General features: G+C 56.6%; 57 protein-coding genes and 3 tRNA genes (1 of these 60 only partly in view). 25 read left to right on the plus strand and 35 right to left on the minus strand.

Annotated elements, in window-relative coordinates; translation table 11 throughout:
• Positions 1 to 136: 136 nt before the first annotated feature.
• The 5 genes from M6G53_RS14270 to uvrY all read right to left on the minus strand — a co-directional run bounded on the left by M6G53_RS14270 (position 137) and on the right by uvrY (position 5514).
• Positions 137 to 1972 (minus strand): tyrosine-type recombinase/integrase, encoded by a 1836-nt coding sequence (locus M6G53_RS14270; protein WP_253332360.1) that lies wholly within the window; start codon positions 1970 to 1972, stop codon positions 137 to 139.
• A gap of 233 nt (positions 1973 to 2205) precedes the next feature.
• Positions 2206 to 2281: transfer RNA gene (locus tag M6G53_RS14275), tRNA-Gly, on the minus strand.
• Positions 2282 to 2425: 144 nt separating this feature from the next.
• Positions 2426 to 2974 (minus strand): CDP-diacylglycerol--glycerol-3-phosphate 3-phosphatidyltransferase, encoded by a 549-nt coding sequence (pgsA, locus tag M6G53_RS14280; RefSeq protein ID WP_073528632.1) that lies wholly within the window; start codon positions 2972 to 2974, stop codon positions 2426 to 2428.
• Positions 2975 to 3032: 58 nt separating this feature from the next.
• Positions 3033 to 4865 carry an excinuclease ABC subunit UvrC gene (gene uvrC / locus M6G53_RS14285; protein ID WP_253332363.1) on the minus strand — a complete coding sequence of 611 codons (1833 nt, stop codon included), beginning with the start codon at positions 4863 to 4865 and terminating at the stop codon, positions 3033 to 3035.
• Positions 4858 to 5514, minus strand: coding sequence for a UvrY/SirA/GacA family response regulator transcription factor (uvrY, locus tag M6G53_RS14290; RefSeq protein WP_004927947.1), 657 nt, complete (start codon positions 5512 to 5514; stop codon positions 4858 to 4860). Before uvrY ends, uvrC begins: the two co-directional genes overlap by 8 nt.
• Positions 5515 to 6212: 698 nt before the next feature.
• On the opposite strand from uvrY, the gene M6G53_RS14295 reads away from it, so the two are divergent.
• Together M6G53_RS14295 and M6G53_RS14300 are read left to right on the plus strand one after the other, a co-directional pair.
• A complete protein-coding gene (locus M6G53_RS14295; RefSeq protein WP_004927950.1) occupies positions 6213 to 6437 on the plus strand; it encodes a DUF2594 family protein in 225 nt (74 codons plus the stop codon).
• A 116-nt stretch (positions 6438 to 6553) separates the two neighbouring features.
• Positions 6554 to 6895 (plus strand): GlpM family protein, encoded by a 342-nt coding sequence (locus M6G53_RS14300; protein WP_004927953.1) that lies wholly within the window; start codon positions 6554 to 6556, stop codon positions 6893 to 6895.
• Between the two features lie 17 nt (positions 6896 to 6912).
• Here the strand turns inward: M6G53_RS14300 and M6G53_RS14305 are convergent, their stop codons facing one another.
• Entirely contained in the window at positions 6913 to 7344 is a 432-nt protein-coding gene (locus tag M6G53_RS14305; RefSeq protein WP_253332365.1) for a hypothetical protein, read from the minus strand.
• Between the two features lie 160 nt (positions 7345 to 7504).
• On the minus strand, positions 7505 to 7849 hold the full coding sequence (locus M6G53_RS14310; protein WP_253332367.1) for a hypothetical protein: 345 nt from the start codon (positions 7847 to 7849) through the stop codon (positions 7505 to 7507).
• A gap of 522 nt (positions 7850 to 8371) precedes the next feature.
• Here M6G53_RS14310 and M6G53_RS14315 point away from each other — a divergent pair.
• Entirely contained in the window at positions 8372 to 8731 is a 360-nt protein-coding gene (locus M6G53_RS14315) for a hypothetical protein (RefSeq protein ID WP_253332369.1), read from the plus strand.
• A gap of 40 nt (positions 8732 to 8771) precedes the next feature.
• On the opposite strand, the gene M6G53_RS14320 is transcribed toward M6G53_RS14315, so the two are convergent.
• From M6G53_RS14320 to M6G53_RS14335, 4 genes are read right to left on the minus strand one after another with little or no spacing between them, the layout of a single operon-like run.
• On the minus strand, positions 8772 to 10040 hold the full coding sequence (locus M6G53_RS14320; RefSeq protein WP_253332371.1) for an NAD(P)/FAD-dependent oxidoreductase: 1269 nt from the start codon (positions 10038 to 10040) through the stop codon (positions 8772 to 8774).
• A complete protein-coding gene (locus tag M6G53_RS14325; protein WP_253332372.1) occupies positions 10033 to 10293 on the minus strand; it encodes a (2Fe-2S)-binding protein in 261 nt (86 codons plus the stop codon). Before M6G53_RS14325 ends, M6G53_RS14320 begins: the two co-directional genes overlap by 8 nt.
• On the minus strand, positions 10290 to 11414 hold the full coding sequence (locus tag M6G53_RS14330) for an NAD(P)/FAD-dependent oxidoreductase (RefSeq protein ID WP_253332374.1): 1125 nt from the start codon (positions 11412 to 11414) through the stop codon (positions 10290 to 10292). Before M6G53_RS14330 ends, M6G53_RS14325 begins: the two co-directional genes overlap by 4 nt.
• Positions 11414 to 12361, minus strand: coding sequence for a 4-hydroxyproline epimerase (locus M6G53_RS14335; protein WP_253332376.1), 948 nt, complete (start codon positions 12359 to 12361; stop codon positions 11414 to 11416). Before M6G53_RS14335 ends, M6G53_RS14330 begins: the two co-directional genes overlap by 1 nt.
• Positions 12362 to 12751: 390 nt before the next feature.
• Between M6G53_RS14335 and M6G53_RS14340 the strand changes: the two genes are divergently transcribed.
• Complete coding sequence (locus M6G53_RS14340) at positions 12752 to 13606, plus strand: AraC family transcriptional regulator (protein WP_253332378.1); 855 nt, start codon at positions 12752 to 12754, stop codon at positions 13604 to 13606.
• 17 nt (positions 13607 to 13623) lie between these two features.
• On the opposite strand, the gene M6G53_RS14345 is transcribed toward M6G53_RS14340, so the two are convergent.
• Positions 13624 to 13785, minus strand: coding sequence for a hypothetical protein (locus tag M6G53_RS14345; protein WP_253332380.1), 162 nt, complete (start codon positions 13783 to 13785; stop codon positions 13624 to 13626).
• Positions 13786 to 13814: 29 nt separating this feature from the next.
• On the opposite strand from M6G53_RS14345, the gene M6G53_RS14350 reads away from it, so the two are divergent.
• From M6G53_RS14350 to M6G53_RS14365, 4 genes are read left to right on the plus strand one after another with little or no spacing between them, the layout of a single operon-like run.
• A complete protein-coding gene (locus tag M6G53_RS14350; RefSeq protein ID WP_253332382.1) occupies positions 13815 to 14735 on the plus strand; it encodes a dihydrodipicolinate synthase family protein in 921 nt (306 codons plus the stop codon).
• A gap of 54 nt (positions 14736 to 14789) precedes the next feature.
• Positions 14790 to 16406: an aldehyde dehydrogenase (NADP(+)) gene (locus M6G53_RS14355; protein WP_253332384.1), complete on the plus strand. Its 1617-nt coding sequence runs from the start codon at positions 14790 to 14792 to the stop codon at positions 16404 to 16406.
• Between the two features lie 44 nt (positions 16407 to 16450).
• Positions 16451 to 18016 carry an APC family permease gene (locus M6G53_RS14360; protein ID WP_253332386.1) on the plus strand — a complete coding sequence of 522 codons (1566 nt, stop codon included), beginning with the start codon at positions 16451 to 16453 and terminating at the stop codon, positions 18014 to 18016.
• 19 nt (positions 18017 to 18035) lie between these two features.
• Positions 18036 to 19049 (plus strand): Ldh family oxidoreductase, encoded by a 1014-nt coding sequence (locus tag M6G53_RS14365; protein WP_253332388.1) that lies wholly within the window; start codon positions 18036 to 18038, stop codon positions 19047 to 19049.
• A 297-nt stretch (positions 19050 to 19346) separates the two neighbouring features.
• Here the strand turns inward: M6G53_RS14365 and M6G53_RS14370 are convergent, their stop codons facing one another.
• The 3 genes from M6G53_RS14370 to M6G53_RS14380 all read right to left on the minus strand — a co-directional run bounded on the left by M6G53_RS14370 (position 19347) and on the right by M6G53_RS14380 (position 21095).
• The gene (locus M6G53_RS14370; protein ID WP_253332390.1) at positions 19347 to 19592 is read right to left on the minus strand and encodes a hypothetical protein; all 246 of its coding nucleotides are present in this window, start codon (positions 19590 to 19592) and stop codon (positions 19347 to 19349) included.
• A 178-nt stretch (positions 19593 to 19770) separates the two neighbouring features.
• Positions 19771 to 20199: a universal stress protein gene (locus M6G53_RS14375; RefSeq protein WP_033642623.1), complete on the minus strand. Its 429-nt coding sequence runs from the start codon at positions 20197 to 20199 to the stop codon at positions 19771 to 19773.
• Positions 20200 to 20378: 179 nt separating this feature from the next.
• Positions 20379 to 21095, minus strand: a complete 717-nt coding sequence (locus M6G53_RS14380) for a LuxR family transcriptional regulator (protein ID WP_253332392.1) — start codon at positions 21093 to 21095, stop codon at positions 20379 to 20381.
• Positions 21096 to 21431: 336 nt separating this feature from the next.
• On the opposite strand from M6G53_RS14380, the gene M6G53_RS14385 reads away from it, so the two are divergent.
• The 7 genes from M6G53_RS14385 (at position 21432) to M6G53_RS14415 (ending at position 28517) form a co-directional block, all read left to right on the plus strand.
• Positions 21432 to 22961, plus strand: a complete 1530-nt coding sequence (locus tag M6G53_RS14385) for a 3-hydroxyacyl-CoA dehydrogenase NAD-binding domain-containing protein (RefSeq protein ID WP_253332394.1) — start codon at positions 21432 to 21434, stop codon at positions 22959 to 22961.
• A gap of 9 nt (positions 22962 to 22970) precedes the next feature.
• Positions 22971 to 24182, plus strand: coding sequence for an acetyl-CoA C-acyltransferase (locus tag M6G53_RS14390; protein WP_253332396.1), 1212 nt, complete (start codon positions 22971 to 22973; stop codon positions 24180 to 24182).
• 15 nt (positions 24183 to 24197) lie between these two features.
• Entirely contained in the window at positions 24198 to 25409 is a 1212-nt protein-coding gene (gene hemA, locus M6G53_RS14395) for a 5-aminolevulinate synthase (RefSeq protein WP_253332398.1), read from the plus strand.
• Positions 25406 to 26578, plus strand: a complete 1173-nt coding sequence (locus M6G53_RS14400; RefSeq protein WP_253332401.1) for an MFS transporter — start codon at positions 25406 to 25408, stop codon at positions 26576 to 26578. Before hemA ends, M6G53_RS14400 begins: the two co-directional genes overlap by 4 nt.
• Positions 26571 to 27290 (plus strand): enoyl-CoA hydratase-related protein, encoded by a 720-nt coding sequence (locus M6G53_RS14405; RefSeq protein WP_253332403.1) that lies wholly within the window; start codon positions 26571 to 26573, stop codon positions 27288 to 27290. The genes M6G53_RS14400 and M6G53_RS14405 overlap by 8 nt, the downstream gene beginning before the upstream one ends.
• A gap of 122 nt (positions 27291 to 27412) precedes the next feature.
• Positions 27413 to 27979: a GNAT family N-acetyltransferase gene (locus M6G53_RS14410; protein ID WP_253332405.1), complete on the plus strand. Its 567-nt coding sequence runs from the start codon at positions 27413 to 27415 to the stop codon at positions 27977 to 27979.
• Entirely contained in the window at positions 27963 to 28517 is a 555-nt protein-coding gene (locus M6G53_RS14415) for a hypothetical protein (RefSeq protein WP_253332407.1), read from the plus strand. Before M6G53_RS14410 ends, M6G53_RS14415 begins: the two co-directional genes overlap by 17 nt.
• Positions 28518 to 28634: 117 nt before the next feature.
• Here the strand turns inward: M6G53_RS14415 and M6G53_RS14420 are convergent, their stop codons facing one another.
• Positions 28635 to 28937 carry a putative quinol monooxygenase gene (locus tag M6G53_RS14420; protein ID WP_253332409.1) on the minus strand — a complete coding sequence of 101 codons (303 nt, stop codon included), beginning with the start codon at positions 28935 to 28937 and terminating at the stop codon, positions 28635 to 28637.
• 307 nt (positions 28938 to 29244) lie between these two features.
• On the opposite strand from M6G53_RS14420, the gene M6G53_RS14425 reads away from it, so the two are divergent.
• Entirely contained in the window at positions 29245 to 29754 is a 510-nt protein-coding gene (locus M6G53_RS14425) for a DedA family protein (RefSeq protein ID WP_253332411.1), read from the plus strand.
• Positions 29755 to 29969: 215 nt separating this feature from the next.
• Here M6G53_RS14425 and M6G53_RS14430 read toward each other — a convergent pair.
• Positions 29970 to 30045: transfer RNA gene (locus M6G53_RS14430), tRNA-Lys, on the minus strand.
• Positions 30046 to 30393: 348 nt separating this feature from the next.
• Between M6G53_RS14430 and cycA the strand changes: the two genes are divergently transcribed.
• The gene (cycA, locus tag M6G53_RS14435; protein WP_253332413.1) at positions 30394 to 31794 is read left to right on the plus strand and encodes a D-serine/D-alanine/glycine transporter; all 1401 of its coding nucleotides are present in this window, start codon (positions 30394 to 30396) and stop codon (positions 31792 to 31794) included.
• A 51-nt stretch (positions 31795 to 31845) separates the two neighbouring features.
• Here cycA and M6G53_RS14440 read toward each other — a convergent pair whose 3' ends face one another.
• Positions 31846 to 32769 carry a DMT family transporter gene (locus M6G53_RS14440; RefSeq protein ID WP_253332527.1) on the minus strand — a complete coding sequence of 308 codons (924 nt, stop codon included), beginning with the start codon at positions 32767 to 32769 and terminating at the stop codon, positions 31846 to 31848.
• Positions 32770 to 32836: 67 nt separating this feature from the next.
• Between M6G53_RS14440 and M6G53_RS14445 the strand changes: the two genes are divergently transcribed.
• The 6 genes from M6G53_RS14445 (at position 32837) to M6G53_RS14470 (ending at position 37771) form a co-directional block, all read left to right on the plus strand.
• Positions 32837 to 33412 carry a helix-turn-helix domain-containing protein gene (locus M6G53_RS14445; protein WP_253332415.1) on the plus strand — a complete coding sequence of 192 codons (576 nt, stop codon included), beginning with the start codon at positions 32837 to 32839 and terminating at the stop codon, positions 33410 to 33412.
• 117 nt (positions 33413 to 33529) lie between these two features.
• On the plus strand, positions 33530 to 34000 hold the full coding sequence (locus tag M6G53_RS14450) for a helix-turn-helix domain-containing protein (RefSeq protein WP_253332417.1): 471 nt from the start codon (positions 33530 to 33532) through the stop codon (positions 33998 to 34000).
• Positions 34001 to 34085: 85 nt separating this feature from the next.
• Positions 34086 to 34685: an NAD(P)H:quinone oxidoreductase gene (gene wrbA, locus M6G53_RS14455; RefSeq protein ID WP_253332419.1), complete on the plus strand. Its 600-nt coding sequence runs from the start codon at positions 34086 to 34088 to the stop codon at positions 34683 to 34685.
• A 237-nt stretch (positions 34686 to 34922) separates the two neighbouring features.
• Positions 34923 to 35237, plus strand: a complete 315-nt coding sequence (locus M6G53_RS14460; RefSeq protein ID WP_016928271.1) for a hypothetical protein — start codon at positions 34923 to 34925, stop codon at positions 35235 to 35237.
• A 120-nt stretch (positions 35238 to 35357) separates the two neighbouring features.
• The gene (locus M6G53_RS14465; protein ID WP_253332421.1) at positions 35358 to 36818 is read left to right on the plus strand and encodes a TrkH family potassium uptake protein; all 1461 of its coding nucleotides are present in this window, start codon (positions 35358 to 35360) and stop codon (positions 36816 to 36818) included.
• A 152-nt stretch (positions 36819 to 36970) separates the two neighbouring features.
• Positions 36971 to 37771, plus strand: coding sequence for a DNA/RNA non-specific endonuclease (locus tag M6G53_RS14470; protein ID WP_015377376.1), 801 nt, complete (start codon positions 36971 to 36973; stop codon positions 37769 to 37771).
• A gap of 121 nt (positions 37772 to 37892) precedes the next feature.
• Here the strand turns inward: M6G53_RS14470 and M6G53_RS14475 are convergent, their stop codons facing one another.
• From M6G53_RS14475 to M6G53_RS14545, 15 genes are all read right to left on the minus strand, one after another.
• Positions 37893 to 38444 (minus strand): response regulator transcription factor, encoded by a 552-nt coding sequence (locus M6G53_RS14475; protein WP_253332423.1) that lies wholly within the window; start codon positions 38442 to 38444, stop codon positions 37893 to 37895.
• Between the two features lie 76 nt (positions 38445 to 38520).
• Complete coding sequence (locus M6G53_RS14480) at positions 38521 to 39045, minus strand: hypothetical protein (protein ID WP_253332425.1); 525 nt, start codon at positions 39043 to 39045, stop codon at positions 38521 to 38523.
• Between the two features lie 136 nt (positions 39046 to 39181).
• The gene (locus tag M6G53_RS14485; protein WP_253332427.1) at positions 39182 to 40246 is read right to left on the minus strand and encodes a fimbrial protein; all 1065 of its coding nucleotides are present in this window, start codon (positions 40244 to 40246) and stop codon (positions 39182 to 39184) included.
• Between the two features lie 16 nt (positions 40247 to 40262).
• Positions 40263 to 42758, minus strand: a complete 2496-nt coding sequence (locus tag M6G53_RS14490) for a fimbria/pilus outer membrane usher protein (protein ID WP_253332429.1) — start codon at positions 42756 to 42758, stop codon at positions 40263 to 40265.
• A 23-nt stretch (positions 42759 to 42781) separates the two neighbouring features.
• The gene (locus M6G53_RS14495; protein WP_253332431.1) at positions 42782 to 43477 is read right to left on the minus strand and encodes a fimbrial biogenesis chaperone; all 696 of its coding nucleotides are present in this window, start codon (positions 43475 to 43477) and stop codon (positions 42782 to 42784) included.
• Between the two features lie 48 nt (positions 43478 to 43525).
• Positions 43526 to 44110: a fimbrial protein gene (locus M6G53_RS14500; RefSeq protein WP_253332433.1), complete on the minus strand. Its 585-nt coding sequence runs from the start codon at positions 44108 to 44110 to the stop codon at positions 43526 to 43528.
• 850 nt (positions 44111 to 44960) lie between these two features.
• The gene (locus tag M6G53_RS14505; RefSeq protein ID WP_253332435.1) at positions 44961 to 45173 is read right to left on the minus strand and encodes a hypothetical protein; all 213 of its coding nucleotides are present in this window, start codon (positions 45171 to 45173) and stop codon (positions 44961 to 44963) included.
• 274 nt (positions 45174 to 45447) lie between these two features.
• Positions 45448 to 46311, minus strand: coding sequence for an alpha/beta hydrolase (locus M6G53_RS14510; RefSeq protein WP_253332437.1), 864 nt, complete (start codon positions 46309 to 46311; stop codon positions 45448 to 45450).
• A 51-nt stretch (positions 46312 to 46362) separates the two neighbouring features.
• The gene (locus M6G53_RS14515) at positions 46363 to 47691 is read right to left on the minus strand and encodes an MFS transporter (RefSeq protein WP_253332439.1); all 1329 of its coding nucleotides are present in this window, start codon (positions 47689 to 47691) and stop codon (positions 46363 to 46365) included.
• 48 nt (positions 47692 to 47739) lie between these two features.
• Positions 47740 to 48756 (minus strand): anthranilate 1,2-dioxygenase electron transfer component AntC, encoded by a 1017-nt coding sequence (gene antC / locus M6G53_RS14520; RefSeq protein ID WP_253332441.1) that lies wholly within the window; start codon positions 48754 to 48756, stop codon positions 47740 to 47742.
• A 62-nt stretch (positions 48757 to 48818) separates the two neighbouring features.
• A complete protein-coding gene (antB, locus tag M6G53_RS14525) occupies positions 48819 to 49322 on the minus strand; it encodes an anthranilate 1,2-dioxygenase small subunit (protein ID WP_253332444.1) in 504 nt (167 codons plus the stop codon).
• Positions 49323 to 49356: 34 nt separating this feature from the next.
• Positions 49357 to 50748, minus strand: a complete 1392-nt coding sequence (antA, locus tag M6G53_RS14530) for an anthranilate 1,2-dioxygenase large subunit (protein ID WP_253332446.1) — start codon at positions 50746 to 50748, stop codon at positions 49357 to 49359.
• Positions 50749 to 50910: 162 nt separating this feature from the next.
• Positions 50911 to 51831: a catechol 1,2-dioxygenase gene (catA, locus tag M6G53_RS14535; RefSeq protein WP_253332448.1), complete on the minus strand. Its 921-nt coding sequence runs from the start codon at positions 51829 to 51831 to the stop codon at positions 50911 to 50913.
• Positions 51832 to 51981: 150 nt separating this feature from the next.
• Positions 51982 to 52272 carry a muconolactone Delta-isomerase gene (catC, locus tag M6G53_RS14540; protein WP_253332450.1) on the minus strand — a complete coding sequence of 97 codons (291 nt, stop codon included), beginning with the start codon at positions 52270 to 52272 and terminating at the stop codon, positions 51982 to 51984.
• A 29-nt stretch (positions 52273 to 52301) separates the two neighbouring features.
• Positions 52302 to 53411 carry a muconate/chloromuconate family cycloisomerase gene (locus tag M6G53_RS14545; protein WP_253332452.1) on the minus strand — a complete coding sequence of 370 codons (1110 nt, stop codon included), beginning with the start codon at positions 53409 to 53411 and terminating at the stop codon, positions 52302 to 52304.
• A gap of 113 nt (positions 53412 to 53524) precedes the next feature.
• Between M6G53_RS14545 and M6G53_RS14550 the strand changes: the two genes are divergently transcribed.
• Complete coding sequence (locus M6G53_RS14550; RefSeq protein WP_253332454.1) at positions 53525 to 54442, plus strand: LysR family transcriptional regulator; 918 nt, start codon at positions 53525 to 53527, stop codon at positions 54440 to 54442.
• 92 nt (positions 54443 to 54534) lie between these two features.
• Here the strand turns inward: M6G53_RS14550 and M6G53_RS25670 are convergent, their stop codons facing one another.
• Together M6G53_RS25670 and M6G53_RS14560 are read right to left on the minus strand one after the other, a co-directional pair.
• Positions 54535 to 54657, minus strand: coding sequence for a hypothetical protein (locus M6G53_RS25670; protein ID WP_436286523.1), 123 nt, complete (start codon positions 54655 to 54657; stop codon positions 54535 to 54537).
• Between the two features lie 227 nt (positions 54658 to 54884).
• Positions 54885 to 54972: transfer RNA gene (locus tag M6G53_RS14560), tRNA-Ser, on the minus strand.
• 228 nt (positions 54973 to 55200) lie between these two features.
• Here M6G53_RS14560 and yccA point away from each other — a divergent pair.
• Positions 55201 to 55344 carry the beginning of an FtsH protease modulator YccA gene (yccA, locus tag M6G53_RS14565; protein WP_004928091.1) on the plus strand. Its footprint extends 516 nt past the window's final position, so the window shows 144 of its 660 coding nt (coding positions 1–144); the start codon lies at positions 55201 to 55203; its stop codon lies off the right edge, out of view.

The following is a 55344-nucleotide window of genomic DNA, read 5'->3' on the forward strand; positions in this document are numbered from 1 at the left end:
TGAAGGACAAATTAAAAAGTGGCCAACTTAAGAAACAGGCGCAAGCCGAAGTTTCTGAGTAACCACGATCAGGGGTGGGTCCGTTTTACTTTGGCAGGGTGGGTCACAATTCGATCGGTATTGACACATAAGGCGCTTACGCCGTCAGCACTTCCAACATTTTCCCGGCTTCGCTGGCCAATTTCTCGACCCCATACGCACGAACAGCTTCGATAGGACGCATCCCACCCAGTTCATCCACGGGCGTGTTCAATGCATGATAAACACGCCATGGGTCGGCGCTACGAGCATTCGAAAGCACCAAAGAGGTCAGTTCCCTACACAATGGGTCCAACTGCCAGTCGGGGATCCGTTGCCCACGATTGCCCATCGCCAGGGTCAGCAGTCGCCCGGCCTTGATGTCACGATTGACCTGGTCTCGAGACTTGCCCGCAAGCTTGGCAAACGCAACGACTGGCAGGTTGTGCGATGCCTCATACAGCTCGAGCTTCTCGGCGTGCTCCCTCTGAAATTGGGAAGGCGCAGGCTCTACTGGCACCGGAGGCTGTTCCTGTACAGGCACAGCCGGCAGTCGGAGAGATGCAGTAGCCGGGACAGAACTGATTGTTGCCCCCAGTTCACCAGGAGCCACTGGTTGCCGGTCTGGCGATGGCACGTCAGCCATTGCGTTTGGCACCAGCGGCATCGAGTCAAACTGGACGGTATGGCTCAGGTGCATGCTGGCTGCCTCAGAAAGTCCCTGCTCCCACATGTCGAGGCGATCTGCCCAGTCTTGCATCATGCGCCGCCTCTGCTCCACATATTCCGCATGGTTGTACGACGCGCTGACCTTGTCGGGATCGGTGTGCGAGAGCTGGGCATCTACCCAGACCTTGGGATATCCGATTTCATTCAAGGCCGTCGAAATAGTTGCACGAATGCCGTGGCCGGTGAGCAGCCTGACATACCCCATCCGCCGCAGCGCGGTGTTAAGCGTGTTTTCGCTGATGCGTTCCGCCAGTTCACTCCGATGAGACAGCAGGTGCTTCTGCGCCGGCTTACGCTGTTCCAGCAGGTAACGCACGATTTCTTGAGCCTGCGCGGAGAGCGGAACGATGTATGGGGGAATACTCGTTGGCTCTATGCGCTCCTTACGCATCTCGAGTTGAAGCTGCTTGACGACTTCCGGCGGGATGATCCATAGCCCCTGATCCAAATGGAACTGGTCAGGGGTTGCAAGTCGAAGCTCACCTGTCCGTACCCCCGTCAGCAACAGCAAACGAAGCCCAAGCTGGGTCTGCAGCATTCCGCGGTACTGGCGGAGCTTCTGCAAGAGTTCCGGCAGTTCCCCCATCCGCAGGAAGGGGTTGTGCTTGACCGGGGGTTTCGGTGCCGCCACGACATCCAGGTCCGAGGCGGGACTCTGTTCAAGGTCGGGGACTTTGATCAACACATAGCGGAACATCTGGTGCAGCCAGGTGCGACATTTCTCAGCGGTTGTAAATGCTCCGCGGCGCTCAATTACTTCGATTACCTCCAGCAGGTCGGGGCGCTTGATGTCGTAGACGGACTGAAGCCCGAGCTTTGGCAGGAGATCCTTCCGGAAGATGCGTTGAATCTGTGCCTGCGTGCTCTGACGGCCCTCCTTCAAACTCAGCTTACGGAACTCGAACCAATGCTCGAACAACTTTTGGAAGGTGTGCTCCTCCGCCAGAAGGGCCAGTCGACGCTCTTGGTTTCGATGCTTCTTGGGATTGATGCCACGCGCGACCAACTCGCGAGCGTCGTCGCGCCGGGTGCGTGCATCTTTGAGGGAGATTTCTGGGTAAGTACCCAGCGACAATCGCTTCTGGACACCATTCCAGACGTAGCGGAAGTGCCAGCTTTTGTTGCCGATGGGGGATACGGCCAAGGACAGGCCGTCGGTATCACCGATGGTGTACGCTTTGCCCGTTGTCTTGGCTTGGCGCACTGTAGTGTCGGAGAGTGCCATGTTTAACTCCTCTGTACCTGGATTGAAATTCAGGAACAGATGGTGGACATGTCACCCGCTGCCAACCAGCAACAATGCGCTGCAGTCCTCGCCCGTATTGATGGACTAAAAAATGGACTAAAAAGCGCTGGCTGCTGCTGGATTCCGGTGGACGTCACCGGAATGAAAAAAGGGGCTTTCGCCCCTTCTTTCAACGACTTACAGAATTCTATGGAACTCCGTAGATCAAAATTTGGAGCGGGAAACGAGGCTCGAACTCGCGACCTCAACCTTGGCAAGGTTGCGCTCTACCAACTGAGCTATTCCCGCATTACCAGAACTGACTGATTTCTTTGCTATCTTTCGGCAATTCATCGCTGTCGTCTGATGCGATGCATTCTACTTACCTGACGTGATGAGTCAATAAAATTGTTGGCTCATCACGATCGTTTGCCGATTTTTGCAGCGCATCGATCAGGGTTCCAGCAGATCGTTGCGCGCCGCGTTCAAATATTGGAACATAGACCAGAAAGTCAACACCGCCGCGATGTACAGCAAACCGAACGCGACATACTCCACAGAACGATCCGGGCGCCACAGCAAGCCTACCAGCGACATCATCTGCGCCATGGTTTTCACTTTGCCGATCCAGGACACCGCCACGCTGCTGCGCTTGCCGATCTCCGCCATCCACTCGCGCAGCGACGAAATGATGATTTCACGGGCGATCATGGTGGCCGCCGGCAGCGTGATCCACCAGCTGTGGTAGTGCTCTGCCACCAGCACCAGCGCCACCGCCACCATCACTTTGTCTGCAACCGGATCGAGAAACGCCCCGAAGCGCGTCGTTTGTTTCCAGCGGCGTGCCAGGAAGCCGTCAAACCAGTCGGTGACGGCGGCAAACACGAAGATAACGGCGCAAACCATCGGAGCCCAGTTGAACGGCAGATAAAACGCCAGCACAAAGAATGGGATCAGAACTACGCGAAACAGGGTAAGCCAAGTCGGTATATTCAATTGCATAATGCTACGGTAACTATCTGGCTAGAGTGGAAATTAAGAGTATGTTGCTACATTGCCCTCAGTGTTTCAATGCATTGTAGATCTTTTCTGCCAATGCTTGTGAAATACCCGGCACTTTTGCAATTTCCTCCACGCTGGCGTTCAACAAAGGTTGCAGTCCGCCCATATACTTCAACAACACCTGACGCCGTTTCGGCCCCACGCCCTCAATCAGCTCCAGCGCGCTGGTATTTCTGACTTTCGCCCTTCTCTGGCGGTGACCGGTAATCGCGTGGTTGTGCGAGTCATCGCGAATATGCTGGATCACATGCAGCGCCGGCGAATCCGGCGACAGCGCAATCCCCTCACCTTCCGGCACGAAGAACAGCGTTTCTAACCCGGCCTTGCGATCGGCGCCTTTGGCGATGCCGATCAGCAGCGGTTTGTTCTTATCCCAGCTGACGTTCAGCGATTTGAACACCTCGATCGCCATGCCGAGCTGCCCTTTGCCGCCGTCGATAAAGATAACGTCCGGGATTTTCTTATCTTCCAGCGCCTTGCCGTAACGGCGCTTCAGCACCTGCGTCATCGCCGCGTAATCATCGCCGGGGGTGATACCGCTAATATTGTAGCGCCGATACTCCGAACGCACCGGCCCGTTACCGTCAAACACCACGCAGGAAGCCACGGTTTGCTCGCCCATGGTGTGGCTGATATCGAAGCACTCCATGCGGTTGATTTCCGTCAGGTTCAGCACTTTGGCCAATTCCGTCAACCGCTGGTGGATCGTGGACTGTTGCGAAAGCTTGGTGGTCAATGCCGTTGCCGCGTTGGTGCGCGCCAGCTTCAGATAACGAGCGCGATCGCCGCGCGGTTTGCTTTGGATCTGGATCCTGCGCCCCGCCAGCTCGGAGAGCGATTCAGCAAGCAGTTCTTTTTCCGGCAGGCTGAAATCCAGCAGGATCTCGCCGGGCAACGTGCGTGCCTGGCTGCCCTGCAGATAAAACTGGCCGACGAAGGTCTGCACCACTTCGCCCATCTCCGTACCGCCCGGCACTTTCGGGAAATAGCTGCGGCTGCCCAGCACCTTGCCCTGGCGGATGAACAGCACGTGCAGACACGCCATACCGGCGTCGAACGCCACGCCAATCACGTCCAGATCGTCGCTGTCGCCGGAGACGAACTGGCGTTCGGTGACGCGGCGCACGGCCTGAATTTGATCGCGAATGCGCGCCGCCTCCTCGAAATTCAGCAGTTTGCTGGCTTCTTCCATGCGCGCAATCAGCTGATGCAACACCTGCTGATCTTTGCCCGAAAGGAACAGCCGCACGTAGTCCACCTGCTGGCGGTACTCTTCTTCGCTCACCAGGCCGGCGACGCAAGGGCCCAGACAGCGCCCGATCTGATACTGCAGGCACGGACGCGAGCGGTTGCGGTACACGCTGTTTTCGCACTGGCGAATCGGGAACAGCTTTTGCAGCAGCGCCAACGTTTCACGCACGGCGTAAGAGTTGGGAAAAGGGCCAAAGTATTCACCCTTGGCATGTTTGGCGCCGCGATGCACCGCCAAACGAGGGTGAGTATCCGCGCTGAGAAAAATCAACGGATAAGATTTATCGTCTCGCAAAAGAACATTATATCGCGGCTGGTACAATTTAATGTAGTTATGTTCTAACAAAAGCGCTTCTGTTTCGGTATGAGTAACAGTTACGTCTATTTGTGCGATATTTTTAACCAGCGTCTCGGTTTTACGGCTGCTGACCTGCTGCCGAAAATAGCTGGCGAGACGCTTTTTCAGGTCTTTGGCTTTACCGACGTAGATCACCGTACCCGTGGCGTCGTACATACGATAGACGCCGGGCTGGCTGGTGACGGTACTCAGGAAGGCTTTGGCATCAAAACGGTCATTCACTGCTTAACAACGTCTCCGCATTGAACAATCCATGTCGGATGGCCAGATGAGTCAGTTCGACATCACCGCTGATATTCAGTTTGCTGAACATGCGGTAACGGTAGCTGTTCACCGTTTTCGGGCTAAGACTCAGTTGCTCCGAGATCTCATTCACTTTTTTACCTTTGGTGATCATCAGCATGATCTGCAACTCGCGCTCCGACAGGCAACTGAACGGCGTCTCGGCCTGCGGTTCCAGCTGGCTAAGCGCCATTTGCTGGGCGATATCAGACGCGATATAGCGCTGCCCCGCATGCACGGAACGCAAGGCGTTAATCACTTCCTGCGGCGCGGCGCCCTTGCTCAGGTAGCCGGCAGCGCCCGCCTGCATCACCTTGGCCGGTAAAGGATTTTCAGTATGGATAGTCAACATGATGACTTTGACGTCGGGTGCATAACGCACAATCTTGCGCGTGGCTTCCAGCCCGCCAATGCCCGGCATATTCATGTCCATCAGCACGATATCGACAGCGTTGCCACGGCACCATTTTACGGCGTCTTCACCGCACTGGGCCTCACCGACAACTTTTATACCTTTGATATCTTCAAGAATGCGTCGTATCCCTGCGCGCACCAGTTCGTGGTCATCAACAAGAAGAACGCTAATCAAGGAAAAATCTCCAAAAAAAGGGAGTAACGCAATCAGCCTCTGTTTTCGCCAGAGATATTACTTGTTTTTCAGACAAGAATGAACACAGATTAATACATACTTCCGAATAACTTTGCGGGGCAGAGCTGATTTTTCAATTTTAGCCGTCTATGCCGCCGATAAATCGTCACGTCGGAAAAGCTCGGGCGGCGAAAATAATTTCACGGCACCGGCTACAGGATAGCGTGACAATCATGCCGCAGGGGAAAATCTGTGTAAGCAATCACGACGTGAATAATATTAACACGGCCACGGGCTGTTTGTAATCAATTGATATTTAAAGACGCGACGAAAGCCACTGCCAACCTGAGCCGGAGGCCGGAGGACAAAACTATTATTTCCGCCAAGCGCCGGCAAAATCGGTGCCACCCGTCCCGAATAATTATAATAACCTCAAGGGTTCAACAATAACGTACCGGACAAATACTTGTTAACCGTCTCGAAATAACTTGCCGATAATTGGTGATTCGGCACGCAGTGAACGCGCGTTGCCCACCGGCGGGGCCTGAGGAAGCCCGTTGCAGATGACGAACGCATGCTATGCTATACTCCGCGCCCAGTTAAATTCGCCGCCGCGCGTGGAGCAGCTTTTCAGCCCGCGAGCGGTGCGACAAAGCAGTTTGTATCAGGCTAAGGCCTCAAAAAAATCAGGAGAGAAAATGAGCAACGTTGACTTCACTACGTCTGCAAACCCGGAAATTTTGGCGACCGAGGTTGCCTGCCTCAAAGCCACGCTGACGCTGATCCTGAAGTCGATCGGCCAGGCCGACGCCGGGAAAGTCATCATCAACATGGAACGTTTCATTGCCCAAATCGAAGATCCGACCCAGGCGGAAATCTTCAAGAACAGCATTCAGCAAATCAAGCACGCTTACCGTCAGTAAGCGCAGCGCCGCAGGCCCACTATTCATGCGGGCCTGCTTTTCCCCATGCTATACCCCGTTGATCTTGCACAGGCTTTCGGGCAGTGTGTTGATTTCCCCTGTCCCCCGAGACCGTTATGGGCATCCTTGTCAAAGCGCTGATCGGCGCGCTGGTTGTGGTTCTGATCGGCCTGCTGGCTAAAACGCGCAACTATTATATCGCCGGTTTGGTGCCGCTTTTTCCCACTTTCGCTCTGATAGCGCATTACATTGTCGGCAGCGAACGGTCGATCGCAGCGCTGAAAACTACGCTGATTTTCGGCATGTGGGCGGTCCTGCCCTACCTGGTGTATTTGATTTCGCTGTATTTCCTGATTAACAGCCTGCGGCTGTCGTTGGCTCTGGGAGCGGCGGTGCTTTGCTGGATCGCGGCGGCATGGCTGTTAATTACGCTGTGGGGATGGTGGCAAGGGCGTTAACGCCCTTGCCTGAACGGTTACGGCCGCCCTGCCTGCAAAATGAAGCCGCGCTGCCGGTCACCGGCGATACGCAGATAGCGGCTTTCACCGGCGCGCAACGTCATGGGCACGCTGCCGCCGGTATCACGCCAAATGCACAGATGATTCTCAATCATATCTTGCCCGATGCTGACCGTAGCATTGCCAGGCGGCATGCGAAACTCCGCTTTCTCTTTCGCGCCCAGCGAAGCGGCGAACTCCCCATTCACATAGACGCCGGTGCGGCAACTGCCCGCCAACATTCCGCTGTCGCGCACCACCACCACCGTGGCATAGGGCGTATCCGGGATATTCTGATAGAGCATCAGACGGCTTGGGGGCGGGAACTCAGCCTGCTGCGGCGGTACGGCTTGGGTCGCACATCCCGTCAACAATGCAGAGGCAAAAAACAATGCGGCGTAATGCTTCATCCTTGGCTCCTGAAAAATAACGATTATCGTAACAAGAGAATAGCTGCCCCAGTAACGTACACGCCGCAGAGACGAAAAATCGGATAACTTCCTACTCATGCCCATTGAGATAAGAAGATTCTGCATTAAAGCTCTTGAAATAAAGACTATTTTTACAAATTTAAAACTTGACCATGCCTCGTTGAATATCTGCCGCAAACGCACCGCTGACATAACTGAGACCATCTGGCGTAACGTAAACCCGGGTATGGCCGCTCTCTGATAATACCGCCACCATATACCCCAGGCGGATCATTTCATGTGACGGCACATTCATTGGCGTAAGAAATCCGCGCCCGCGGCACCACTGATAAAAGCGAGTCCGCCCGTATCCCAACACGGCCCCCACATCGGCGAGGTGCTTAAATCTATCATAATCCTCTGATGGTGAAGGCAAACCGTCACGACTCTCAGGTGTTTTCTTTATCCCAGACAAAATAAACTCCTTTTTTGTATTGGTCGCCAACGGTTACCCTTCATCTGAAGCTGAATTTAAAAAATTCAATTTTAAAATGCAAATAAATTCCCTATAACTAAAAATCACTTTATGAAGGAATTCTTAAAATAAAACCACAATAACAAAACAGAAATAAAAAAATTGGGTATTAATACCGAGTATTAAAAACTCGGCATAGGTAAATATCCTAAATAAAAATAATATTTAAATCGGATAAGAAAATACTTAGCTTGCATACAATCCCGCATTCATGACAATCAAACGATCGTCGGATCGCTGCGGTGACAAGATGACAAGATGACAAGATAATGAACAAAACAAACGCTACGCTGCCCTTCCCACCTCGTAAGCCCCCCCGTAGGCCGCTTTCATTTAGCCAACATCGTCGCACAAGGCAGTGCTTTCTCAATCCCACCTAAACAATAACCATTATCATTTCCAATTGTATCGCCAGTTTATTACACTTTTTCGCGCCGCTTCTTGGGAATATTCCTAAGAAGCGCCCCAGGATGAGGAAGAGTTAGGGACACCATGAAGAATTGCCGTTGTTTGATCGTTTTACCGCTATTGATGATGACCGCCTGCACCCAATGGGAAAGGCCCGGCGCGGTTGAGAGTACCCGGGATGCCGAATTTGCCGAATGCCGCAGCCGCGGCTACGACCGTTTTCCGCCGGATGTGGTGAGAGACGTAGAGTTCAGCTACGAAAACAAATACGTTCCCTGCGAGAAAAATAAGAAAGATTGCCCGTTGGGATACCGCTATGACAAGGAGCCGTCGATTAAAACGGTGCAGACCGATCGCAATCAGTCCGCCAGAAACGCCACCATCGAGGCCTGCATGTACGGCAAAGGCTGGCGAGAGAAAACCTACTATTGGCCGCAATGGTAATGTAGCGGCGTTTGCCCAGGGTGAAACGCCGCCAACCCGCTCAGCTGCCGTCATCATCACGGTTCAGCCCCAACGCAGCCAACGTTTCCACTCTGGCCGGCGATAAAGGCACACGCGGCGGCGGCAAAGACCAGCCCAGCAATTGCCTCGCCGCCGTCGCGCAGACTCTGCCCTGGCATGCCCCCATGCCACAGCGGCTGCTCAGCTTGGCCGTGTTCCAATCCGGCTGGTGGCGCACCTGTTCCAGCGTGACGTCTTCGCAGCGGCACAGCAGCGTCTGCGGCTTGGCCAGCGAATTCAAACTTTTATCGAGCGCAAAGGATGTTGCCGCTGCCGCGGCGAAACGCCGCCACACTCGCCGCTGCGCCGCCAAGGCGTCGGCTTTTGCCCTCTGCCCGGTGGCGGCATAACCGGCAATGGCGCCTTCGGTGAGTGCCAATTCACTGCCGCCGATGCCGGTGCACTCCCCGGCGGCATAAATTTGCGCCTGGTTGGTTTGCTGCCAATGATCCACCGCCACGGCGTCATGTTCGATCCGACACCCCAGCAGCATCGCCAGCTCGATGTTCGCCACCAGACCGAAACCGCAGGCCAGCCTGTCGCAGGCCAGCGTACTTTCCCGCCCGCCGCTGTCGACACGCACCGACGTTAAGCGCTCTTGCCCCAATGCCGCCAGTACCCGGCTACCGGCACGGTAACGCCCCGGCACCAGAGAAAGCGCCTGACGCAGCTTGGCCGGCCAGCGCCACAGGCCACCGGCGAATGCCGCCAAGCGCCACAGCGGCGCCTGCTCCGCCACCAGTATCACCTTGCCGCCGGCCTGTTTCACGCTGTTCGCCACCGCCAGCAGCAGTGGGCCGCTGCCGGCTATCACCACCCGCTCACCGCGGATCGCCAGCCCCTGCTTGATTTGCGCCTGTAGACCACCGGCACCGCTCACCCCCGGCAGTGTCCAACCGGGAAACGGCAGCAGCAGTTCACGCGCGCCATTGCATAAAATCAGCTTTTGATAGCGAATCACGCCACAGCCTGCGGCATCTTCATACGCCAATCGATCCGCACCGCACAGCGCCACCAGCTTGCAGCCGGACTGCAGCGCAATATTTTGCCGCACCGCCAGCGCCTGCCGATAGCGGTTCGCCGCTTCAGGCAAAACCACCTGCGGCCCATCGCGCCAGATTTGCCCCCCGGGATACGGATTATCATCGATCATTCGCACCTGACCACCGCTTTCCGCCGCCGCCAGCGCCGCCGCCATGCCGGCCGGCCCGGCGCCGACGATCAATACTTCGCAATCGAAGTCACTCATCATCGCTCCTCTCAATGCGCATGCCGGCTTGGCATAACGTCTGGCACGCCAGGCGACGCAAGCCGTTAATGGTCACCCGGCACTCCTGACAAATCCCCATACCGCAAAATGGCGCGCGCGGCTGGTGTGAAACCGACAACCGACAACGATCCGCTCCGTACAGGCTGAGCGCCGCTGCAACGCTGATACCAACCGGCACCCGGTAGAGTTCGCCGTCGATGCTCAACGCGAGCGTATTTTGCCTTTCATTCATACCGCCCGCTCCTCGGCGACAAACGCCCGCGCCGCCAAATACGGGGAATCGTTAATCTCCGGCGTTTGCCGACCGATCTGCGCGGCGATCAGCGCGGCGCTGCCGAGGGCGGTCGTAACGCCCAATCCCTCGTGCCCCAACGCCAGCCACAGCCAGGGATGTTGCGGGTGCGCGCCCAACAGCGGCAAGCCGTCGGCAGAGGCGGCGCGCTGCCCGGTCCAGCAACGAATGATGTTCATCTGCGCCAGTGCGGGCAAGAAATGCTGCGCACGCGTGAGCATCGCCGCCAGCAACGACATGTCCAACGCCGAATCGACGGCGTCGAACTGGCGCGAAGAACCGATCAACAGTTGCCCGGTGGGCCGTGCCTGCACATTGAACGCCACCGACGTGCCGTTGCTGGCATGCGCGCTGGCGCCGTACCCCAGTTCCACCAGTTGGTGCCGCACCCGTGCAGGATAACGATCGGTGATCGCCAGATGGCCCTTCTTGGCGCGCAGCAACGGCTGCGGTAACAGGCCGTTGGCACGCAAGCCACAGGCCAAGACCACCACCGGCGCCACCAGGCGCCGGCCGTTCGCCAGCCGCACCGTCCCTGCTTCCAGCGCTGCCGCTTCGCCATGCACCACCTCGATCGCCGCCCCCCCTTCGGCCAACAGCCAACGCGCCACAAGCGGCGCATAAAGAATGCCGTCACCCGGCACTCGCAGCCCGCCTGCCAGGCCGCGCCGCAACATCGGTTCCGTGGCGGCGACCTGGCTCGCCGTCAGCAGGTCTGCGGCCACGCCCTGTTCCGCCAGCCGCGCCTGTTTTTGCTCGGCGATGGCCATTTCATCCGCGTTATCCGCCAGCCACAGCGTACCGCAACCGCACCAGGCACACGCTTGCGGCATCCGCCCCGTCACTTCGCGCCATAAGCGCAGCGAATAGGCGCTCAACGCCAGCTCGGCCGGATTCTCGTCCATGCACACCAGATGCCCCATGCCGGCAGCGGTGGCGCCGGCGCGGCGATCGTCCACGACCGAGACCCGATACCCTTCCCGCGCCAACCGCCAGGCGCAGGCGGCACCGATAATGCCGGCGCCCACCACGATGACATCGGCTCCCCGTCCGGCCCACATCAACGTATTCCCCAGACAAAGGGATCGCGCGCGTCGAGCAGCAGTTGGCTATCGGCGCACACATAGGCTTGCCCACGAATAAAGGGAGTAACGCGCTCGCCGCTCCAGCGATAATAGGCCTGGAATTCGCTGCCGATCACGCTGGCCTGCCGCCACTGCGTATCCGGCGGCAGTTTGCCGTCCGCCGCCAGGCACGCCAGTTTGGCACTGGTGCCGGTGCCGCACGGCGAGCGATCGTAGGCTTTGCCGGGGCACAATACGAAACTGCGGCTGTCGGCCTGCGGATCGTCGCCGAACAGTTCGATATGGTCTATCACCCCGTCGTCTTCACCGCGAATACCCGCCTGTTCCAACGCCTGCCGCACCGCCCAGGCGAGCGCGGTCAGCGCCTCCAGATTCTGCTTATCGATAGCTAACGGCGACTCGCCGATCAGGAAGAACCAGTTGCCGCCCCAGGCGATATCGCCCGTCACCGCCCCGTAACCCGCTACCTCGAGCCGCACCTGGCGGCGGTAGCGATAGGCCGCCACGTTTTCCACCGTAACGCTGCCGTCGTCATGCAGCGTGGCGTTCACCGGGCCGACCGGCGTCTCGATCAGATGGCGCCCGGCGTGGATACGCCCCAGGTGCGCCAACGAAGCGATCAGCCCGATAGTGCCGTGGCCGCACATGCCCAGATAGCCGCTGTTGTTGAAGAAGATCACACCGGCGGAGGCCTGCGGCGAACAAGGGCGGCACAGCAGCGCCCCCACCAGCACATCGTTGCCGCGCGGTTCGAGCATCACCGCGCAGCGCCAATCGTCATAATGTTGCGCGAAACGCGCCCGCCGTTCCGCCATGCTGCCTTCGCCGAGATCGGGAAAACCTTCCACGATCAGTCGGGTCGGCTCTCCGCCGGTGTGAGAATCGATCGCCCGCAAAGCGGTGATATGCGCAGAAAGTGCCATCGGCGTCTCCTGAGTTAATGAGATGTTACCAATAGCATTAGCCTGAACGAATGCACGCATGGCGGCTTGATGCGTTTCGGCGCGACGAATGAAGAAATCAGCACAGTGGCGAAGGGATAGGTCTGATATGCCGCAAGCATGTAATTAACTGAATTTATAATAACTATTTATTTATCATAGTGTTATTTAAATGCCAGCCCCACACGTAGCGAGAAACGCAGCAGTTTTCAAGCAACTGCCACGCGCCGTCCGGCAAAAGTATGCGGCAATCCGCATATTTGGCAGCCGGACGGAAATAGCGCTTGATTCGTTACGAGAAAGTTAATATTGATGCGAAAGCGCCAACCTGGCTCGCCTGTTTTTCCGGCTAACGACCGAAAAGGGACTGCTATGCGATTCACTTCAGATCATCAGCATCAGGTTTCTCTCTCACCGCCTTCGTTCGCGGGGCTGCCGGAGCAGGAGGACGTTTTCGCCGTCGAACATCTGTCGCGCCTGTGCGACGGGCTGGCGCAGCAGCGCCCGAACAACCTGCGCGATCTGCTGAATACGCTGGCGCTGATCGCGCCGTTGCTGAACGCGATCCCCAACGTGGTGTTCTTTATCAAAGATGCCCAGGCGCGCTACCTGCTGGCCAACCTGACGCTGGCCAGGCGCTGCGGTTTCAAGACCGTCACGCCGCTGCTGGGCAAGACCTCCGCCGACGTTTTTCCCGCTCAGCTCGGCTCCGGCTACACCGAGCAGGATCTGCGGGTATTGCGCCACGGCGTGCTGATCCAGGATCAGTTGGAAATGCACCTGTACAACGGCCGAGAGACCGGCTGGTGCCTGACGCAAAAGCTGGCGCTGTATGACGCTCACGGAAAAATCATCGGCATGGCGGGTATTTCGCACGATCTGCAGGAAGCCAGGGCCAATCACCCGGCCTACCAACGGCTGGCGGCGATCGACGTGCACATCCGCCGCCACTATGCCCGGCCAATCGCGCTTGAGGAGCTGACGGCGTTGACCGGCTTGTCGGTGGCGCAGATCGAACGCTACTGCAAACGTATCTTCCACCTCACCCCGCGCCAGATGATCCACAAAGTGCGCCTGGAAAAAGCCACGGAACTGCTGGCCGGCGACCAGCCGATCACCGATATCGCCCTGCAGTGCGGCTATACCGATCACAGCGCCTTCAGCCGTCAGTTCAAAGCGATGACCGGTTCCACGCCGCGCGACTTCCGCCTGACACTTACCAGTTAACACACTGATTTATCATATTAAAACCACTCCACAGCGGCGCGCCGGCGCTCGGTTTTTTCACGCCCGCGTTCCGGCACCATTGTGCCAATTTCGTCGCGGCAATCGGCGAAAAGCGTCAAGCCTCTCTGCGTAATACCGGTCAATCTGTCGATGAGCCTCACCAAAGATTCACCTTTCATTAACACTTTCGAACGACAGGACAAACACGATGAGCCATAAAGCCATAAGCTGGAGCGGCGTATTCCCGGCGGTGACCACCCAGTTCCGCCACGATTTTTCTCTGGACCTCGACGCTACCCATACGGTGATCAAAAACCTGGTGCGCGACGGCGTATCCGGCCTGGTGGTGTGCGGCACCGTCGGTGAAAACACCTCGATGACGGTGCAGGAAAAGCTGGCGGTGATCGAAGTGGCGAGAGACGCCGCCGACGGCAAAGTCCCGGTGATCGCCGGCATTGCCGAGTTCACCACCGCGTTCGCGCAAAATATGGCGCATGAAGCCCAAAAAGCCGGCGTCGACGGCATTATGGTGATGCCGGCGCTGGTCTATTCCGCCAAGCCACACGAAACCGCCGCGCACTTTCGCAGCGTCGCCGGCGCAACCGATCTGCCAATCATGGTCTACAACAACCCGCCGATTTACAAAAATGACGTCACCCCTGACATTCTGACCTCACTGGTCGACTGCGAGAACATCGTGTGCTTCAAAGACTCGTCAGGCGACACCCGTCGTTTTATCGATCTTCGCAACGAAGTCGGCGATCGCTTCGTGCTGTTCGCCGGGTTGGACGACGTGGTGCTGGAAAGCATCGCCGTTGGTGCGCAAGGCTGGATTTCCGGCATGTCCAACGCCTTCCCGCGCGAGGGAGAAACCCTGTTCCGCCTGGCGAAGGAAAAACGCTATGAGGAAGCACTGGCGCTATACAGCTGGTTCATGCCGCTGCTGCACCTCGATGCCCGTCCCGATCTGGTGCAGTGCATCAAGCTGTGCGAACAGCGGGTCGGCCGCGGCAGCGCCGTCACGCGTCCGCCGCGCCTGGCGCTGCAGGGCGAAACGCTCACCGAGATCAACGCCGTGATCGATCAAGCGCTGGCCACTCGCCCCGCGTTGCCGAACGTCGGCCTGTAACGCTTTCACCGCCCGGCCATGCCGGGCGTCATGCTTTCTCTACCGGGGGAACCAATGCCCAACGATCGCTACGCCGCCATCAGCGGCCAACATTTTATCGGCGGCCAGCGCTGCGCCGCAGGAGAAGCGGCGCTGCTCAGCCTGCGCGCCGACGACGGTGAGCCGACCGGCTACCGCTTCCACCAGGCCACGGCGGCAGAAACCGCCGCCGCCGCAGAAGCTGCCGCCGCGGCCTTTGCACCCTATTCGCAGCTCAGCGCGGAACAACGCGCGAACTTTCTCGACGCCATTGCCGAGGAGTTAGACGCGTTGGATGAGGATTTCTTCGCCTTCGCCATGCAGGAAACCGCCTTGCCGCCGGCGCGGTTGAGCGGCGAACGCGCCAGAACCAGCGGCCAGATGCGGCTGTTCGCTACGCTGCTGCGGCGCGGCGACGTCGAGGGCGTGCGCATCGACTGCGCGCTGCCACAGCGTTCCCCCTTACCACGTCCCGACCTGCGTCAATACCGCACCGCGCTCGGCCCGGTGGCGGTGTTCGGCGCCAGCAACTTCCCGCTGGCGTTCTCCACCGCGGGCGGCGATACCGCCGCCGCGCTCGCCGCCGGCTGCCCGGTCGTGTTCAAGGCGCACAGCGGCCATATGATCACCGCCGAGCTGACCGCTCAGGCGATCGAGCGCGCACGGGAACGCACGGGGATGCCTGCCGGCGTCTTCAACATGATCTTCGGCAACCGCGTGGGGGCCGACCTGGTACAACATCCGGCGATTCAAGCCGTGGGATTTACCGGCTCGCTGCAAGGCGGCCGGGCACTTTTCGATCTGGCAATGCAGCGCCCTCAACCTATCCCGGTCTTCGCCGAAATGTCGAGCATCAACCCGGTCGTGATCCTGCCACAGGCGCTGGCGCGGCGCGGGCAACACATCGCGCAGGAGCTAGTCTCTTCCTTCACACTCGGCTGCGGTCAGTTCTGCACCAAGCCCGGCGTGATCGTCGCGCTGCGCGGCGCCGCCCTCGATCGGCTGGTCGAAACGATGAGCGCCCTGGTCAACGCCGCCGAGCCACAGCCGATGCTGAACCCTGGCACCCTGGAGCACTACCGCCACGGGCTGGCAGCCCTGGATGCCCATCCGGGCATGAGGCATCTGGCAGGCCGCAGCGAAACGCCCCCTTTCCGGGCGGCGGCGCAGCTGTATCAGGCGGAAGCGACACTGCTGCTGCAGGCCGATCCGCTGCTGCAACAGGAGGTATTCGGCCCAGCCAGCATCCTGGTGGCGGTGGATAATGCAGCGCAGCTGCATGCGGCGCTGGCGGCATTGCAAGGCCAACTGACCGCCACGCTGCTGGCGGACGACGGCGATCTCGATATCGCCGCCGGGCTGACGGCATTGTTGGCGCGCAAAGCCGGCCGGGTGCTGTTCAACGGCTATCCGACCGGGGTAGAAGTGTGCGACGCCATGGTGCACGGCGGCCCCTACCCGGCGACCAGCGACGCACGCGGCACCTCGGTAGGCACGCTGGCCATTGAGCGTTTCCTGCGGCCGGTTTGCCTGCAAAACACCCCTGCGGCACTGTTGCCGCCGCCGCTGCAGGACGCCAACCCGCTCAACCTGCTGCGCCTGGTGAACGGCGTTTACACCCGAGATCCCCTGGTTCCACCTGCCCACAACTAGCCTGGCCGCATCTGCCTGCCACTCAATAACAAAAGGGTAATACCATGACAACCCAAGGCAAATTCAAGAAGCAGCTTACGCTCACCGATCTGACGTTTATCGGTCTGGGCGCCATCTTCGGCTCCGGTTGGCTGTTCGCCGCCAGCCATGTCTCCTCCATTGCCGGCCCAGCCGGCATCTATTCCTGGCTGATCGGCGGCCTGGCGGTGCTGCTGCTCGGCATCGTCTACTGCGAGCTGGGCGCCGCCCTGCCGCGCGCCGGCGGCATCATTCGCTATCCGGTGTTCTCGCACGGCGAACTGATGGGCTATTTGCTGGGGTTTATCACGCTGATCGCCTTCTCCAGCCTGATCGCCATCGAGGTCGTCGCCGCGCGGCAATACGCCGCCGCCTGGTTTCCGTTCCTCAGCCAGCCCGGTTCCGGCGATCCGACCCCGCTCGGCTGGCTGGTGCAGCTGGCGCTGCTGTGCTTTTTCTTCGCGCTCAACTACTACAGCGTCAAAACCTTCGCCAAATCCAATAACCTGATCAGCGTGCTGAAGTTTCTGGTGCCGCTGCTGGTGATCGTGGTGCTGTTCAGCTTTTTCAAGCCGGAAAACCTGCACAGCCAGGGCTTTGCCCCCTTCGGTTCCGCCGGGGTTGAAGCCGCCATTTCCGCCGGCGGCATCATCTTCGCCTACCTTGGCCTGACGCCGATCATTTCGGTCGCCAGCGAAGTGCAAAGGCCGCAGCGCACCATTCCCATTGCGCTGATCCTGTCGGTGGTGCTGTCCACCATCATCTATGTGCTGCTGCAGATAGCGTTTCTCGGCAGTATCCCCAGCGAGATGCTGAGCGGCGGCTGGGCCGGCATCAGCCACCAGTTCTCTTTGCCGTTCCGCGACATCGCCATCACGCTGGGCATGGGGTGGCTGGCGTTTCTGGTGGTCAGCGACGCGATCGTTTCGCCAAGCGGCACCGGCAACATCTATATGAACGCCACGCCGCGTGTGATCTACGGTTGGGCACGCGCCGGTACCTTCTTCAAACTGTTCACCCGAGTGGACGGCGAGTCCGGTATTCCACGCCCGGCGCTGTGGCTGACCTTCGCTCTCTCGGTATTCTGGACGCTGCCATTCCCGTCGTGGGAAAAGCTGATCGGCGTGGTGTCCGCCGCGCTGGTGCTGAGCTACGCCATCGCCCCGGTCACCGCCGCCGGGCTGCGGCGCAATGCGCCCGATATGCCGCGCCCGTTCCGGGTGCGCGGTTTCTGCGTGCTTGGCCCGCTGTCATTTATCATTTCAGCGCTGATCGTCTTTTGGTCGGGCTGGGACACCGTCTCCTGGCTGCTCGGTTTGCAGATCCTGATGTTCTTCATCTACATCCTGTTCAAGAATCAGGTGCCGACCCACGCCGTTAGCCTCCGGCAGCAAATTGGGTCCTCGCTGTGGCTGATCGTTTTCTATGCGCTGGTGATCGCGCTTTCCTACCTCAGCAGCTTCGGCGGCATCGGCGCCATTGCCCACCCGTGGGACACCCTCAGCATGGCGGTGATTGCGTTGGCGATTTACTACTGGGGCGCCTATACCTGTTTACCCCAGGCCAATTTTATCGGCGATGAAGAAGAATGAACCCAGGGAGGAGCTAGAGATGACATCCATGCACGTTCTGTCGCTGGAACAGGTTTATCAACTGGCGTTGCGCACGCTGCGCAGCAACGGCTTCAATCAGGCACATGCTGAGGCGGTGGCGCAAAACGTCACCCAGGGCGAGCGCGACGGCTGCGCTTCGCACGGGCTGTACCGGCTGTTGGGCTGCGTGCGTTCGCTGCGGGCAGGCAAAGTCTCCGCCGATGCGAAACCCTGTCTGGTCGACCAGGCGCCGGCTATCTTGCGCGCCGACGCCGGCGGCGCGTTTTCCCTGCTGGCCTACCGCACCGCTCTGCCGGCCTTTATCAATAAGGTGCGCACCAACGGCATCGCCGCGCTGGCGATCAACCGCTGCGTGCATTTCTCCGCGCTGTGGGCCGACATCGAACCGCTGACCGAGCAGGGGTTGGTGGCCTTAGCCTGCACGCCCAGCCACGCCTGGGTGACGCCGGCCGGCGGTTCGCGCCCGCTGTTCGGCACCAACCCCATCGCCTTCGGCTGGCCGCGCCCGCAGCGGCCGCCGTTTTTGTTCGACATGGCCACCAGCGCGGCGGCGCGCGGCGAAATCGAATTGCATCGCCGTGCGGGCACCCCGCTGCCTGAAGGCTGGGGCATTGATAAGGCAGGCAATCCGTCCACCGATGCCAGCAGCGTGCTGGAGGGCGCAATGCTGACCTTCGGCGGGCATAAGGGCTCGGCGCTGGCGGCGATGGTTGAATTGCTGGCCGGGCCGCTGATCGGCGATATGACCAGCAAGGAATCGCTGGCCTACGACGACGGCACCGGTTCGTCGCCTTACGGCGGTGAGTTGATCATCGCGCTGGATCCCGAGCGTTTTCTCGGTGCGGATAAGGCGAAATATTTCGCCAGCGCAGAGGCGATGTTTGCCGATATGCAGACGCAAGGCGCACGCATCCCAGGCGAACGCCGTTATCGGCAGCGGCGCCAGAGCGAGCAATGCGGCGTGGAAATCCCCAGAACGTTGTACGACGAAATCGTGGCGCTGTGCGAGTAGCGCCGAATGGATGCCCCCGCGCCGGCAACCCGGTGCGGGGAGAAGCTTATCCTGCCTGAGCCAGATCGCTGTGCAGACGTTTGCGCCACTCCGGTTTGGTGCCCCGGAGGTGGCAATGTTTTGCTTCTTTACCCGGCGGCACCTGATGCCACATGACCTCTTGCCACCGGCTCGGTTCCTTTCCTCGCAACGTTGAGCGGGTCTGTTTAATCGTCGGTTGCAAGATGTCCGCCTCCTCCGCGGTAATGTCAGGCGGCTGTCTGGTGGCGTCCAGCGCGCGTATTCCCAGCGGCCCCTTCACCTGAACAACACGTTGACCTGCTGCAGCGTCGCTTGCTGATTAGCGCTCATACCCTTAACGGACCAACCGTCGAGGTTTTCACCAGGATCGTCCCCCCTGCTCGCGATACTCGTTACCTGGCCCCCGACGATATTCCATCCTTGCCAGATCAGCGTGATAAGCGGCTTGGTTGACGCATATTGCCAACGGCTCGGTTCACTGCCCCTGTCGCCTCTGATGCTCCCATCGACTTCTAATGGCATAGCTGCCCCTCTTCTGGCTGAGATGAAGAATATGCGCAAGGCCGGTGGCCCGGGTTGGCACATAAACGTCAGAAAAATGGTAGTAGCTCAGGCCGAGATGGCAATAAAACGCCAGGCACGCTCTGCTGCCGGCCGGCAACCGCAGAACGTGCCCGAGAACGGTGGGGCATAAGACGGATTATCTGACTACCATCACCGAAATATTGGCATGGCGAACAATGGCGGCGGCGTTAGACCCCAGCAGATAGGTTTTCACGCTCGGGCGACGCGACCCGATGATGATCAGATCGGCGTCGATCTCTTCCGCCAGTTCCAGCGCCTGATCGCGCGCAGAGCCGAAGCTGACGGTGTAATTGAGGCGATCCAACGGCAGATCGATTTCCGACATGATTTTCTTCAGCTTCTCCACCGCCTTTACTTCCGCCTGATTCTCAAACTCCTTGAGACCGAACGAATAGGCAGTAACAAAAGCCGAGGCATCCGGCAGCGCATGGAAGAAATGCACTTTAGCGCCGGACATCTTCGCCAAATATTCCACATGCTTCAGCGCATGCTCGGTCAACAGATCTTCTTCAATATCGATCGGCACTAAAATAGTCTTGTACATATCACATCCTTTCTATGTAAACCGGGTGCCAACAGAATACTGCCGCGCACAGGCGTGGTGAATCGCTTTATCACGCTTTTGTGATCGGGGGTAAATACTGATAAGGACAATGTTTAATTTAACAAAATATAAACATCGCGCCGCTAACGGATAGGCGCTTAATTATTTATCTCTCGAGATTAAATCAGCTGTAAATAAACCGCTTTGGCGGTGGCGGCAGTCTTATTGGCGACAGAAAGTTTTTTAATCGAGTTGCCGATATGGAAATTGACCGTGCGTTCGCTGACCCCCATCAACAGCGCGATCTCTTCCGCCGTTTTCCCTTCGCTGCACCAGCGCAAGATGTCTTTTTCGCGCAGCGTCAGCACATCTTTTATCACGTCGTCGTTCACCGATATCAAGGCTTCGCGCAGCGTTTTATGGGCGGTTTGCGCCAGCCAAAGGAAAAAGGTTTCATTTGCCGCACGCGCTTGCGGCGTTTGCTCCGGTAGCGCCCTGCCGGCAAACGTCAGGATCCCCAGCCGGCCATAACAATCCTTGACCGACTGCGACCAACCGGCACACAGGCCGAACTGCGCCATACGCCGCCAAAGCGTCGGCCGGTCGTGATAAAAGCTTTCGTCCCACTGAAACTGCAGCGTGGAATGGTGGGCGCGCTCAATAACCGGATCCTGCAAATACGCTCGCTGCCGCCGATAATCCTCGAGATAGCTCCCTGATAAATTCCCTTCAATCAGCATTTTGGGGCGGCTGGCCGGATAACAGGAAAACACGATGTAGGAGAAATAATCAAACCCTAACGCCTCAGCGCAGGGCCCCAGCTGCGTCAAAAAGCGTTCGCGATCGGCCAGGCTGCCAATCACCTCCGCCATGAGCCGTTGAGTGCGGGTATCCATAACGCAGGTTCTCCAGATAGCGATGCCGATTTATCGATAGGTCAGACTCACTATAGAATATCGCCACCCAGCGCCAGTAGCCGTTTCATATAATAAAAAATACCAACGCTATAACGAAAAAAGCTATCCCCCCTTAAAATAAGCCTTTTTATTGCGCCGCGCTGGGCAACTACGCGAATAGCATAATCTCCTCGGTGCGTAAACCTGTCATTTCTACCGTTAGACAGCCAGGACACCGCCCATTACTTTCCAGACAGGCACCCAGTGCCGCCGTAAATCCAAAGAGATAATAAGCATTTGCGAATTTCGCATGGCATACAGTGACGGGGATTTTCTATGGCAGAAAGTAATGCAGCAATTCAATCGGCTGCGATTATCGGCGCGGGGACGATGGGCAGAGGCATCGCTTATCTTTTCGCGCAAAAAGGCATTCGCACGGTGCTTTATAATCGCAACGGCAATACCCTCAATCAGGCTCGCGACTATATCGAGCAAGACCTGAACAAGAAAGTCGAACAGGGCAAGATCGCGCTGCAGGATAAAGGCGCGGTGCTGGCCAATCTGGTGTTCACCTCGGAGTTTGAGGCCATCGCCGACAGCGAGCTGGTGATAGAAACCATCGCCGAGCAAGAGCAAACCAAACTTGAGGTGCTGGCGGCCATCGCCGCGGCAGTCAAGCCCGACACGCTGATCGCCACCAATACCTCCTCACTGTCGCTGAATAAGCTGGCAACCGCGGTGACGCACGGCGAGCGGTTTATCGGTTTGCATTTTTTCAACCCTGCGCCGCTGATGAAACTGATTGAAATCATCCCGGCCTACTTTACCGCACGCGCCACCACCGAACGTTGCCGTCACCTGGTAGCCGCGTTGGGGAAACGCGATGTCGTCTGCCAGGCTACGCCGGGGTTTATCGTCAACCGTATGGCGCGCCCTTACTACCTGGAAGGGTTCCGCCTGTTGGAGGAACACGTGGCGCGCGCGCCGCAGATCGACCGCGCCCTCAAGGCCGGCGGACACTTTCGCATGGGGCCGCTCGAACTGACCGATTTTATCGGCCAGGACATCAACTACCAGGTCAGCCGGCAAATCTGGCAGGACATGCAATACGACGCGCGCTATACCCCCGGCCATCTGCAGCGTTCGCTGGTTGATGCCGGTCTGTTGGGGAAAAAGAACGGCCGCTCCTATTTCCCTGCCGAAGAAAACGCCCCACCGGTGACGGCCGCCATCGATGCACACGTCGAGACGCTGCACGTTTACGGTGAGCACCCTTTTTTCACCCTGTTACAACAGCGGGCCGCACTTCAGTGGCCACAGCTGCGCGTGGAACAACGGCCGGCATTACCGGGCCTGGGGCCGGCCGTTCAGGTCAATCAGGCTTTCACCGTCAGCATCACCGATGGCCGCACGGCAAACCAGCTGGCCGAGCAGACGGCGGCGGACGCCTTTGTGGTCGATGTCGCCCTGAACTACGCCGACACGGCGTATCTGGTGGCAGCGCACAGCCGCCACGCCTCTGCGGCCAATAAGGCGCTGTTTTTACGCCTGCTGCACACGGCAATCCCGCAGGTTGAATTTATCAAGGACTCCCCGGCGCTGATCGTCGCCCGCGTCCTCAGCAGCCTGATCAACGAGTCGGTGATCATGGTGGAAAGCGGCGTCTGCAGCCGGGAAGACATCGATGTCGCCGCCGTCGCCGGCGTTAACTACGCCGACGGCATTTTCGACTGGCTCCGCAGACTGGGGGAGAAAAATGTCAGGACGACGCTGAGCAATCTGGCGCAGCTGCTGCACGCGGCACGCTATGCGCCGCATTACACCCTTCTGCACGCCGCCCAACCGGCGCTGACGACCACGCCTTAAGGATCGCCGATGAGCATTCAAGATGACAGTGTTTATCTGATCGACGGCACGCGCACGGCGATCGGCGCCTATGGCGGCAGCCTGGCGCATACCCGCCCCGACGACCTGGCGGCGACGATCATTCGCTGCTTGCTGCAACGCCATCCGGCGGCGGAAACGAGCCTGGACGAAGTGGTCTTGGGCTGCGCCAACCAGGCCGGTGAGGACAACCGCAACGTCGCCCGCATGGCGGCGCTGCTTGCCGGGCTGGATCCGTCGGTACCGGCCATCACCCTCAACCGCCTTTGCGCATCCGGGTTGGATGCGGTGATCTACGCCGCGGCGAAAATCCGCAGCGGCCTCAGCGAGCTGGTTTTGGCCGGCGGCGTGGAAAGCATGAGCCGCGCGCCCTATGTGCTGAGCAAAGGCGAAACGCCGTTCGACAAAGGGGTGAAACTGTACGACACCACGCTGGGATGGCGCTTTGTTAACCCGCGGCTGGCTGAGCGCTACGGCAGCGATCCGCTCGGCATCACGGCGGAAAACGTAGCCCAACGGCAGCACATCTCGCGCGAGGAGCAGGATCTGTTCGCGCTGGCCTCGCAGCAAAAGGCCCGCCGGGCGATCGACAGCGGCCGGCTGGCGCGGGAAATAACGCCCGTAGACGTGCCGGCGGATCGTAAAACCACCCGCACATTCGCACAGGACGAGTTTCCCCGGCTCAGCACGCTGCAACAGTTGCAGGCGCTGAAACCGGCGTTCTCCGCCGGCGGTTCGGTCACTGCGGGCAACGCTTCCGGCATCAACGACGGTGCCGCCGTGCTGCTGCTGGCCTCCGGGCGCTACGTGAAGCGTCAGGGGTGGCAACCGCTGGCGGAGATCGGCGACAGCACGGCTGCCGGGGTTGAACCGGCACTGATGGGGCTGGGGCCGATCGCCTCCACCGAGCGCTTGCTGCAACGCGGCGGATTTACCTTGAACGACTTCGACATCATCGAGATTAACGAAGCGTTCGCCGCACAGGTTCTGGCGGCGCTGAAACACTGGCGTATCGACGCCAACGACGCGCGGGTCAACCCGAACGGCGGCGCCATTGCGCTCGGCCATCCGCTGGGGATGTCCGGTGCGCGCCTGGTGCTGTCGGCGGCGCTGGAATTACGCGACCGGCAGGCAGGCAACGCATTGGTGACGATGTGCGTCGGCGTCGGCCAGGGTCTGTCATTAAACCTTAAAGCCGTTTAACACAAGGAATATGCTATGAGCGTACTGAACATTCTTGAAGAAAAGCTGGCGGAAACCAAAAAACAGGGGCGTTTTCGCGAGTTCCTCAACCTTGAACGCGGCGTGCAGGACAAACCCTGGGCCACCCGCCACGGTCACCACGGTGAACGCCGCCTCAACGTCTGGTGTTCGAACGACTATCTGGCGATGAGCCACCATCCCAAAGTGCTGCTGGCCACCACCGAAGCGGTTAACCGGGTCGGGCTGGGCACCTGCGGCGCCCGCAGCATTTCCGGCACCTCGGTCTACCACAGCGAGCTGGAAACGCTGCTGGCCAGCGCCTACGGCAAAGAGTCGGCGCTGCTGTTCACCACCGGTTTCGGCGCCAACGACGCCACCTTGTCCACCCTGTGCGACGCCATTCCCGACCTGATCGTGTTCTCCGACGAGCTGAATCACGCCTCGATGATTTACGGTATCCGCTACAGCAAGGCGGAGAAAAAGATCTTCCGCCACAACGATGTGGCACACCTCGCCGAGCTGCTGCAGGCTGCCGATCCGGCGCGGCCAAAGCTGATCGCTTTCGAGTCGCTGTATTCCATGGACGGTGATTTTGCCCCCCTGGCGCAGATCGTGGCGCTGGCTGAGCAGTATCAGGCGCTGACCTATCTCGACGAGATCCACTCCGCCGGCGTGTATGGCGAACGGGGGCTGGGCTACGCCGAACAGCTGGGCCTGCTGGATAAAATCACCATTATTCAGGGCGGGTTCGGCAAATCTTACGGCGCGGCGGGCGGCTATATCGCCGCGCCCCGCTCGGTGGTGGAGGCGGTGCGCAGCTGGGCCCCGGCATTCGTCTTCAGCACCTCGTCACCGGCGCCGGTGGTGGCCGCCGCGCTGGCCAGTTTTAAATACAACCTCGAGCATGATACCCAGCGCAAGCACCTGCTGGCGATCGTCGATCACCTGAAAACCGGCCTGCGCGCCGCCGGCATCCCGCTGGTGTCGGCCGACAGCCACATCCTGCCGCTGCGGGTCGGCGATCCGCACCGTAACAAACACATCAGCAAAGTGCTGCTCGATGAGCATGATATCTACGTGCAACCGGTCAATGCGCCGACGGTGCCCGCAGGCAGCGAGCGGCTGCGTGTGACGCCGACCTCGGCGCACTCCCATGCCGACGTGGAGACGTTCCTTGCGGCGCTGGGGCGCGTCTGGGCGGCGAACGATCTGCGGAGGGCGGGATGACGTCAGCGGATTATAACGGCCATCTGGTCACGCTCTGTCTGATGGCGACCGGCACGTTCGCCATCGGCACCGACGCCTTTATCGTCGCCGGCGTGCTCAGCGACATTTCCGATACCTTTGCCGTCAGCCCCGCGCAAGCGGGGCAGTTGATATCGGTCTTCGCACTGGCTTATATGCTGTTCGCGCCACTGACCGCCTGGCTGCTCGGCAACGTCAACCGCAAGCATATCCTGCAGTTGGCGCTGGTGCTGTTCATCGCCGGCAATCTGGCCTGCGCCTGGGCCACCAGCTACCTGCAGATCTCGTTCGGTAGAGTGCTGGCGGCATTGGGGGCAGCCTGTTACACGCCGCAGGCCGCCGCCGCCGCGGTGGGGCTGGTGGCGGAAAAACGCCGCGGCCTGGCCATATCCATCGTCTATGGGGGCATGACGTTGGCTATTGCGCTCGGCATTCCGTTCGGCACCTTTCTCGCCAAACTGATCGGCTGGCGTGAAATCTTCCTGTTCATCGCCCTGCTGGGGGGGATTGCGCTGCTGGGCCTTTCGCTGGCGCTGCGCGCCATCGCGCCGCCGGGCAAGCATTCGCTGAAAGAGCGGCTCGCCCCGCTGCGGCAAAAAGCGGTGCTGACCACGCTGCTGATCACCTTTTTTGCCGTTTGCTCGGAGCACATCGTCTATAGCTACGTCAGCGTATTGCTGAAAAATACCCAGTTCGGCCCAGAGGCAATCCTGCCCCTCGCGCTGCTGGTGTTCGGCATTGGCGCGGTAATCGGCAATTTTGCCTCCGGCGCGTTAACCGATGCCCTCGGCAGCAAGTTCGTGCTGCTGTTCTCCGTGGCGATCCAGACGCTGTCCCTGTTTCTGCTGGCCTTCTATGTCACTTCCCCCTGGTGGGTGCTGGCCCTCTTTCTGGTCTGGGGGATCACCGGCTGGATGTATCTGGTGCCGATCCAGCATCATCTGTTGTCGCTGTCAAAACGCTTTGGCGCGCTGACCGTGTCGCTCAATAGCTCGGTGCTATATGCCGGCATCGCGGCGGGCGGCATGCTGGGCGGCCTGACGCTCTACGCGCTGCCGGCCTATTACCTGCCGCTGTTTTCGCTGCCGCTCGGCGCCATCGCCCTGCTGCTGACGCTGCTTTTTTTCCGGGGAGAGGCCAGCGATGAGTGAAACTCCCCCGGTGCTTTATGAGCGCTATGGTGCGCAGGTTGCGGTCATCACCCTCAATCGGCCGGAAAAAAAGAACGCCATCAACCTGCAGATGGCCGAGCTGATCCGCACCTACCTGCGGCAGGCGGATAACGACGACTCGGTGCGCGCAATCGTCCTGGCCGGCCAACCGGCGGTCTTTTCCGCCGGTATGGATGTCAAAGCCTTTCGTCAAGGTGAACTGCCCATCGTCGCGCCGGAGGGGTTTGGCGGGCTGATCCATGCGCAGATCGCCAAAGTGATCATCGCCGCCGTTGACGGCATCGCGTACGGAGGCGGCTTTGAGCTGGCGCTGGCGTGCGATTTGATCGTCGCCAGCCAGGACGCACGCTTCAGCTTCCCCGAAACCGGGCTCGGGTTGGTCGCCGCACAAGGCGGGTGCGCGCGTTTGCCGACGCGCATTTCCCCCTATGTCGCGCTCGACTGGCTGCTGACCGGCAGGATCGTCGGCGCACAGGAGGCTCTGTCACGCGGCGCCATTTCCCGTATCAGCGAAGGAGCGGCCCGGGAAGAAGCGCTGCGCATCGCCGAACAGATCGCCGGAAAAGACCTGGCCGCCAGCCAGGCGGTTAAGGCCATCGTGCGCCAGGGGCTGGCACGGCAAGAAGCCGCCTCATTCGATTTTCAACAGGGCTCGGTCGAGCGCCTGCGGCAGGCTGCCGCCCGACGATAATCCCCCCGCCGGTTCGCCTGAATCGGCATTTCCCGCTTTCCTCCACAGCTCATTTTACGCAGCCTGCTTTTCGGCACTGGGCTACACTGCCGGTAGCCCCAATGCGCTGATAAGGAAAAACAATGCGCTATTTGCCTTTGCTGACACCCAGGCTGATCCTGCGTCCGTTCACGGCCGACGATCTGCCCCGCTTTACCGCCTACCGCAGCCACCCTGACGTGGCGCGCTATCAAAGCTGGAGCGACTACAGCGCCGCCGATGCACAGGCCTTTTTCGAACGGCAACGGCACCTCGAGTTCAACCGCGACGACACTTGGTTTCAACTGGCAGTCGAGCGCCGGGAGGACGGCGCGTTGCTCGGCGATGTCGCGGTGCACTTTTTCGATGAAGGGCGTCAGGCCGAACTGGGCGTGACCTTCGCCCCCAGCCATCAGCGGCAAGGGCTGGCGCGCGAGGCGCTGAACGCCACCATCGTTCTGCTGTTCGGGCCGCTGGCGAAACACCGCATTACCGCAGTGGTGGACGCACGCAATCTGGGCGCCGCCACGCTGTTCGGCAAGCTGGGTTTTCGGCGCGAGGCCTATTGGCGGCAAAACGTGTTTTTCAAAGGCGCATGGGGCGACGAATTCGGTTTCGCCCTGCTGCAAAGCGAATGGCGGGAGAAGGCACAGCATGACGCTGCTGAATAAATACCTTGAGCAATATCAGTTCTCAGAACGGCATGCGATCGTCATCGCCGCACCGCAGGCCAGGATCCTGGCGGCCGTGGTCGCCTACGATCCCAAGCACGATCGCTTCTTCCGCAGCATGATAGCGCTGCGTGAATTGCCCGGGCGGCTGATACCGCGCCGGACGCCCACCCCACCGCCGTTTGGCCTGCATAACTTTTGCCTGCTTGAACAGGATGAAGCCGCATTGGTCTATGGCCTGATCGGCAGATTTTGGCAGGCCAAATACGGTCTGGAGCAGGTCGCTGACGGGCCGGCGTTTTTGGCCTTCGCTCAGCCCGGCGTCGCCAAACTGGCGCTGGGCTATGCCGTAGCCGCACTGCCGGACGGCCGCTGTCGCCTGGAGACGGAAACGCGCATCTTCTGCCCCGACGACGCCAGCCGGCGGCGGTTTACTCCCTACTGGTATACTATTCGCCTGGTCAGCGGGCTGATACGCCGCCGTATGTTGCGCGACATCAAGACCGCCAGCGAGGCCCCGGCGCATAATCATTCATAAAGTGAATGCATTTAGGAGCATTCTCAGAGCATCCCTTAAGCAATAAGGTTATTCATTAACCATTACAAAATGCATTGAGAAGCCATTGACCCCGCCCCCCCGCGGGGATTTTTTCATCTAGTCGTCGTTGAGCCCGGGAAATGCCTGCATAAACAGGAAGGTGCAAGGCTTGCGCTGATGTTGATTGATCTGTGGCACCAGCCGGGTGAAATGCTCAGTCCGGCAATGCACATCCAGGGCGGCGCGATCCGGCCAGCTTTCGATAAAAATAAAATGACCAGGATCCTGCTGGTCGATACACAGTTCATAACTGATACACAGCGGTTCCTGCCGAGTTTTCTCCACCAGCTCGCGATACCACGGCATGACGGTTTCAATGTGTTCCGGGTGGATAAAATCTTCAGCGATGACCTTCAGCATATTGCGCTCCTGCATTCCGTTTTGCCGTGCTTCACCTTATCTCTCCCCCTCACGAGATGAAAGCGTCACTTCCCCGGCGCATAATCGGGTTCTCAATTCGGTGATAACGCGCGCAAATTTCGATCAAAGCGCTTGAACCACCGTGACCCTGCGTGAACTTTCTCCGCGCCGGGGGGCTATTGTCTGCCGCGCCATGCCGGCAAAATACCGCCAGAAGGAAGATTGCCGGATAGCGGCGCGTTATTTAGCCATTATTGAACCTGCCGATGGGACACTGGTATCCAATCCCCTTGCCCACAGGTGTTAAATGGATGACTTGACGCACATTATCGCCAAATACGGCCCGGAGCCGGAAATGTTGCTGCTGCTGATTTTCCTGTTCGCGCTGGGTAAATCCGTGATCGTGGTGTCTTCCGTCTTGCCGCCCGCCTCGGTCACGTTGCTGATGGGCATCCTGGCCGGCAAGCACGCGCTGCCCGCCGGCGCGGTTTGGGCGGCCATCACCCTCGGCGCCGCGTTGGGTTCGATCCTGTCGTTCCACGGCGGCGCGCTGCTGTGCCGTCGCGACGTTGGCCGTCGGTTGCCGGCACGCTTTCACGCGCCGCTCTGCAAAGCGCAACTTGCCTTGCAAAAGAGAGGGCTACCGCTGCTGTTTGTATCGCGTTTTTTGGCGGTGATGCGCTACACCGTTCCGCTGATGGCCGGCATGCTGAAGCTGCCATTGGGGGGCGTCTATGCCACCGCGGCGCTTTCGGCCGCCCTCTGGGCGCTGGCCTTGATGTCGGCTGCGCATTTATTCCCCGGTATTTTGACCTGAAAGATTTTTGGGCAAATGCCCCTTGCGTATCCCGACGTTGCGCCAGCGCACAGCCTCCCTTGCCGTATAAAGTGCGGTGCAACACCACACTTTGCGCCAGATCACCTTTCTGAACATCGGTCGAAAAATGCGAGTTTTTTTGCAGAATGGGCGCTTAAAATGGCGCAATGCAGGAACAGACCGAGAATAATCTGAGCGTAACACGCTGATTTGGTTGGTGGGTCGTACAGGGTTCGAACCTGTGACCAATTGATTAAGAGTCAACTGCTCTACCGACTGAGCTAACGACCCAACGAGATAAATTGTCCTCCTCGTCGGTACAACTGTCAAACGTTTACACTCATTACTTTTTTTCATGCGAATTTACAACCCTTTGTTTAATCAACGAGATAAGCCGCATAAGGTCTGTTAATCCCCCGTGTTGAAGAGTAACCTTCCGCTCCCTGAACGTCCGATTTGCCTCCTCCGTGTAAAGATTGATCGACTTTTATCCTGCGCATAAATGTTGTAAACATGTTGCACAAAGGTGGCGTTATTGCACTACCTTACTAAAGCCGGGCCAACCGGATAAATGTATAAAAAAGAGCCACTTCAGAGCTCATGATTTCACTAATGACAGGTAAAACAGGACATCATCAGATGGTAGATCACTCTAAAATAGCGACTGACGCGACGCCCGCTTCAGAAGATCATCTACGGCGAAACCTCACTAACCGACATATTCAGCTGATTGCCATCGGCGGCGCTATCGGCACTGGTCTGTTTATGGGCTCCGGTAAAACCATCAGCCTGGCCGGCCCTTCGATCATCTTCGTGTACATGATCATCGGCTTTATGCTGTTCTTCGTCATGCGCGCCATGGGCGAGCTGCTGCTGTCCAACCTGGAATACAAATCGTTCAGCGATTTTGCTGCGGATCTGCTCGGCCCGTGGGCCGGTTTCTTCACCGGGTGGACCTACTGGTTCTGCTGGGTGGTCACCGGTATCGCCGACGTCGTAGCGATCACCGCCTACGCCCAGTTCTGGTTCCCCGAACTGTCGCAGTGGATCGCTTCACTGCTGTGCGTGCTGTTGCTGCTCGGCCTTAACCTGGCGACGGTGAAGATGTTTGGCGAAATGGAATTCTGGTTTGCGATGATCAAAATCGTCGCCATCGTCGGGCTGATCGTCGCCGGGCTGGTGATGATCGCCATGCAGTTCCAGTCGCCGACCGGCACCGTGGCCTCATTCACCCACCTGTGGAATGACGGCGGCATGTTCCCGAAAGGCATCAGCGGCTTCTTCGCCGGCTTCCAGATCGCGGTATTCGCCTTCGTCGGCATTGAGCTGGTGGGCACCACCGCCGCAGAAACCAAGGATCCGGAAAAGTCGCTGCCGCGCGCCATCAACTCGATTCCGATCCGCATCATCATGTTCTATGTGTTCGCCCTGATCGTCATCATGTCGGTGACGCCGTGGAACTCCGTGGTGCCGGACAAAAGCCCGTTCGTTGAACTGTTCGTGCTGATCGGCCTGCCGGCTGCGGCCAGCGTGATCAACTTCGTGGTGCTGACTTCCGCCGCTTCCTCCGCCAACAGCGGGGTGTTCTCCACCAGCCGCATGCTGTTCGGGCTGGCGCAGGAAGGCGACGCGCCGAAATCGTTCGCCAACCTGTCCAAGCGCGCGGTGCCGGCCAACGGCCTCACCTTCTCCTGTATCTGCCTGCTGGGCGGCGTGGTGCTGATTTACCTGATACCGAACGTGATGACGGTCTTCACCCTGGTGACCACCGTGTCGGCGATTCTGTTCATGTTCGTCTGGACCATCATCCTGTGCTCGTACCTGGTCTACCGTAAACAGCGCCCGGCGCTGCACCAGAAATCGATCTACAAGATGCCGGCCGGCAAGCTGATGTGCTGGGTGTGCATGGCGTTCTTCGCGTTCGTGCTGGTGCTGCTGTCGCTGCGCGAAGATACCCGCCAGGCGTTGATCGTCACCCCGCTGTGGTTCATCGTGCTCGGCCTGTCTTACGTATTCCTGCGCAAGAAGAAAACCGCGTGATGCAAAAAGGGGCGGGTCTCTCCGCCCCTTTCTTCTTTCTAAGCCTCTGCGCTAATCCGCTTCCGCCGCCACCGCCGCTTTATCCTTGCGCCGCACGCGCAGCTCGCTGACCACCACCCCAATCACGATCAACGCGCCCCCCAATAACGCCACGCCCGGCAAACGCTCGCCGGCCAACCGCCCGACGATGCCCGCCCAGACCGGTTCGCCGGCGTAAATCACCGTGGCCCTCGTCGGCGAAACGCTGCGCTGCGCCCAGTTCATGGTCAGCTGAATCAAGGCGCTGGCCAGCCCCAGCCCAATGGCGCTGTACAGCAGGTAATCCGAATACGGCGGTGGCGACTCACCGGTCGGCGCCATCATCAAAAATGAGGTCAGCGAGGCGGTCGCCAACTGTACGATAGTCACCCGGCGAATATTCACCTTCCCGGCGAAGGCGCCGATCAGAATGATCTCTGCCGCCATGCCCAGGGTACCGGCCAGCGTCAGAATTTCGCCGAGGCTCAGCGTCATGTCGGTGCTGCTCGGCGCCGCCAGCAGCATCAGGCCGGTGAAGGCCAGCAGAATACCGATCCACGACATGATGCCGGGGAACCGCCCCAGCACCAGCCATTGCAACAGCGGCACGATCGGCACGTACATGGCGGTGATAAACGCCGATTGGCTGCTGGTGATGGTCTGCAGGCCGACGGTTTGCATGCTGTAACCGAACATGATCGCCAGCCCTATCAGCACGCCCGCCTTCAGTTCATACCGGGTCAGGCCGCGCAGGACGCGTAGCGAAAACAGCGTCAGCGCCAGCGTGGCGGTGGCGAAGCGCAGGCCGACAAAAAAGAACGGCCCGCTGACCTGCATCGCGTGATGCACCGCCAAAAAGGTGCCGCCCCAGATCATGGTGATGAAAATCAACACCGCTTCCGGCCACCTGATTTGCGGAACCACGGCGGAAATAAAGGATTTTTTTGCTGCAGACACCGGCTTGCCCTTCTTGCTGAGTGCAATATAATGCACAGATCCTGCCAGTATGAGATAAAGTCCGGCGATGAGCAATACGGCGCATAACGCGAAAACCGATCCCCCCAAGGTGCTGCAGTACCTGAGCAGCAATCTGCGCGGCTACCGCCAACAGGCGGGCCTGAGCCAGATGGCGCTGGCCGAGCTTTCCGGCGTCAGCCGCCGCATGCTGGCGGGCATTGAGGCCGGCGATCGCAACGTCAGCCTGGCGGTGCTCGACAAGATCGCCGCTGCCCTGGCGATTTCTTTCACCGATCTGATCCAGGCGCCGGAAGCGCGCGGCAGCCAGCTGGTAGGGGAACTGGCCTGGCAAGGCGCACAGCCGGGCAGCCAGGCGCTGTTCGCCGCCAGCGTGCCGGCGCGCCAACGGGCCGAACTGTGGGAATGGACGCTGATGCCGGGTGAGCGCTATGACTCTGCGCCAGACGCCGAAGGCTGGAGCGAAATGATCTATGTCATTGCCGGCACCCTGACCCTGGAGCTGGAACAAGATACGCTGACGCTCACCGCCGGCGCCGCGCAAACCTTCAACAGCGATCAACGCTACGCATACGCCAACCACGGCGATCTCCCCCTGCGCTTTATCCGCAACGTCGCCTTCTGACTGCCCGCCGGCCCGAGCCGGCGAGGGATGTCGCGTCGCTGTCGTGCCGCTGTCGTGGCGCCGCCACCCCGCTCGCCCTACACTGAATGACAGTGACAGCGAACTCAGGAGTACAGCATGCAAAAGTACCGCATCAGGCCATTGCGTCTGGAAAAAGGCTGGTCGCAGGAGCAGCTGGCGACCATCGCCGGCCTCAGCACCCGCACCGTTCAGCGGATTGAAAACGGTGAACAGGCCAGCCTGGAAACCTTGACCGCGATCGCTGCCGCGCTGGGCGTGCAGGTCAGCGATCTCAATGTGCAGCCGCAGCAGGCAACGGAGGAGGAGATGTCTGAGGAACAACGTATTCGTCACCAGGTCGCGGCAGAAGGCAAACTGCTGAGCATGGCGGTGCGTTTCGCCGTGATTGGCGTGATGTTGTTCGCCATCAACTGGTTCACCCACCCGCAATATCTCTGGTCGCTGTGGGCGATCGGCGGCATGAGCCTCGCGCTGGTGATGCGGGCGGTGCGAACCCTGCTGCTGCGCAATGTTTTCAGCCGCTGGCAGGAACAGCGGCTGGCGCACAAGCTGCGGCGCTTGCCCTGAATCCGCCATTCGACAAAACCAAATTCGTCATTCGCTTCTATGCTTATCAGGGGTTTTGTCAATCATCTGAGCAGGAGTGCGGAACATGACGAAAGTGTTGGTGCTTTATTACTCGATGTACGGCCACATCGAACGCCTGGCGCAGGCGGTGGCCGAAGGCGCGAATCGGGTCAACGGCGTGGACGTAACGGTCAAACGCGTGCCGGAAACCATGACGCCGGAGGCCTTCGCCAAAGCGGGCGGCAAACAACATCAGCAGGCGCCGGTCGCCAGCCCGCAGGAGCTGGCGGACTATGACGGCATTATCTTCGGCACGCCGACCCGTTTCGGTAATATGGCCGGGCAGATGCGCACCTTCCTCGATCAGACCGGCGGCCTGTGGGCCTCCGGCGCGTTGTACGGCAAGGTAGGCAGCGTCTTCTCTTCCACCGGCACCGGCGGCGGCCAGGAACACACCATCAGTTCCACCTGGACCACGCTGGCGCACCACGGGTTCATCATCGTGCCGATCGGCTATGCCACGCCGGAGCTGTTTGACGTTTCACTCGCGCGCGGCGGCACCCCGTATGGCGCCACCACCATCGCCGGCGCCGACGGTTCGCGCCAGCCAAGCAACGAAGAGCTGACCATCGCCCGCTATCAGGGCGAGCACGTGGCAAAAATCACCGCCAAGCTGAAAAGTTAAGCGCTTCCCTGTCCCTGCCATTCAACGGGGCCGCGCATTCGTTCGGCCCCATCTTGTTGCCGACCCGCCGCAAGGTTAGAATGCCCCTCCCCCGGCCATTCAGCGTCTGAAGGCCAGGCCCGAATTCGTTCTGCCCGTCGCTTGTCAGCCTTAGGCGCGAGGACGGGCGTTCTGTTTTTTGCGCACAGCGAAGGGAATAAGTCAGTGTCTAAAGATTTTGATGAACTAATAAGAGACATGGATCTTATTATTGAAAATGTAGACAGCTTCAAGGCTCTGGCTCCGCGCGCGCCCGAGCCGGCTCCGGCCCCGCCGCCGCCGGTTCATCACTACGACTCGTTCTGCGAGAACATCGCGCTGAAAGTGGTATTGAAGGTGCTGCTGTCTTCGGTGGACAAGATAGTCAAAGTGCAGATCGCCAACAAGGTCGAGCAGGAGATCGCCCAGATCGAACAGCAGGTGGTGCGCGCCGGCGGTGGCCCGGTGTCGCCGGACGATCTGGCGCAGATGACGCACTATGTGCGCCGCACGGTCAACGACCTGCTGGAATAACCCTTTCCACCCATACTGATGCGGCGATATGAATTTTTACGCTATTTTTATATCGCCTGCTTTATGCTTGAAACACTTCAATAAATTGACGCATTGTCGGCAGGCATTCCGAGCTACAGCATGGTCAAAACCAAACAAATCCTGGTCGTTATTCATCTTTGCAGCTTTTTGGTCCTTCTTTACAGCCTTTCCATGATCCCGCCCCTGCTGATGGGGCTGTTGTACAAAGAAAAAAGCGCCTTCTCATTTTTCTATACTCTGGTCGCCGCTGCCACGCTCGGCGGCATGGGCTGGTTCAGCACCCGGCAGTCGAAAGTGCAGCTGCGCACCCAGGACGGTTTTCTGATCATCGTGATGTTTTGGCTGCTGTTTTCCGCGATCAGCGCCCTGCCGCTGTGGCTGGACGACACGCTGAACATCCGGCTGGTCGACGCGATGTTTGAGGGGGTTTCCGGCATCACCACCACCGGCGCCTCGGTGCTGAATGACGTCTCGAACGTGCCCAAATCGTTCCTCTACTACCGTTCACAGCTCAATTTTATCGGCGGCCTGGGGGTGATCGTATTGGCGGTGGCGCTGTTGCCGCTGCTGGGCATCGGCGGCGCCAAACTTTATCAGTCGGAAATGCCCGGCCCGTTCAAAGAGGAACGCCTCACGCCGCGCCTGGCCGATACCTCGAAAAACCTGTGGTTGATCTACCTTGGGCTGGGATTGGCCTGTACCATCGCCTTTCGTCTGGCGGGCATGCCCTGGTTCGATGCGTTGTGCCACGGCATTTCCACCGTCTCGCTCGGCGGATTTTCCACCCACAACGAAAGCCTGGGATACTACGACAGTTCGGCGGTGGAAATGGTCGGCGGCATCTTCTCTATTCTGGCGGCGGTGAACTTCACGCTCTATTTCGTTGCCGTCGGCCGCCGCAGCCTGAAACCGCTATACCGTAACCCCGAGCTGCGCTTTTTCCTGTTGATGCTGACCCTCGTCGTGGCGATCGTGTGCATCGAGCTGTACCGCTCGGGGATGTACGGCGTCAAAGACGCCTTCGTGCACGGCTTTTTTCTCACCAGTTCGATGATGACCGACAATGGCCTGGCGATTGCCGATTACACCAGTATACCGTCCCACACCATCATGCTGCTGCTGGCGGCGAGTTTCTTCGGCGGCTGCGTCGGCTCCACCTGCGGCGGCATTAAGGCACTGCGCTTTCTGATCATGTACAAACAAAGCCGACTCGAGATCAACCAACTGGTGCATCCCAACGCCATGTACACCATCAAGGTCGGCAATGCGCCAATCCAGGATCGGATGCTGCGCTCCGTCTGGAGCTTCTTCTTCCTCTACGTGGTGTTCACCTGTCTGTTTATCTGGCTGCTGAATCTGATGGGCTATGATCTGGTCACCGCCTTCGCCACCGTCGCCGCCTGCATCAATAACATGGGGCTGGGCTACGGGGAAACCGCCGCCGGTTTCGGCACGCTGAACGATCCGGCGAAATGGCTGATGTGCGCCGCCATGCTGCTCGGCCGCCTCGAGATCTATCCGATGCTGATCCTTTGTTCACGCGCGTTTTGGCGTTTTTGAACGGCCGGGCGGCGCGTAGGGCGCCGTTCAGCTCTGCCAACGCTGACACATTCGCAACACGAATATGTTGCATTGTTGTATTCGCTTCACTGCGATAAGTTTAATTCACTGTAAATTTATACAGTAACTTTTAACTTATTGAGGATATGACTATGCGATTTAACAACAAGATGTTGGCCCTGGCCGCCCTGCTGTTCGCCGCACAGGCGTCGGCCGACACGCTCGAATCCATCGACAACTGCGCGGTCGGTTGCCCGACCGGTGGCAGCAGCAATGTGTCGATCGTGCGTCATGCTTATACGTTGAACAACAACAGCACCACCAAGTTTGCCAACTGGGTGGCCTATCACATCACCAAAGACACGCCGGCCAGTGGCAAAACGCGCAACTGGAAAACCGATCCGGCACTCAACCCGGCGGATACCCTGGCGCCTGCCGATTACACCGGCGCCAACGCGGCGCTGAAGGTCGATCGCGGTCATCAGGCGCCGCTGGCCTCGCTGGCGGGCGTTTCCGACTGGGAATCGCTGAACTACCTGTCCAACATCACGCCGCAAAAGTCCGATCTTAACCAAGGCGCCTGGGCACGGCTGGAAGATCAGGAACGCAAGCTGATCGATCGCGCCGACATCTCCTCGGTCTATACCGTGACCGGGCCGCTGTATGAGCGCGATATGGGCAAACTGCCGGGCACCCAGAAAGCACACACCATCCCCAGCGCCTACTGGAAGGTGATTTTCATCAACAACAGCCCGGCGGTAAACCACTATGCCGCCTTCCTGTTCGATCAGAACACGCCGAAGGGCGCCGATTTCTGCCAATTCCGCGTAACGGTGGACGAGATCGAGAAGCGTACCGGCCTGATCATCTGGGCCGGTCTGCCGGACGACGTGCAGGCCTCGCTGAAGAGCAAGCCCGGCGTCCTGCCGGAGTTGATGGGCTGCAAAAACTGACGAAAAAACCCGCCGAGGCGGGTTTATTTTTCATACGGGCGCCGGCGGTTTATTCCGTCAGCGCCTTGTGCGCCTTCAAATGCCCGGCGGAGCAAGAATAGGCAGGCGCTTTCCCTGCCACTCAATGCAGCGCAGGCCGACAACATCGCGATGCGACTTGCTCGTCCGCAGCCAAAATAAATTGATGAAAACGCGCGATCTTCAATTTGCGCATGGCATTCATTTTATGTTGGCTGACGGTTTTTTCGGAAATGCCCAACGCTTTGGCAACGCCGGTATTCGGTTTTCCCGCCAACAGCATGGCCAATACGGCAAGCTCTCTCGACGAGAGAGTTTGCCCTTTGCAACCGGCAACGAACGACGTGATCGCCTCAATGAACGCCATAAGGCCGATGTTTTTTTTCAGGCAATTAAAATTCGCCAGCCGAGGCGTCTCCACACCGGTCAATACGACTGTATTATCTGGCCTATCGATAATAAGCGACACTAAATTCATGACCTGGCATATAGAAGAAAAAGAAACAATGACGACATCAGCATGGCAATAAGTGGCATGTACCCGACTGAACGCGGGTGAATAAACATTGATAACGTCAATATCTTCTAATGATGCCAAGAGTTGCGACAAACCGTAGAATAAATAGTAGTCGTCAGAAAAGATAGCTACTCGCATAGAATCATTCCGTCACACTTCGTCATGGGCCGTTTTTATACGGCCCATGAAAACCAAGTTAATTAATTTAATTGACTTACTTAAGAGAAGTACATAATGTGTTCAGCAACTCAGACAACGATGAAAGAGAGTTTGCATCCAGATACATAATACCTTCTTCACTAAACCTTACGTCATTATCTAGAATTTCATGAATCCCCTCTACGGCGCATACGGCATTTTTCCAGACGACACGCCGGCCAAATGGCGACACGCCAAGATATTGCGCGCTTTGGCGAAACCCAATAATGAAGTCGCGTAGTATATCCAGCACTATCAGTATCTCCTCCCTGCTGATACGTTGTTTTGACTGAACTTTATCAAAAAAAACGCGAAGTGTACTTTGTAAGGAGAATAAACTTTTAAACACCCCTCCGGCGATATCCTTAGGCGTCTTCACACTGGTTGATATGACAAAAGGGAGTTCTCCGTGCTGCGAAATATATTGGTAGAGCCCATTTATCGCCGTCGTCGGTTTAATATCCAAACCGCGAAGAATGACATCCACTTCATCTTTTAGCGACTTATCTACCTTAACACCGATCTGGATTTGTTCCGTCATAAAATTCATCCTCAACATAGAGATCCGGATTAAACACCAATATTATTCGACTGATAATATTCACCATCAATTACCATGTTAAGATTTTTCTTATTAGTAGCAACCTGTTTTTTTATTATTAAAAATAACAACAGATTTATTTATATATAATGTTAAGCGTAGCGGACGTGTTGATCCCTCCGCTGCTCATGGAAGCGATACTGTAAGGGTAATAATACGCCGCCATACCCAGGGAGAATTTCTCCTCCAGCGCATTACCGGCGCCAACATGAAATAAGGATGTCGCCGTACCTTGTTCAACATTAGAAAGCGCCAGCGAGACCGGACTGTTTGGCGCAGTCATTCTCACCAACCGAATGCCAATGCCTTTTGCCGCCGCAGCACTCTTGTCAATCAATACCGTATTATCCGACGGCAGCAGATTATTGCTGGATAAAAACATCTTGATATCGCGATCGGCCGTCCCGCCGCTTTGCCGATTCTGACAGCTGAAATTCAGCGTAAAGGGAGTCAACCCATTTTGCCCCCCTTGGCTTATCTGGGAGATGCCCAGCGTCGGCAGCTTTACGGCCAGGCCGGCATTGTCGAAAGAACAGGTCGTCATTTTTGGAGCATATTTGATGGTCATCGGCTGCCCGTACATATCGCGTTGATCGTACGGCCAGTTGAAGCCGTTAAACAACCAGGTCAGGATCTTAATCAGCTGCTTTGCCGGCCACAGGAGGATCTCGACCAACGACATCCCACTCAGATCGGTCACGAACATCACGTCTTTCAGGCTGACGGTATCACCGGGTATTGAAGTGCCGGTCTTGTTGACCAGGCTGAACCGAATGTTCATCGGCATGTTCAACTCCGAGGCGGAGTGCGTTCCCCAACCACTGAGCTTTTTGTTGGCAACATCGTTGGTGATCTCCGCACGCACCCAATATTTGCCGTTGCCGAATCCCAAAATAGTCGCTTTCGAACTGTCGGTTGACAGGATGCGCGTATAGCCGAATTCGCTGTTCGAGGTAGTACAGCTAAACGAGCCGCCGTATTGCGTATAAAAACTGCCCTCCCAAACCGGCGTTTTATCGCTGAGTTTATCCGACAGATCGACGTAGATAGGCGGCGCGTATTGGATGCCGTTACCGTAACATGAAGCGTAACTGTAACCGCTGAACACGATGGACAGCGTCAATGCAATTATCCTGAACATGGCATGATTATCCTTTTTATCGACAGATGTTCGCTGCGCCGTCCATCGTCATTCGTGGACGCGCAATCTTGCAAATACCGTCGCTCAACCGAACCTCCAACGAGGTGGGCCGCTGCTCCACCCGGAGGTACAGCACACTGGCCTGCCCGACGAAACCGATAGCCTGGCCGGTTTGGTCCGCCACCTCCGCGCCGAATGGCAAAGGCATGCGATCGTTTCTAAACGCGCGCAGCGTGTAAGGGCGACGCGGGTCGGTTTCGAACCTCAAATAATTGACGGCGCCGGCATAAGGCACGCTGTTGGCGATATTGCCAACGATCTCTGCGCCGGAACTCTTGCCGGTATCCGACAATGTCACGGAGTTTTGCCGGTAAGGCGTGGCGTAAGGCACCAATGCCAACCCCTCATCGTTCGTGACGATACTTTCATCCCCGTTCACCATCAGCCCTTTGGCCTTGGGCGCGTCAACCACCATCATGGTGTTGCCCATCTCGTTCGACGCCAGCACATGCCAGGGGATGGCCACCAGGCTGCCGCGGGCACTCATCCCCAACTGCCGGTAATCCGCTGACTCGCTGTAGGAACCGCCGACGGTGGTCGCACTGGCGCGGTAGGCCGCATTCACACTCGCCATGCTGTTGCCACCGCGTTGATTACTGCCGGCGAGCGCATAGCTCAGGCGGTTCGATTCCAGCGCATTGCCGCTCAGGCTCAGCGTGCTCTGCTGATACTGCGAGCCGGTGGCGGATAAACCGGTGCTGAAATAGGCATTGTTATCGAACACCGATAGCGGCACGCTCAGCGAAAGATAAAAACGCGTCTCCTCTCTGCGCTCGGAATTTCTTACCCGACTGGCGGAAACGTTATAGCTGATGCGCTCGAAAGCATTGGAATATCCCAGTTGGTATTCCCGGCTTTTCAGGGTGTTAGACCAGTAATCGCGCTGGGTACCGGAGAAATACAACGTCCCCCATCCTTCTGCGAGCCGCTGATTCAGGTTCAAATTGAAGGTATTGCGTGGACGTGCCGCGCGAACGGCATCCCAGGTATTCAAATCCAGCGGGGCAAGTTCATCGTCATCCCGGCCGCGCCAATAATCGTGAAAGCGCTTTTCGCGTTCGCGATAGCCTTGATGGGTGTAGATCGCGTCGTTGAAGCTGTAATACCCTTTGGTCGAATAGCGATAAGCCGCCAGCGTAAAGTTGGTCGCGGTGGCATCCAAAAATTTGCTGTAAGCAATCCGAAAACTCTGCCCATTTTCATGGCGATCCTGCAGACGCGTGGCGGCCTGGGTCACATCGACAGACACCGCCCCGATCGGCAGATTCCAGCCGCTGCCGAGCAGCCAGGCGCGGTAGTCGTCACTGAGGATCGTGCCGGCATAGCCGGAAATCAGGTTGTTGAAACCATACTGCAGCGTGCCCTGGATGAAAGCCGGCGCATAGTCGGTATTCGTTTGATTAACCTTACCGGCAACCAGACCATATTTGCTGACGCCCTGCTTCAACATATTGGGTACGGCGGAAAACGGCACGGTAAAAGATTGTTCCCGTCCGTCAGCTTCCTTGACCACGACCAGCAGATCGCCCGCAGAGCCGGTCGGTAAAATGTTGTCCAGAGTAAAGGCCCCCGGCGGTACATTTTCCTGATAGATAACGTTGCCGCTTTGTAAGACTTTCACCAACGCGTTACTCTGCGCGACGCCGCGTACGATGGGAGAAAACCCCTGCTGCGAATTGGGCCGCATGTTGATGTCCGAAGCCAGAGCCACGCCGCGCACCCGAATCGAGTCGAATAAATCGCCCGGCGAGTAGAAATCGCCCAAGGTCAGGTTTGACTTGATGGCGGCGAAACCGCGCTGCACATAGCGGGTATTGTTTTGCCAATCGCTGCCTTGTCGCGAGCTGCTGCGGAAATTGCTGCTGTCTCTGAATTGCCACCCCGCCAGATTGGCCCCCGACTCCAGACCGCTATAAAAATCGTCGCTGGAGGCGCGATCGTTCTGCAAAGATTGCACATGGTAATAGGTGGCGTTATAGGCCAACAGCAGCGCCGGCACGCCGCGATCCCAAAATTTGGCGTCAACATAGCCGGCTTCTGAGCGAATCACCCGCGATTGCGGCACCGTCAGTTTCAGGCTTAACGTCGCCACCTCAAAATCTGCCCGTCCACCTTGTACCAGCCGCTCGACGGGAATCAGGCCATCGTTCGCCACGACGGTCAGCGTCGTCATATCAATGCCCAACAGCGCGGCGTCGCGATCGCTGATGCGGATATCGCCTTTATGTTCGCCAAACAGCAACGAGAATCGTCCTTTCCAGCTTTGGTTGACATAAACGTCAACGGTCTGCGTTCCCGCCGGCATATCATTATTGAGGTAAAAGCGCGACAGATCGGACTCACTGGATGCGCCGGCCAATAAGGAGGTATCGAATTTCATTGCCGATGCTTTATTCGGCGCGATGAATGCAGATACGGTCAGTATCGAAAGCAATCTTATTTTAAGCTTCATTGCCGTTCTTCACGTTAGCGGGGTTAGCGGGCGGTAATGGCTTTAGATTTATAAGCCCCCAGGTCATCGACATAGAGCAAGGTATAAGGAACGTTTCGCTTCACCGTGACTTTAGCCGCGGCAACCTGGCTGGAAAACGGTGCCACCATGACAGAGTCGACCAACAAATTTTTTTTACCTTTTTGGTCAATGTTGACCAACGTAAAAAAGTAGGGGCTTTTATTGATCACCTTAAATCCCGCTTCTGTAGCCTGCAGCTCAATAAGATCGGGCATGGCGCTGGCGCTGCTCATTAGCGCTGCCGGACGATAAAACAATTTGATGCGCGACTTTATGGCGAGCTGGAGCGTATTGACGCCTTGCAGGTTGTCTGGTGTCGGCGGAATATCCAGGACATTCAAATAAAACACAGACTCACGATCACCAGGTAAGGCCGCTCCAATTTTCTGTATGCGCAATTGTTGACCGTTATTACCGGCAACTTTTACCACTGGAGGAGATAATAAAAAGGGAACGTTTGCCGTTTCAGGCGTCGAGTTCATATCACCGTCATCTATCCAGGCTTGTACCAGCGACGGATCGCTGCCATCGTTGACTAACTGAACGATAACATCCTTGTTCTTCTCCGGATAAATAACGCGAGTTCCATTAATTACAATATTGGCATCGGCAAAAAAGCTGCTGAGAAATAGCCCAACAAAAATCAAGCACGGTTTCATAGTCACCCCTGAAGCCAGGCCCTTGATACGGGCCCGGCTTAATCGCGATTACAGGTAGGAAATGGTGTAAGTCACGTTGGAACTCAGCTCGCCTACTTTTGCTGCGGTGACATTGGTTTTGTAGTAGTAAACATCCAGCGTCAGCGTTTCCGCATCAGGCGCCGTTTTATCGCCTTTGATCTTGGTAACATAAGGCACGTTCAAGGGAAGCGGTGTGGACGATCCCGGTTCGGCCAAAGAAAAACCGACGTTTTTCGCCACGGCGGCATCGCTTTCGTTAACCGAGCTGTTCAACAAATATTTCCCGTCGGTGGAAATATTATTTGCCGAGGAGAAGTAGATCTTCAGCTTCGAATCCGCTTCCGATGCCGCCGGCTTACAGCCGGAAAACGTCAATGAGAAAGACTTCTTGTTTTTGGCGATAGGGCCGACAACGGTACCCGCATCCGTCACAGAAATCGGACTCAGCGCCACGGTAAAGTCGGCACTTTTTCCGCCGTTGATGGTACAGGTGGTATCCGTCACGGCTCCGGTAAACGAAATGACGCCGCCGGCAGAGTTATCCGCGGCCATTGTACCGGCAGACGTTAACGCAGCAGCCAATACCGCCAAAGAGATACCTTGCTTAATCATATAATAAACTCCATTACTTTCTTCGCTGAGAGAGCATATATAAAAAGACCTATACCATTAAACCGTTCAGAGGCTAACGAAGCTTAGGCAATAGCAGAGTATTGACAGCATCCTGCCATCTAAAAGTTTATATTCGACGGTATATATTTATATATATCCAAGTGTAGTTATAAATTATCTGGCCATGGGAAAAATCCCAATCACCGCCAGATGCCGACCATATTAATTCCAAAGACAAAAAGATTGCAACATCGAAGCAAAATAATTTTCATGACAATAAAATATGAATCGACCTGCTGGTAAGGAGATGCATGACATTAAAGAGAAAAAACCGCTTTACTGCAGACTGAAAGGTTAAATGGCAGCAAGCATTTCATGCATGAGATACAATACGGAATAAAACAAGCAAAGCCATTGAAATATAAAAAGAAAAAACAAAAATCCAATGAAAGAAAAATCTTAGATTTCTTAAATTGCGGCCTTAGTTGGTCGGAGAGATTACAATTGTCTATTCATCGTCAATTGCATGAGCTACCCATATATGAGTAGAGCAGAAAAGCAACAGGGCCGTGTTTGCATATCAATGCAAATGAAATATGACGCAGGATTCTACTCATAGTACAAGTCGTTGGGTCAAACATGTCAGCTAAAAATATAGCTTTATTTATAAATAAAAATAAAACCAGGGAAATATACTTTTTACCATATAAAAAGACAACGGCGCTTTCATCGCGTTCCGCATCGATTTATCAAGATCGGGTGCAGCGGCGGCATAGAAAATGTTAAGGGCTAAGAATAAAAAAACCGGGCACATATTACCCGGGTTTATATCAGAACAGGCATTATACGCTCATACTTGTTTTTCAGTCCGCACGATGCCGTGACTCTTCATCACTTCTTCCATAGTGAGGTTCTCGTCGTACGGCGTTTCGTCCACCACGACGTCTTGCGGGCGCACATAAGGTTTGGTCGCTCGTTTGAACATCCACCACCATACAAACACCAGGAAAGCGCCGGACTTCAGAAAGATCATGGTCCATAAAGCAACTTGATACCAGTTCATCCCTATCTCCATAAGAGAGTTAAGCGAAATTGATAAGGCCAGCGTTGGTATCGCCTGATGACGTTACGCAGGGCTCAACGCCGCCTCGATTGCATCATACTCTCATTGATGCACGGCTCTTATCAATAGCAGATGGCGCTTCTAGCCAACAACGGGCTGAAATTACTCCATTTTTTGCACCGCTGAGGGCGGCAATTCTGGATGCGCGGCGACCTGAACAAACAAAGTGAAAAGTCATTGCGCCTGACAGGGGTGATAAACACCCCTTCGAGAACTATCTGGCTTGACCTTCACAAACTGATTTTTTACCTGGTGACTCGTTCATTAACTCCAGCAATGCCTGCAACAGCTTCCCGCCCCCCTGAAACTCATTCAGCAGGGAAAAATGCTGATGCCCAGCCATACATTGATATACTACCTTGTTGCCACATTGCGCCAGCGATTCAGCGTATTCTTTTGAATGACGAATTAATTCCGGTAATTCATCCGCACCCACCTGAATAGATATAGGTCGCCCCAAGCTAACAGAATGAATTGGACTATAGATACTAATCTCTTCTGGTGTCAGAGCAAGCTTATCATTCAGCCAGCTTAAACTTATGGGTTCCAGATCCACCAATGCGCTGATCGGCATCGCATGTGAGACTAACGGATGTTCACGGTGAAGCGCGGTAAGATGTCCGCCGGCAGAATGCCCAGATAGGCAGACCTTTCCGGGAGTAATGTTAAAAGTTGATCTGTTGCCATCCAGAAAATCCAATAACTCCCCTATCTCATTAACAATGGTTGTCATTGAAGCCTCGGGAGCCAAGGTATACTCCGCCAGAATAACGTTGATATTACTTTTGCACGCCCCCTCCGCAACAAAAGCGAAATCTTCTTTGTTACAATTTTGCCAGTACCCGCCGTGAATAAATATTAGCGTTGGCGCATATTTATCCTGAGCCGGGAAAAAGTCAAATCGTGTTCTCGCCCCCTTGGCATAAGGGATATCACGCCGAACATGGGCTGCCGCATACCAAGCGGCACTTCGCTGTTGAAATTGTGTCAATAATGCGGGGAAGTCACTCACAGCCTTGGTATTATTATAGGCAGCATCAAGTTGTAAACGATCCATATTACGATAAATAAGTTGCATAATTACCTTCCATTTTTTTAAGTGCCCTTCCTCTCATCGTTAGCAAAGAACTCAAGAGGCAGCCAATCTTGGGTTAACAAAAAACATACAGCCTGCAGCCAGTAATGATGGCAAGGCGAAAGCCATAAAGTTCTGTTGTAACGTTAATTCCAGATCAATCAACACTCCACCGGCAAAAGGCCCAAGAATAGCACCGATGCGACCGATCCCCAATCCCCATCCCAGCCCCGTCGACGTCATGGTGCAGGGGTAAAAACGCGCGACATAAGAGGTCATGGCGATCTGAGTGCCAATCGTGCTGGCGCCGGCAATAATCAGCAACACATAAAGGAGGCTCATCGAGCCTTGGGCACCCAGTAACGCAATCGCAGCCGCTCCCAGCAGGAAATAGCCGATCAGCACGGTTCTTCCACTCACCTTATCCATAAGCCAGCAACTACTTAATGCACCTGCTACAGTACCAGAATGTAGAGCAACCAGAAATGTGAGGCTGGAATTCAAAGGGTAACCTGCCTGCAGCATCAGTTTAGGCAACCACGATGTCATACCATAGATCACATAGAGCGATATAAAAAAAACCAGCCAGAACATCAGGGTACTTAACGTTCTGTTATCGGAAAATAAATTCCCGATGCTCATTCTTACCTGCCCTGAATCTAAAGTTGATTGGCTGACAAACTCAGTTCCTGGTTGATAAATATAATCTGGCGAAACTCTCTCCAACGCACGTTTTAAACGCTCTTTCTGTCTTGTTTTAATTAAAAAAGCAGCTGATTCCGGCAACTGGCTTAACATCCAGGGTAAGAAAAACACGGGAAATATGGCCACATAAAATATAGATTGCCATCCCATGAGGGGGATCAAGTAGATACCCAATATCGCGGCCCATATGCCGCCAATGGAGTAACCACTGAACATTAACCCCACCATCAAGCTGCGCTTATTTTTAGGGGAGTATTCGCTGGTGAGGGCGGTAACATTAGGCATCACACCGCCCAAACCGATACCTGAAATAAAGCGACACCATCCAAATTGATTGGCATTAACGGTGAATCCACAGAGAAAGGTGAATACACTGAAGGTAATCACACAGAGAGTAATGACCTTCTTTTTACCTATTTTATCTGAGAGCGGCCCCAATAAAAGCGCACCGAACATCATGCCAATCAACGTATAGCTACCTAATAAACCTGCCTGAGCTGCAGTTATCCCCCAGTCGGCCATTAACTTTGGTAAAATAACCCCTAGTACGGCTAGGTCGTAACCATCGAATATTATAACATAGGCACACCAAAAAATTGTCAGACGGTGGATGTTTTGAAATTTTGCATTATCGATTATAGGTGTAATATTAACGACGGTAACATCGAATTGAGCCATACAATCTCTCCTTGGCGTAAAAATAGTGCCTTATAAAAGGATGTCAGCCTATCTACTGGAAACAAAACGCTCAAAATAGACCTGATGTTCTGCTACTGGCTGAGCCGCCAGCCAGCTGCAGGTCGCCTCGATCATTGGCGGCGGTCCACACAAATAGGCATCGAACGGCTGTTGCAGCAGAGCGCTTTCCAACGCATGGGTTACCCAGCCCTTTTTCCCCTGCCATTCAGGGCCGGGATCGGCCACTACCACCTGATAGCTGAAATTACCAAGTCGTTGGGCTAATGAGTCGAGCCGTTCCAGTTCACTGATCTCACTCTCGCGGTTTACCCCATAATACAGTGCGATAGGTTGCCCTCCGTCCCCTTGTTCCGCCAAACTTTCCAGCATGCTGAGAAACGCGGACAACCCAGTTCCCCCGGCAACAAAAAGCAGCGGGCGCTTTACTTCACGCAGATAAAACGCGCCGAACGGGGCGGTAAAGCGAATACTGTCCCCTACTTGGCAACGCTGCCGCAAATAGTCACTCATTAACCCGCTCGGTAACAGGCGGATCAAAAAGCGCACTACCGTAGATTGCGCACTGGCGCCGGCATACGAGTAGGCACGGCTTTCCTCGCTACCGGGGATCTGAATTCTTGCATACTGCCCTGGTAGATAGTGCAACGCAGGTTCGTCCTCACCCAGCGTAATTTCCAGGGTGGCTACCGTATCAGAGAGCAGATTCAGAGCACTTACCCGGCCGTGATAGTTCTGCTGGCCGATGTTGCAAATGCTTGAATCGATGTCAAAGTAGAAAGAGCTCGGTGACGTCAACCGGGTCTGGCAGGCCAGCATATACCCCTGCTCAAGTTCGCTGGCGCTAAGCGCTTCATCATCAACATACTCTAGCTCGATGGTTCCCGATTCACAGCGGCCACGGCAGGTGGCGCATACCCCTTCACGACAGTCGAGCGGAAGCTGGATCCCGTGACGAAAAGCCGCATCCAATAATTTTTCGTTCTGCTCGACCTGAATGAACCGCGTGAATCCATCCCGGAAAATAATGGCGGCGCGATAAGTCATAATCACTCCTGTATCATTACTGTTCATAATAACGGCGGCCGCGACCGCCGTTATTAGACAAATCAGAGATGGTAAAAATCGAGTACTGAATCAATCTTGTCATTCAGTACCAGTACGTGCTTGCGCGCGATTTTGAGCTGCCCTTCCTGCCAACGCAGGCGATAGTTGGCCCGCCCAAAGAAATGACGGCTTTCACCAAAGCGGTAATAGTGCGTCACCCAGTTCACGCTAACGGTCAGCTGCCCAGTCTCCGCCACCTGGAAGCACACGTTATCGATCGAGTGCAATGTACGCGGCATCGGGGTGCAGGCTGCTGACTTGCCGGTACGAATTCGGAATACCCTATCTTCCAGGCCGGAGCGAGTGGCATAGTAGATCAGCGACATCTCCCGTTTTGGATCCCGTGTATATTCATGTTCGCTGCGCCACTGCGGCACATGTAACTCGGCATCTGCGGTGAAGTAGTTAAGGTAGCGATCCCAATCCTGATGATCGCAGGCGTCTGACACTTGGTATAGAAACCGTTCAATGGCATATTGCTGTTGCTCAGGCGTAATGTTTTGCATGATTAATCTCCGTCATGACAGGGCGAACCCCGATTCAGCGAGCTGCCGCCTGCGCTATTTTTTTATCCAATCCCACGAGCATCATCTGCTGCCATGCACGGTGCTGATTGACATACAGCCCTTCATGGGTAATCTCGATGCCGGTAATGACTGGTGCAATGTTTAGAATCTCGCTGTTACGCGTTACGCCATACTGCCAATGCTCCTGCCCACGGGATATATCGCTCCACGGAGTGCTTCGGGCTTCGAAGCCGCGCTGCTGTTCACGGAACTCCACCAGGTCGTCCGGCGTTCCCATACCGGAAACGTTGAAGAAATCTTCAAACTGGCGAATACGGCTTTCACGATCCCGATCCGACTCTCCTTTAACGCCCAGACAAAGACTGATCACTTCAGTTCGGTTCCAACTGATCGGACGGATAATGCGCAATTGAGAGCTGATTTGGTCCATAAAAAACAGACTGGGGTAGATGTTGAGGTTGCGCAGGCGGTGCATCGTCCACTGCGCACGTTCTTGCGGATATTTATCCAACAGACGCGGCATGATACGGGCATAACCGGGCCGTACATCGGCGGCGTTAGGCATGTCGCTGAATAACAGGCCGTGGCCATGTTTGAACGAGAACCAGCCGTCATCGGTGTTTTTATCACCAGCGCCCAACTTACTGTAATCGAGCGTACTCTCGCTGGCGACGTCGTTCCGGGCATTCAATTCACGGCGGTGAGTCACCGTCGAAACGTAGTTATAATGGACGGTGCTAACGTGATAGCCATCCAGCCCATTTTCATTCTGTAGTTTCCAGTTGCCCGGATAGGTATAGGTCGAAACACCGGGCAATACTTCCAGTTCGGCGTTCTCTGACTGTTCCAGCATCATGTCGAAAAACAGCGTGGTGTCGCCGAGGAATTCGATCAGGCTCTGCTCAGATTCAGTATCCAGGCTGATAAACACAAAACCTCGGTAGCTGGCGATGCGCGCGGCTTTTAAACCATGACGACTTTTATCAAAATCGCTGCCATATTCCGCTGGCGCTTTGACCTTCGCCAGCGCGCCGTCGGACTTGTAGCACCAGGCGTGAAACGGGCAGGTAAAGGTACTTTGGTTACCTTGGCAAACGCGGGTCAGCGTAGCGCCGCGGTGCTGACAGGTATTCGCCAATGCGTGCAACTCGCCTTTGCCGTCACGGGTAACCAGCATCGGCTGGCGCCCCGCTTGCACAGTGATGAAATCGTGTGGATTAGGGATCTGACTTTCGTGGCAGGCGAAAATCCACTGTTTCTCAAAAATCAGCTCCATTTCCAAATCAAACAGTTCCTGAGTGGTGAACATTGATCGGGCGATGCGATAGACACCCTCCTGTGGCCGGAAATCAAGGCTGTTTTCAATAATCTGCCGCCAGTTTTGTAACCCTTGAGACGTGCTCACATTAGTGCTCCTGTTATTTCTTTGGTCTCGGCGCCACTCGTACGGCATGTAGCGATAACCAGCTGAATACGTTAAAAATAATCAATACCGATAGAGAAAATTCCATCTACCGTTATTCAGGATAAACTTACCGCCCCTGAGCAGAGGCAGTAAAAGGTCGGGCTACGCTTTAGCGCGCTGGCGCTCAACCTCGGTCTCCGACGCTGCGGCACATTCTTTAAGCAGCGTAAAATTAAAGTCGATTGATGAGAAAGGCTTGCTGAGCTGTTTGCTGTCCAACACCTCCGACGCAGAGATCTTGCTCACTTGCGGCACCAGCCCTTCGCGGCTGGCAAAGGCGAAGTCATCCCACAGGTATTCATCACCGTCGATGTTAATCTGCGTGGTGAGCTTGCGATAACCATCGGCATAAACGAAGAAGTGAATATGTGCGGGGCGTTGGCCATGGCGCCCCAGCAAATTAAGCAACTGCTGGGTGGTGCCTTCCGGCGGGCAACCGTAACCAGAAGGCACGATGCTGCGGAACTGATAGTTACCCTGATTGTCGGTCACGATCGTGCGACGCAGGTTAAACGCCGACTGGCTCTTGTCGAAAAACGAATAGTTACCCATCAGGTTGGCATGCCACACTTCCACTGTCGCTCCAGGCAGTGGTTTACCGTTGGCATCCGTTACCGTTCCCTGCATGAACAACACCTCGCCTTCGGCGCTTTCCGTACCGTCGTCTAAACGGGCGAAACCTTGGCAAACAGGTGCTCCGGCCACGTATAGCGGCCCTTCGATAGTGCGCGGCGTACCGCCGTTCAGGCCCGCTTTGGCGTCGGCTTCATCGGCACGAATATCAATGAAGCGTTCCAGCCCCAGACCGGCAGCCAGCAGGCCCATCTCATGGCTGGCGCCGGTTTCTGCCAGATATTCCAGCCCTTTCCAGATTTCACTCGGTTGAAGATCCAAATCTTCAATCGCTTTAAACAGATCACCTAATAAACGAACGGTAATTTGTTGAATGCGTGGATTAAAATCACCTTCAGCGGTATCAATAATAAAGCGGTCAACCAGGGTATCGATGTCGTTATGAGTCATGTCATTGCTCCGTATTGATTACTGAGCCGCGGCAGCACAGCCCTGCGGCTATTTTTGTTTTTAACGGCTTTCTTTATCCTCCCCACCGGTAACCACCCGGTAGGGAACAGCGACATAAACATTGACAGGTGAGGCAACAAGCGGCCCAGCTCAGCGATCATCCTCTCTGATAGAGGAAGGATGGCGGCACAGTGGGATCACCTGAATCTTCATGTAAGGGAACAGCGGCAGTTGCGACAACAGTTGATGCAATTCATCAATACTGCCAACGTCAAACAGGCTGATGTTGGCGTACTGCCCCGCGATACGCCACAGGTGCCGCCATTGGCCGCTGTCTTGCAACGCCTGCGATTGCTTTTTTTCCTTCGCCTTCAGTGCATCGGCCTCGGCCTCTGGCATCGAAGTAGGTAAATCAACATCCATTCTTACGTGAAACAGCATAGCGATATGTCCTTGAGCTTGATGTTCTGTCAGCGGCGACGCAGGGTGGCGAGTTTGTCGCGATCGATCTCGATACCCAACCCCGGACCGGTTGGCACCTGCAGCATGAAATCGCGGTAAATCAAAGGTTCTGTCAGGATGTCCTCCGTCAGCAGCAGCGGGCCGAACAGCTCAGTACCTTGGCTAAGCTCACCGAAGGTGGAAAACACATGAGCGGAAGCCGCAGTGCCGATCGCGCCTTCCAGCATGGTGCCGCCATACAGGCCGATGCCCGCCAGCATGGCGATATCGGCCACCTGCCGCGCCTGAGTCAGGCCACCGGACTGGCTGATTTTTACCGAGAACACATCAGCACCGGCCTGGGTGGCCAGTTCGAAGGCGTCCAATGGCCCTTTCAGTACCTCGTCAGCCATAATCGGAACGTGAAAGCGCCTGGCGAGCCGGGCCAGACCGGCGCGGTTTTCCGCACGGATCGGCTGTTCGATCAGATCGATCCCCCCCTGCTCCAATGCGGCAATGCCTCGCTCCGCCTCTAATTCGCTCCAGGCCTGATTGACGTCGACACGTACACTCACCTGATCGCCCAGCGCCCTTTTGATAGCGAGCACATGCGCGACATCGGCCTCCACGGTACGCAAGCCAATCTTGAGCTTGAAAATACGGTGACGGCGCAACGCCAGCATTTTCTCGGCTTCCTCGATATCTTTTCGCGTCTCGCCGCTGGCCAGAGTCCATGCCACCGGCAGAGCGTCGCGTACCCGTCCCCCCAGCAATTCACTCAGTGGAATATTCAGCCGCCGCGCCTGCGCATCCAACAACGCCGTCTCCAGCGCACATTTGGCAAAACGATTACCCTGGACAGACCTGCGCAACCTGGCCATAAGCGGGGCCACCCGGCAGGCTTCCATACCGATCAATAACGGCGCCAGATAAGTATCGATATTCACTTTCACACTTTCCGGGCTCTCTTCGCCGTAGCTCAGACCACCGATGGTGGTTGCTTCACCCCACCCTTCGATCCCGTCATCACACAGCACGCGGATCAACACGAGAGTTTGCACATTCACCGTCGCTACCGACAGACGGTGAGGACGGATTGCAGGGACATCCAGCAGTAAAGTTTCAATGGCTTTAATCATATTTTTACGGTATCAAAGTAGGCGAGTTCAGCGAGTAATATGACCATATATCCGGCTTGTGCCGCCCGTCTAACACCGATTTAGCATCACCTTCATACCTTAAAGGTATAGCTATGGAACTACGTCATTTACGCTACTTTGTTGCCGTCGCGGAAGAGCAAAATTTCAGCCGAGCTGCAGAACGGCTGCACATCAGCCAGCCACCGCTCAGCCGTCAGATTCAGCAGTTGGAAGAAGACCTGGGCGTATTACTGTTTGAACGGGGTTCTCGCCCGCTCAAACTCACCGAAGCGGGCCGTTTCTTCTACGGACATGCGCAGCAGTTTCTGGCTCAGAGCGTTGAGCTGAAATCGATGACCCGGCGCGTTGGGCAGTTGGAACGTTCTCTGTCAATCGGTTTTGTCGCCTCAACGCTGTATGGGATCCTGCCGCAGCTGATCCGCCGTTTTCGCACCCAATGCCCTGAGGTGGCGGTAAGCCTGCACGAGATGACCACCATGGAGCAAATCCAGGCGTTGAAAGAAGGGAAAATCGATGTGGGCTTTGGCCGTATCCGCTATGAAGATACCAATGTGCGCCGCATTATTTTGCGCGATGAAACCTTGATGGCCGCTTTGGCAGCCGATCATCTATTGGCGAATGCGCCGGAACTGACGCTACGCAGATTGCAAACGGAAACTTTGATCGTATATCCGCAAACACCCCGACCAAGCTTTGCCGATCAGGTGCTGGCGGCCTTTCGCGATCACGCATTGGAACCGCACAAAATTATGGAAGTGCGCGAGCTGCAGGTGGCTTTGGGGCTGGTCGCCGCCGGCGAAGGTATCACGCTGGTTCCGCAGTGCCTGTACAGCCTGAAACGCCAAGATGTGATCTACAAATCATTGAATGAAAAATATTTAGTCTCTCCGATTATCATGAGTACCCGTTTACTGGATGAATCAGAAGACATCAAAACCCTGTTGCAAATGATATACAGCCTGTATGAAGAAGAAGGCATTACCTATATCAAGCCAGCCCCGATCGAGTGAAGCGGGTTATGATTGCATAGCCTTGGCGCTGCACGTGTTCCCGCTCGGCGCGCAATGCCTCGGCACTGGTCAGGGGCTCTTCCAACGTCTGTTCATTCAGCGCACTGGGTGGCAATTTCCCTTGACGTCGGGTAAGCCGGCAGCAGGCTGCCACGTTCCAGAACGATAATAGCGCGGGCGATATAGAGAATATTGTCCCACCCCAGCGTCGCCACTGAGCAGGATCCGTCTCAGCTAATCCAACGAATTTTGTACCGCTTTCGCCAGTTCCGAAGAGGAAAGATAGGTGTGGCCCAAGGTCAACACGTGGGATAGCAGACGACGGTGACGCCCATCTGGGGATGCACAAAACCCAATGTATTCAGCATATACAGACAACGACGCGCCAGGCTCGGCGCAAAAGCAAAAACCCCGCGTTTAAAGAGCGCGGGATCAGAATGTATGGCGGAGGAGCAGAGATTCGAACTCTGGAACGGTTTCCCGTCGACGGTTTTCAAGACCGTTGCCTTCAGCCACTCGGCCACCCCTCCGCAACGACGCGCACTATAAACAGAGCGTATGCGCTTGTAAAGTCCCGAAACGCTCAACCGCGCGAAAAATCGGCGGGGAGGGGGCGAGCGGCGAACAAATGCGCAATGGCTCCCCCACTGTTGCACCAATGATAACGCAGGGTAAAGATTGGTAAACAAACTTTAATCAAGCGCTTGCGCTGCCTATCATCGGGATTATTTTGTGATGGCCTGATAAGAGAGATCATTATGGACCGCATTGTCGTCTCGTCTTCCTCGCGCGACTCGCTGCTCAGCACGCATAAAGTCCTGCGCAACACCTATTTCCTGTTATCCCTGACCCTGGCTTTCTCAGCCCTGACCGCGACCGCCAGCACCATGCTGGGCCTTCCG

The sequence above is a fragment of the Serratia nevei genome (assembly GCF_024160145.1).
Taxonomy (GTDB): domain Bacteria; phylum Pseudomonadota; class Gammaproteobacteria; order Enterobacterales; family Enterobacteriaceae; genus Serratia; species Serratia nevei_A.

What these genes read in the sequence shown, in the direction of transcription:
- M6G53_RS14270 (WP_253332360.1), bottom strand. Translation starts at nt 1,972, where the DNA reads ATGGCACTCTCCGACACTACAGTGCGCCAAGCCAAGACAACGGGCAAA.
- pgsA (WP_073528632.1), bottom strand. Translation starts at nt 2,974, where the DNA reads ATGCAATTGAATATACCGACTTGGCTTACCCTGTTTCGCGTAGTTCTG.
- M6G53_RS14295 (WP_004927950.1), top strand. Translation starts at nt 6,213, where the DNA reads ATGAGCAACGTTGACTTCACTACGTCTGCAAACCCGGAAATTTTGGCG.
- M6G53_RS14300 (WP_004927953.1), top strand. Translation starts at nt 6,554, where the DNA reads ATGGGCATCCTTGTCAAAGCGCTGATCGGCGCGCTGGTTGTGGTTCTG.
- M6G53_RS14305 (WP_253332365.1), bottom strand. Translation starts at nt 7,344, where the DNA reads ATGAAGCATTACGCCGCATTGTTTTTTGCCTCTGCATTGTTGACGGGA.
- M6G53_RS14315 (WP_253332369.1), top strand. Translation starts at nt 8,372, where the DNA reads ATGAAGAATTGCCGTTGTTTGATCGTTTTACCGCTATTGATGATGACC.
- M6G53_RS14320 (WP_253332371.1), bottom strand. Translation starts at nt 10,040, where the DNA reads ATGAGTGACTTCGATTGCGAAGTATTGATCGTCGGCGCCGGGCCGGCC.
- M6G53_RS14325 (WP_253332372.1), bottom strand. Translation starts at nt 10,293, where the DNA reads ATGAATGAAAGGCAAAATACGCTCGCGTTGAGCATCGACGGCGAACTC.
- M6G53_RS14330 (WP_253332374.1), bottom strand. Translation starts at nt 11,414, where the DNA reads ATGTGGGCCGGACGGGGAGCCGATGTCATCGTGGTGGGCGCCGGCATT.
- M6G53_RS14335 (WP_253332376.1), bottom strand. Translation starts at nt 12,361, where the DNA reads ATGGCACTTTCTGCGCATATCACCGCTTTGCGGGCGATCGATTCTCAC.
- M6G53_RS14340 (WP_253332378.1), top strand. Translation starts at nt 12,752, where the DNA reads ATGCGATTCACTTCAGATCATCAGCATCAGGTTTCTCTCTCACCGCCT.
- M6G53_RS14345 (WP_253332380.1), bottom strand. Translation starts at nt 13,785, where the DNA reads ATGAAAGGTGAATCTTTGGTGAGGCTCATCGACAGATTGACCGGTATT.
- M6G53_RS14350 (WP_253332382.1), top strand. Translation starts at nt 13,815, where the DNA reads ATGAGCCATAAAGCCATAAGCTGGAGCGGCGTATTCCCGGCGGTGACC.
- M6G53_RS14355 (WP_253332384.1), top strand. Translation starts at nt 14,790, where the DNA reads ATGCCCAACGATCGCTACGCCGCCATCAGCGGCCAACATTTTATCGGC.
- M6G53_RS14360 (WP_253332386.1), top strand. Translation starts at nt 16,451, where the DNA reads ATGACAACCCAAGGCAAATTCAAGAAGCAGCTTACGCTCACCGATCTG.
- M6G53_RS14365 (WP_253332388.1), top strand. Translation starts at nt 18,036, where the DNA reads ATGACATCCATGCACGTTCTGTCGCTGGAACAGGTTTATCAACTGGCG.
- M6G53_RS14370 (WP_253332390.1), bottom strand. Translation starts at nt 19,592, where the DNA reads ATGCCATTAGAAGTCGATGGGAGCATCAGAGGCGACAGGGGCAGTGAA.
- M6G53_RS14375 (WP_033642623.1), bottom strand. Translation starts at nt 20,199, where the DNA reads ATGTACAAGACTATTTTAGTGCCGATCGATATTGAAGAAGATCTGTTG.
- M6G53_RS14380 (WP_253332392.1), bottom strand. Translation starts at nt 21,095, where the DNA reads ATGGATACCCGCACTCAACGGCTCATGGCGGAGGTGATTGGCAGCCTG.
- M6G53_RS14385 (WP_253332394.1), top strand. Translation starts at nt 21,432, where the DNA reads ATGGCAGAAAGTAATGCAGCAATTCAATCGGCTGCGATTATCGGCGCG.
- M6G53_RS14390 (WP_253332396.1), top strand. Translation starts at nt 22,971, where the DNA reads ATGAGCATTCAAGATGACAGTGTTTATCTGATCGACGGCACGCGCACG.
- hemA (WP_253332398.1), top strand. Translation starts at nt 24,198, where the DNA reads ATGAGCGTACTGAACATTCTTGAAGAAAAGCTGGCGGAAACCAAAAAA.
- M6G53_RS14400 (WP_253332401.1), top strand. Translation starts at nt 25,406, where the DNA reads ATGACGTCAGCGGATTATAACGGCCATCTGGTCACGCTCTGTCTGATG.
- M6G53_RS14405 (WP_253332403.1), top strand. Translation starts at nt 26,571, where the DNA reads ATGAGTGAAACTCCCCCGGTGCTTTATGAGCGCTATGGTGCGCAGGTT.
- M6G53_RS14410 (WP_253332405.1), top strand. Translation starts at nt 27,413, where the DNA reads ATGCGCTATTTGCCTTTGCTGACACCCAGGCTGATCCTGCGTCCGTTC.
- M6G53_RS14415 (WP_253332407.1), top strand. Translation starts at nt 27,963, where the DNA reads ATGACGCTGCTGAATAAATACCTTGAGCAATATCAGTTCTCAGAACGG.
- M6G53_RS14420 (WP_253332409.1), bottom strand. Translation starts at nt 28,937, where the DNA reads ATGCTGAAGGTCATCGCTGAAGATTTTATCCACCCGGAACACATTGAA.
- M6G53_RS14425 (WP_253332411.1), top strand. Translation starts at nt 29,245, where the DNA reads ATGGATGACTTGACGCACATTATCGCCAAATACGGCCCGGAGCCGGAA.
- cycA (WP_253332413.1), top strand. Translation starts at nt 30,394, where the DNA reads ATGGTAGATCACTCTAAAATAGCGACTGACGCGACGCCCGCTTCAGAA.
- M6G53_RS14445 (WP_253332415.1), top strand. Translation starts at nt 32,837, where the DNA reads ATGAGCAATACGGCGCATAACGCGAAAACCGATCCCCCCAAGGTGCTG.
- M6G53_RS14450 (WP_253332417.1), top strand. Translation starts at nt 33,530, where the DNA reads ATGCAAAAGTACCGCATCAGGCCATTGCGTCTGGAAAAAGGCTGGTCG.
- wrbA (WP_253332419.1), top strand. Translation starts at nt 34,086, where the DNA reads ATGACGAAAGTGTTGGTGCTTTATTACTCGATGTACGGCCACATCGAA.
- M6G53_RS14460 (WP_016928271.1), top strand. Translation starts at nt 34,923, where the DNA reads ATGGATCTTATTATTGAAAATGTAGACAGCTTCAAGGCTCTGGCTCCG.
- M6G53_RS14465 (WP_253332421.1), top strand. Translation starts at nt 35,358, where the DNA reads ATGGTCAAAACCAAACAAATCCTGGTCGTTATTCATCTTTGCAGCTTT.
- M6G53_RS14470 (WP_015377376.1), top strand. Translation starts at nt 36,971, where the DNA reads ATGCGATTTAACAACAAGATGTTGGCCCTGGCCGCCCTGCTGTTCGCC.
- M6G53_RS14475 (WP_253332423.1), bottom strand. Translation starts at nt 38,444, where the DNA reads ATGCGAGTAGCTATCTTTTCTGACGACTACTATTTATTCTACGGTTTG.
- M6G53_RS14480 (WP_253332425.1), bottom strand. Translation starts at nt 39,045, where the DNA reads ATGACGGAACAAATCCAGATCGGTGTTAAGGTAGATAAGTCGCTAAAA.
- M6G53_RS14485 (WP_253332427.1), bottom strand. Translation starts at nt 40,246, where the DNA reads ATGTTCAGGATAATTGCATTGACGCTGTCCATCGTGTTCAGCGGTTAC.
- M6G53_RS14490 (WP_253332429.1), bottom strand. Translation starts at nt 42,758, where the DNA reads ATGAAGCTTAAAATAAGATTGCTTTCGATACTGACCGTATCTGCATTC.
- M6G53_RS14495 (WP_253332431.1), bottom strand. Translation starts at nt 43,477, where the DNA reads ATGAAACCGTGCTTGATTTTTGTTGGGCTATTTCTCAGCAGCTTTTTT.
- M6G53_RS14500 (WP_253332433.1), bottom strand. Translation starts at nt 44,110, where the DNA reads ATGATTAAGCAAGGTATCTCTTTGGCGGTATTGGCTGCTGCGTTAACG.
- M6G53_RS14505 (WP_253332435.1), bottom strand. Translation starts at nt 45,173, where the DNA reads ATGAACTGGTATCAAGTTGCTTTATGGACCATGATCTTTCTGAAGTCC.
- M6G53_RS14510 (WP_253332437.1), bottom strand. Translation starts at nt 46,311, where the DNA reads ATGCAACTTATTTATCGTAATATGGATCGTTTACAACTTGATGCTGCC.
- M6G53_RS14515 (WP_253332439.1), bottom strand. Translation starts at nt 47,691, where the DNA reads ATGGCTCAATTCGATGTTACCGTCGTTAATATTACACCTATAATCGAT.
- antC (WP_253332441.1), bottom strand. Translation starts at nt 48,756, where the DNA reads ATGACTTATCGCGCCGCCATTATTTTCCGGGATGGATTCACGCGGTTC.
- antB (WP_253332444.1), bottom strand. Translation starts at nt 49,322, where the DNA reads ATGCAAAACATTACGCCTGAGCAACAGCAATATGCCATTGAACGGTTT.
- catA (WP_253332448.1), bottom strand. Translation starts at nt 51,831, where the DNA reads ATGACTCATAACGACATCGATACCCTGGTTGACCGCTTTATTATTGAT.
- catC (WP_253332450.1), bottom strand. Translation starts at nt 52,272, where the DNA reads ATGCTGTTTCACGTAAGAATGGATGTTGATTTACCTACTTCGATGCCA.
- M6G53_RS14545 (WP_253332452.1), bottom strand. Translation starts at nt 53,411, where the DNA reads ATGATTAAAGCCATTGAAACTTTACTGCTGGATGTCCCTGCAATCCGT.
- M6G53_RS14550 (WP_253332454.1), top strand. Translation starts at nt 53,525, where the DNA reads ATGGAACTACGTCATTTACGCTACTTTGTTGCCGTCGCGGAAGAGCAA.